The organism is Kitasatospora sp. NPDC034533 (assembly GCF_055575155.1).
On sequence record NZ_JBVITE010000072.1, the window covers coordinates 1 to 43235 of the forward strand.

32 protein-coding genes are annotated in these 43235 nt (G+C 73.7%); 15 read left to right on the forward strand and 17 right to left on the reverse strand.

Features of this window, described 5'->3' with window-relative positions:
- Positions 1-175: 175 nt before the first annotated feature.
- A complete protein-coding gene (locus tag ACZ55U_RS33440) occupies positions 176-1255 on the reverse strand; it encodes an MFS transporter (protein ID WP_465532304.1) in 1080 nt (359 codons plus the stop codon).
- Between the two features lie 164 nt (positions 1256-1419).
- On the reverse strand, positions 1420-3195 hold the full coding sequence (locus tag ACZ55U_RS33445) for a DUF885 domain-containing protein (protein WP_465532306.1): 1776 nt from the start codon (positions 3193-3195) through the stop codon (positions 1420-1422).
- A gap of 114 nt (positions 3196-3309) precedes the next feature.
- Between ACZ55U_RS33445 and ACZ55U_RS33450 the strand changes: the two genes are divergently transcribed.
- Positions 3310-4065, forward strand: a complete 756-nt coding sequence (locus ACZ55U_RS33450) for a TetR/AcrR family transcriptional regulator (protein ID WP_465532308.1) — start codon at positions 3310-3312, stop codon at positions 4063-4065.
- Between the two features lie 43 nt (positions 4066-4108).
- On the opposite strand, the gene ACZ55U_RS33455 is transcribed toward ACZ55U_RS33450, so the two are convergent.
- Positions 4109-4960, reverse strand: a complete 852-nt coding sequence (locus tag ACZ55U_RS33455) for a fumarylacetoacetate hydrolase family protein (RefSeq protein WP_465532310.1) — start codon at positions 4958-4960, stop codon at positions 4109-4111.
- Positions 4961-5173: 213 nt separating this feature from the next.
- Between ACZ55U_RS33455 and ACZ55U_RS33460 the strand changes: the two genes are divergently transcribed.
- On the forward strand, positions 5174-5872 hold the full coding sequence (locus ACZ55U_RS33460) for an MBL fold metallo-hydrolase (protein ID WP_465532312.1): 699 nt from the start codon (positions 5174-5176) through the stop codon (positions 5870-5872).
- Here ACZ55U_RS33460 and ACZ55U_RS33465 read toward each other — a convergent pair.
- The 6 genes from ACZ55U_RS33465 to ACZ55U_RS33490 all read right to left on the reverse strand — a co-directional run bounded on the left by ACZ55U_RS33465 (position 5828) and on the right by ACZ55U_RS33490 (position 11621).
- Positions 5828-7042 (reverse strand): serine/threonine-protein kinase, encoded by a 1215-nt coding sequence (locus ACZ55U_RS33465; RefSeq protein ID WP_465532314.1) that lies wholly within the window; start codon positions 7040-7042, stop codon positions 5828-5830. The two genes, ACZ55U_RS33460 and ACZ55U_RS33465, sit on opposite strands and share 45 nt — an antisense overlap.
- A 165-nt stretch (positions 7043-7207) precedes the next feature.
- On the reverse strand, positions 7208-8200 hold the full coding sequence (locus ACZ55U_RS33470; protein ID WP_465532316.1) for an ABC transporter substrate-binding protein: 993 nt from the start codon (positions 8198-8200) through the stop codon (positions 7208-7210).
- Between the two features lie 43 nt (positions 8201-8243).
- A complete protein-coding gene (locus tag ACZ55U_RS33475) occupies positions 8244-8996 on the reverse strand; it encodes an amino acid ABC transporter ATP-binding protein (protein WP_465532358.1) in 753 nt (250 codons plus the stop codon).
- A 53-nt stretch (positions 8997-9049) separates the two neighbouring features.
- Positions 9050-10039, reverse strand: a complete 990-nt coding sequence (locus tag ACZ55U_RS33480) for an amino acid ABC transporter permease (protein ID WP_465532318.1) — start codon at positions 10037-10039, stop codon at positions 9050-9052.
- A gap of 60 nt (positions 10040-10099) precedes the next feature.
- Positions 10100-11044 carry an ABC transporter substrate-binding protein gene (locus ACZ55U_RS33485; RefSeq protein WP_465532320.1) on the reverse strand — a complete coding sequence of 315 codons (945 nt, stop codon included), beginning with the start codon at positions 11042-11044 and terminating at the stop codon, positions 10100-10102.
- Between the two features lie 10 nt (positions 11045-11054).
- Positions 11055-11621, reverse strand: a complete 567-nt coding sequence (locus ACZ55U_RS33490; RefSeq protein WP_465532322.1) for a GNAT family N-acetyltransferase — start codon at positions 11619-11621, stop codon at positions 11055-11057.
- Positions 11622-12200: 579 nt separating this feature from the next.
- On the opposite strand from ACZ55U_RS33490, the gene ACZ55U_RS33495 reads away from it, so the two are divergent.
- Entirely contained in the window at positions 12201-13190 is a 990-nt protein-coding gene (locus ACZ55U_RS33495) for an amino acid ABC transporter permease (RefSeq protein ID WP_465532324.1), read from the forward strand.
- Entirely contained in the window at positions 13183-15141 is a 1959-nt protein-coding gene (locus ACZ55U_RS33500) for an FAD/NAD(P)-binding protein (RefSeq protein WP_465532326.1), read from the forward strand. The genes ACZ55U_RS33495 and ACZ55U_RS33500 overlap by 8 nt, the downstream gene beginning before the upstream one ends.
- 10 nt (positions 15142-15151) lie before the next feature.
- Here ACZ55U_RS33500 and ACZ55U_RS33505 read toward each other — a convergent pair whose 3' ends face one another.
- Positions 15152-17038 (reverse strand): serine/threonine-protein kinase, encoded by a 1887-nt coding sequence (locus ACZ55U_RS33505; RefSeq protein WP_465532328.1) that lies wholly within the window; start codon positions 17036-17038, stop codon positions 15152-15154.
- Positions 17039-17177: 139 nt separating this feature from the next.
- On the opposite strand from ACZ55U_RS33505, the gene ACZ55U_RS33510 reads away from it, so the two are divergent.
- Positions 17178-19457 carry an FdhF/YdeP family oxidoreductase gene (locus ACZ55U_RS33510; protein ID WP_465532330.1) on the forward strand — a complete coding sequence of 760 codons (2280 nt, stop codon included), beginning with the start codon at positions 17178-17180 and terminating at the stop codon, positions 19455-19457.
- Between the two features lie 70 nt (positions 19458-19527).
- On the opposite strand, the gene ACZ55U_RS33515 is transcribed toward ACZ55U_RS33510, so the two are convergent.
- On the reverse strand, positions 19528-21063 hold the full coding sequence (locus ACZ55U_RS33515; protein WP_465532332.1) for a C40 family peptidase: 1536 nt from the start codon (positions 21061-21063) through the stop codon (positions 19528-19530).
- Positions 21064-21401: 338 nt separating this feature from the next.
- Here ACZ55U_RS33515 and ACZ55U_RS33520 point away from each other — a divergent pair, with 338 nt between their 5' ends.
- Together ACZ55U_RS33520 and ACZ55U_RS33525 are read left to right on the forward strand one after the other, a co-directional pair.
- Entirely contained in the window at positions 21402-22589 is a 1188-nt protein-coding gene (locus ACZ55U_RS33520; RefSeq protein ID WP_465532334.1) for an inorganic phosphate transporter, read from the forward strand.
- Positions 22590-22615: 26 nt separating this feature from the next.
- On the forward strand, positions 22616-22867 hold the full coding sequence (locus tag ACZ55U_RS33525; RefSeq protein WP_465532336.1) for a hypothetical protein: 252 nt from the start codon (positions 22616-22618) through the stop codon (positions 22865-22867).
- A 92-nt stretch (positions 22868-22959) separates the two neighbouring features.
- Here ACZ55U_RS33525 and ACZ55U_RS33530 read toward each other — a convergent pair whose 3' ends face one another.
- Both ACZ55U_RS33530 and ACZ55U_RS33535 read right to left on the reverse strand, forming a co-directional pair.
- Positions 22960-24456, reverse strand: coding sequence for an MDR family MFS transporter (locus tag ACZ55U_RS33530; protein WP_465532360.1), 1497 nt, complete (start codon positions 24454-24456; stop codon positions 22960-22962).
- A 239-nt stretch (positions 24457-24695) separates the two neighbouring features.
- Positions 24696-25145 (reverse strand): MarR family winged helix-turn-helix transcriptional regulator, encoded by a 450-nt coding sequence (locus ACZ55U_RS33535; RefSeq protein ID WP_465532338.1) that lies wholly within the window; start codon positions 25143-25145, stop codon positions 24696-24698.
- Between the two features lie 127 nt (positions 25146-25272).
- On the opposite strand from ACZ55U_RS33535, the gene ACZ55U_RS33540 reads away from it, so the two are divergent.
- Positions 25273-26313: a DUF3533 domain-containing protein gene (locus ACZ55U_RS33540; RefSeq protein WP_465532340.1), complete on the forward strand. Its 1041-nt coding sequence runs from the start codon at positions 25273-25275 to the stop codon at positions 26311-26313.
- Between the two features lie 250 nt (positions 26314-26563).
- Here ACZ55U_RS33540 and ACZ55U_RS33545 read toward each other — a convergent pair whose 3' ends face one another.
- From ACZ55U_RS33545 to ACZ55U_RS33560, 4 genes are all read right to left on the reverse strand, one after another.
- A complete protein-coding gene (locus ACZ55U_RS33545; protein ID WP_465532362.1) occupies positions 26564-27724 on the reverse strand; it encodes an ROK family transcriptional regulator in 1161 nt (386 codons plus the stop codon).
- A 66-nt stretch (positions 27725-27790) separates the two neighbouring features.
- Positions 27791-28369, reverse strand: coding sequence for a GtrA family protein (locus ACZ55U_RS33550; RefSeq protein WP_465532342.1), 579 nt, complete (start codon positions 28367-28369; stop codon positions 27791-27793).
- Between the two features lie 149 nt (positions 28370-28518).
- A complete protein-coding gene (gene lon / locus ACZ55U_RS33555) occupies positions 28519-30912 on the reverse strand; it encodes an endopeptidase La (protein WP_465532344.1) in 2394 nt (797 codons plus the stop codon).
- 218 nt (positions 30913-31130) lie between these two features.
- Positions 31131-31841 (reverse strand): rhomboid-like protein, encoded by a 711-nt coding sequence (locus ACZ55U_RS33560; protein WP_465532346.1) that lies wholly within the window; start codon positions 31839-31841, stop codon positions 31131-31133.
- Positions 31842-32456: 615 nt separating this feature from the next.
- Between ACZ55U_RS33560 and ACZ55U_RS33565 the strand changes: the two genes are divergently transcribed.
- The 7 genes from ACZ55U_RS33565 to ACZ55U_RS33595 all read left to right on the forward strand — a co-directional run bounded on the left by ACZ55U_RS33565 (position 32457) and on the right by ACZ55U_RS33595 (position 43056).
- Positions 32457-33194, forward strand: coding sequence for a response regulator transcription factor (locus ACZ55U_RS33565; RefSeq protein ID WP_030057574.1), 738 nt, complete (start codon positions 32457-32459; stop codon positions 33192-33194).
- Positions 33195-33273: 79 nt separating this feature from the next.
- Positions 33274-34461 carry a HAMP domain-containing sensor histidine kinase gene (locus ACZ55U_RS33570; protein WP_465532348.1) on the forward strand — a complete coding sequence of 396 codons (1188 nt, stop codon included), beginning with the start codon at positions 33274-33276 and terminating at the stop codon, positions 34459-34461.
- Positions 34462-34694: 233 nt separating this feature from the next.
- Positions 34695-38465: a multifunctional oxoglutarate decarboxylase/oxoglutarate dehydrogenase thiamine pyrophosphate-binding subunit/dihydrolipoyllysine-residue succinyltransferase subunit gene (locus ACZ55U_RS33575; protein ID WP_465532350.1), complete on the forward strand. Its 3771-nt coding sequence runs from the start codon at positions 34695-34697 to the stop codon at positions 38463-38465.
- A 235-nt stretch (positions 38466-38700) separates the two neighbouring features.
- The gene (locus ACZ55U_RS33580; protein ID WP_465532352.1) at positions 38701-40668 is read left to right on the forward strand and encodes a serine/threonine-protein kinase; all 1968 of its coding nucleotides are present in this window, start codon (positions 38701-38703) and stop codon (positions 40666-40668) included.
- Between the two features lie 46 nt (positions 40669-40714).
- Entirely contained in the window at positions 40715-40894 is a 180-nt protein-coding gene (locus ACZ55U_RS33585) for a DUF6104 family protein (protein WP_049649445.1), read from the forward strand.
- Between the two features lie 214 nt (positions 40895-41108).
- Positions 41109-42017 (forward strand): DUF4097 family beta strand repeat-containing protein, encoded by a 909-nt coding sequence (locus ACZ55U_RS33590; RefSeq protein ID WP_465532354.1) that lies wholly within the window; start codon positions 41109-41111, stop codon positions 42015-42017.
- A 1-nt stretch (position 42018) separates the two neighbouring features.
- Positions 42019-43056 carry a PadR family transcriptional regulator gene (locus tag ACZ55U_RS33595; RefSeq protein WP_465532356.1) on the forward strand — a complete coding sequence of 346 codons (1038 nt, stop codon included), beginning with the start codon at positions 42019-42021 and terminating at the stop codon, positions 43054-43056.
- Positions 43057-43235: the final 179 nt, after the last annotated feature.

Sequence of the window (43235 nt, forward strand, 5' to 3'; positions counted from 1 at the left end):
GCGCTTGCCCGCCGACGGGTAAGCGTCCTGTGGGCGCTCCTGCGCGACAACCGGGTCTTCACCCCCGATCACGTCGCGCAGACGGCTTGACTCGGTCATTGAGACTCCTTGGTCCTGGACGGTGCCAGGAGTCAAGCAGGCGCGGGAGGTTGACTGCAAGATCTTGCTGAAAATTTCAGTCGGCGGGTGGTCGCTCCGGCCCCGCCTCGACGCGGGCCCCGGCCCTGGCCCCTTCGGCCTTCCCGGCCCCCTCGGTCGCCCCGGCCTCCCCGCCCGGCGCGACCGGGGCGGCCCCGCGGGGCTCCGGGCGGTGGTCGATCATCAGCGTCGCGACCACCGCGGCCAGCAGCAGGACGCCCATCGCCACCCAGATCGCGACGACGTAACCGTGCACCGCGCCCTGCGCCCGCAGCACCGGACCGGCGGCGCCCCGGGTGGCCAGGAAGCTCGCGGTGGCACTCGCGGCGACCGTGTTCAGCAGCGCGGTGCCGACCGAACCCCCCACCTGCTGGGCCGAGTTGATGGTGGCCGAGGCCGCGCCGGCCTCGTGCGGGGCGACCCCGAGGGTGGCCAGGTTCATCGCCGGCATGAACACCAGGCCCATGCCACAGCCGAGCAGCGCCCCGGGCAGGTCCAGCCGCGTCCGGCGGCCCCTGGCCCGGTGATCGCGCTTCAGCACGGTGAAGGCCGCGAGGGCGGTGACGGCGGCGATCGGCACGTTGACGAACAGGCACCAGCGCCAGTCCAGGTACTCGGTCAGCACGCCGCCGGCCAGCAGGCCGATCGCGGAGCCGCCGCCGGCGACGGCGCCGAAGACGCCGAAGGCCGTACTGCGCTCCCGGGGGTCGGCGAAGGTGGTGGAGAGCAGCCCCAGCGCGGAGGGGGCGAGCAGGGCTCCGAAGGCGCCCTGGAGGGCGCGGGCGCCGAACAGCACGGCCGGGCCGAGCGCGGCGCCGCCCAGGGCGGAGGCGAGGGCGAAGCCCACCAGGCCGACGGTGAAGACGCGCTTGCGGCCGAGGAGGTCGCCCAGCCGTCCGCCGAGCAGCAGCAGACCTCCGAAGGCCAGCGAGTAGGCGGTGATCACCCACTGGCGGTCGGCGTCCGAGATGCCCAGCTCCCGCTGGGCGGACGGCAGGGCGATGTTCACGATGGTGATGTCGAGCACGATCATGAGCTGGGCGGTGGCGATGACGGCCAGCGCCCACCAGCGGCGTCGGTCCGCGTCCTCATGACCGGTGGCGGGGTGCGCGGGCACTGGTCCGGCCTTCCGGAGTGGGGCGGAGAGGTCACGCAGTCGCCTTCCAGCCAAACCCCGGCCCGGACGGATCGCAAGGAAAAACCTCGCAAATCGACTCGTTCGGGACCGGAAGACGAGGGGCCCGGGACCCGCGAGCGGATCCCGGGCCCCTCGGGGACGGCTCAGAGCGCCGAGAGCTCCTCGACCAGGTCGTCCAGCCCCAGCGAGCCCAGCGAGAGCGCCGCCATGTGCCAGGCCTTGAGGTCGAACTCCTCGCCGCGCGCCTCGTGCGCCGCCTTCGCCGCCGCCCGGCCGCGCAGCCAGGCGCGCTCGCCCAGCTTGTAGCCGATCGCCTGGCCGGGCAGGCCCAGGTAGCGGACCAGCTCGCTGTCCAGGAAGTCGTCGCCCAGGCCGCAGTACAGGCCGAAGAACTCCCGGGCGTTCTCGGGGTCGACCGGCTCGCCCGGCTTGTACGGGGAGTCCGCCGGGAAGTCCAGGCCCACGTGCATGCCGATGTCGACGATGACCCGCAGCGCGCGCATCATCTGCGCGTTGAGGTAGCCCAGGCGGTGGCCCGGGTCGGTGAGGTAGCCGAGCTCGTCCATCAGGCGCTCGGCGTACAGCGCCCAGCCCTCCAGGTTGGCGCTGACCCCGCCGAGGCTGACCTGGTAGGTGGAGAGCCGGTCGGCGACGTAGTTCCACTGCGCGAGCTGGAGGTGGTGGCCCGGGACGCCCTCGTGGTACCAGGTGGAGACCAGGTCCCACACCGGGAAGCTGTCCCGGCCCACCAGCGGCAGCCAGGTCCGCCCGGGACGGCTGAAGTCCAGCGAGGGGGCGGTGTAGTACGGCGCGGCGGCGCTGCCCGCCGGGGCGATCCTCGACTCGACCCGGGTGACCGGCTCGGCCAGGTCGAAGTGGGTGCCCTGGAGGTCCCGGATCGCCTGGTCCATCAGGCCCTGGAGGTACTCCCGGGCGGCCTCGGCGCCCTCGATGGCCGGACCGTCGGTCTCCAGCCACTTCATCGCCGCCAGCCGGCCCTCGCCCGGCCGCACCTTCTCGGCCTCGGTCTCCATCTGCGCCAGCAGGTCGTGGAACTCGCCCCAGGCCCAGGAGTAGGCCTCGTCCAGGTCCAGATCGGCACCGGTCCAGTAGCGCACCCAGCGGACGTAGCGCTCCCGGCCCGCGGTGTCCGGGGCGCCGGCGGCGGCCGGGCCGTAGACGTCGCGCAGCCAGTCGCGCAGCTCGGCGAGCGCCGCGTCGGCGGCCACCGCGTGCTTCGACAGCTCCGGGCGCAGGCCCTGCGGCGCGTCCTGGACGAACTGCTCGAACCATCCCGCCCGCCGCCCGTCACCACCCCGGTCGGAGCCGCCGCGCGGCGCGTCCCCCTGCGCGTCCCGCTCACCGGCGGGCGCGCCCTCGCCCAGCCACTCGCCGAACTGCCCGATCACGGTGGCCACCTGGCGCGGCCCGACCAGCAGGCCGCGCTCGATGCCCTCGGCCAGCGTCCGGCGGTACTGCTCGAACGCCACCGGGACCTTCGCCAGCCGGCGGCCGACCACCTGCCACTCGGCCTCGGTGTCCGTGCCCATCAGGGTGAACGACTCCCGCAGCTCGTGCACCGGGGAGCCGAGGTTGCGCAGCGAGCGGAAGCCCTCCCCCGCCTCGTGGACGAGGAGTTCGGCGGTCAGCCGCTCGCGCAGCAGCCGGGCGCAGCGGCGCTCCGCCTCGTCCTCGGCGGCGCCGGACCGCTCGGCCTCGTCGAGCTTCGCCAGGGTGCGGCGGGCGAGGTCGGCGACGGCCTCGCGACCGGCCGGGGAGAGGTCGGGCAGACGGTCGTCCTCGGGGTTGAGGCCGAGGTAGACCGCGATCAGCGGGTCCAGTTCGGCCAGTTCGCGGACGTGGTCGTCGGCGATGCGGCGCGGGGTGGTGCCGCCGGCGGTGATCAGTTCTTCACGCATCCGGACATCATTTCGCGGCCGGGCCGCTTCGCAACCCTTTTGCCTGGTCCCGGCCGGGAAATCCGTTCGGCACGACCGGTTCCGATCCGTAGCACGCCCGTTACGCTGGCCGCCATGGAAGCCAGCCCCGCCCCGGCCGTCGCCCAGTCACCCACCCCGGCCGAGTCCGAGCCCCGTCCGCGCCGCACCGGCTACCGGCGGCTGCCGGTCGAGCAGCGGCGCGAGCAGCTGATCGCGGTCGCCCTGGAGCTGTTCGCCTCCCGGCCGCCCGAGGAGGTGGGCCTGGACGACGTCGCCGAGGCCGCCGGGGCCTCCCGCCCGCTGGTGTACCGCTACTTCGCGGGCGGCAAGCAGCAGTTGTACGAGGCCGCGCTGCGCTCCGCGGCGCAGGAGCTGACCAGCCGGTTCGCGGTGCCGGTGAGCGGGACGCCGTCCGAGCAGCTGTCGGCGGTGCTGGACGGCTACTTCGCCTTCGTGGTCGAGCACGAGGCGGGCTATTCGGCGCTGCTGCGCGGCGGTTCGGTGGTGGAGACGGCCCGCACCTCGGCGATCGTGGACGACGTCCGGCGGGTGGCGCTGCGGCGCACCCTGCGCCACCTGGGCGTGCGGGAGGCCGGGCCCCGGCTGACGCTGCTGGTGCGCTCGTGGATCGCGGTGGTCGAGGGCGCGTCGCTGAGCTGGCTGGACGAGGGGCGGGCGCTGCCGGTGGCGGAGCTGCGCGACTGGCTGGTGGACCAGTTCACCGCGATGGCGGCGGCGACGGCGCTGCACGATCCGCAGACGGCGGAGGTGCTGGCGGGCCTGCTGGCGCTGGAGGGGCCGCGGGCCGAGCGGGCGGAGCGGCTGCGGGCGGTGCTGGAGCGCCCGTGAGGCTCCCGACCCCCGTGCCAGGGGTCGGGGCCGGCCGGCGCGCCTACGCCTTGCCGAGCACCTGCCGCTGGCGGCCGAGTCCGTCGATCTCGATCTCGACCACGTCGCCGGGGGCGAGGTAGGGCGTGCCGGGGCGGCCCAGGGTGACCCCGGCCGGGGTGCCGGTGATGACCACGTCACCGGGCTCCAGCACCGTGAACTGACTCGCGTAGCGGACCAGTTCGTACACCGGGAAGATCATCTCGGCGGTGCTGCCGTGCTGCCGCCGCTCGCCGTTGACCCACAGCCGCAGGGTCAGCGCCTGCGGGTCGGCCACCTCGTCGGCGGTGACCAGCCAGGGGCCGAGCGGGGTGAAGGTCTCCGCCGACTTGCCCTTGTCCCACTGGCCGCCGCGCTCGAACTGGAAGGCCCGCTCGGTGACGTCGTTGGCGATCATGTAGCCCGCGATCACCCCGGCCGCCTCCGCGTGCGAGTCCAGGTAGCGGGCGGTGCGGCCGATCACGACCGCGAGCTCGGCCTCGTAGTCGGTCTTCTCGCCGCCCCGCGGCACCAGCACCTCGTCGTACGGGCCGACCACGGTGGAGCTCGGCTTGAGGAAGATCACCGGTTCCGCCGGGATCGCCGCCCCGGCCTCGGCCGCGTGGTCGCGGTAGTTGAGCCCGATGCCGACCACCTTGCCCGGCCGGGCCACGGGTGCGCCCACCCGCAGGCCGTCGAGGTCGACCACCGGCAGGACACCGGAGGCCGCGTCCCGGGCCAGCGCGGCCGGGTCCAGCCCGGCCAGGAAGGCCCCGTCGAGGTCGCGGACGCGCCCTGAGAGGTCGTACGCGGTGCCGTTCTCGCCCAGGACGACCGGGCGTTCGGCGCCCGGGGGTCCGACGCGCAGGAGCTTCATCGATCCGTCACCAGCCTTTCGTCACGGCTCGCCGGAGCGGCACGGGCGCCGCTCCCGAGTCCGGGAACGAGGTATACCAACGCCCCGGGCGGCGGACCAGACCGTCCCGATGGGCGGGATCCGTACGGATCCGACTGCGCCCAACGGCTGACGCCCGCACGCCCAGGGCGAACGCGGGCGTGCCGGGGCGCCGCGGGGCGCAGGATGCCTGGCATGGAGATCATCCGGGTACGCGACGAGTTGCACATGATCACACTGGAGTTCGGCGCCGCCTACCTCTGGCGGGACGAACACGGCCTCACCCTGGTCGACACCGGCATCGCCGGCTCGGCCGACGCCATCGAACAGGGCATCCGCGCCACCGGACAGGAGCCGGCCGCACTGCGCCGGATCGTGCTCACCCACCACCACGAGGACCACAGCGGATCGGCCGCCGTGCTCGCCCGGCGGTACTGCGCCCAGGTGGTGGCGCACCGGCTGGACGCCCCGGTGATCCGGCGCGAGCAGCCGGCGCCGCCGCCGGTGCTGAGCCCCTTCGAGCAGCAGCTGTGGGACGGCCTGCCGCCGATCCCGCCCGCCGAGCCCTGCCGGGTGCACCGGGAGGTCGAGGACGGCGACGTGCTGGACATCGGCGGCGGCGCGGTGGTGCTGCACGTGCCGGGGCACACCGACGGCAGCATCGCGCTGCACCTGCCCGGCCCCGGTGTGCTGTTCACCGGGGACACGGTGGCCAACGTCCAGGGCCGGACCATGCCGGGGGTGTTCAACACGGACCCGGCGCGGGCGCTCGCCTCCTTCCACCGGCTGGCCGAGCTGCCGGTGGAGACGGTGGTGTTCGGGCACGGCGACCCGATCGCCCGGGACGCCTCAGCCGCCCTGCGCGCCGCCGCCGCGCAGCACGCCCGGGTGTAGGTCCTCCCGCGCGCGGCCCGGGCCGTGCCGGGTGACCTCCCGCTGCCAGTGGGCGAGGTCACGCCGAGCGTCCGCCCGGGCCTGCGGGGTGGCGCCCGGCGCCTGGGCCAGCTCGTCCAGCAGGGCGACGGCGGCGCCCGGGCTGCCGTCCCGGGCCAGCCAGAGCGCCAGGTCGTGGCAGGTGCGCAGGGTGCGCGGGTCGTCCGGGCCGCAGATCCGGGCGAAGTCGGGGACGAGCGCGGCGAGGATCTCCACCGCCTGTGCCACCTCGCCCGCGCTGCCGTGCTGCCAGGCCCGGTCGGCCCGCCGGCGCAGCTGCTCCGGGCTGGGGTCGTCCGGGCGCAGCATCCCGGGCCGGATGCCGCGCAGCCGCTCCAGCACCTCGGCGGCGCTGCCCGGCCGCTGTTCGGGCCGCTTGGCGAGCAACCCGGCGATCAGGTCGGCCAGCTCCGGGTCCTTGCTGCGGACCCGCGGCGGGACCTCCTCCAGGTGCTTGTACATGAACTCGGCGGCCGAGGCCGCGCGGAAGGGGCGGGCGCCGGTGCAGACCTGGTACAGCATGACGCCGAGCGCGTAGAGGTCGGCCCGGCCGTCCACCGGGCCGCCGGACCAGCACTCCGGCGCCAGGTACGGCAGGGTGCCGACCACGTTGCCGGTGGAGGTCAGCCGCACGGTCTGGGTGCTCAGCAGGGCGATGCCGAAGTCCAGGACCTTGGCCCGCTGCCCGTCGTCCGCGATCATCACGTTCTCGGGCTTGATGTCCCGGTGGACGACCCGCGAGCGGTGCGCGGCGTCCAGCGCCTTGCACACGTGCCGCATCCAGCGCAGCGCCTGCTTGGGGTCCGGCGGGCCCTCCTTGAGCACCTCGGACAGCGCCCGGCCGCGGACGAGCTCCATCACCAGGTACGGGATCTTGCCGGCGCCGGTCTCGGTCCATCCGTAGTCGTAGACGGTCACGATGTGCGGGTTGCTGAGGCCGCCCGCCGTCCGGGCCTCGCGGACGAACCGGCCGACCGCCTCCCGGTCGGTGGCGTGCTCGGCGAGCAGCACCTTGACCGCGACCTCCCGGTCGATCGTCGTGTCGGTCGCCCGCCAGACCACGCCGAACCCGCCCTTGCCCAGCCGCTGCTCCAGCCGGAAGCGACCGCCGAGCACCTCGCCCTTCTCCATGCCCTCCCCCAACTCGACCGCGCCCGCCCGGCGTTCGCCGCCGGGCGGGTCGGAGGGGTCACCATAGCGGCGGCCGGGGACGAACGGGTGAACGAACCCGGGCGGCCACGGCCCCGGCTCCGGCGCGGGCCACGACGTGGGCCACGGCCTCGGACCCGGCGTGGGCTACGGCTTGGGCTTGGGCAGTCCGGGCGGGTTGATCTCGGAGTTCGGCACGGCCTCGCCGTCCAGGCCCCAGCGCTTGAGCACCTGCCCGTACGTGCCGTTCCTGATCAGTTCGTCGATCGCCCCGTTCAGCGCCTTGACCAGCCCGTTGTCCTTCCTGGTGGTCGCCGCGATCTTGCCGAGGACGTCCGCGCCGCCGCCGGAGTAGGTGCCGACGATCTCGGTCTCGCCGGTCTGCACGGCGTGGAAGGCCAGGCTGGGGTTGGGTCCGGTGTAGACGTCGATCCGGCCGGAGGAGAGCGCCAGGTAGTACTCCGGCCCCTGGAAGTACTTGATGTCGATCGGCTTGAGGCCGTTCCTGACGTTCTCCTCGCTCCAGGAGACCAGCAGCTTCTCCTGGTTGGTGCCGCTGTTGACGCCGACCGACCGGCCCGCGAGGTCCTTCGCGCCGGTGACCTTGATCCCGCTGCCCTTCTTGGCCTCGAAGCCCAGGACGTCCAGCCGGTAGGTGGCGAAGTCGTACTTCTCCTTGCGCGCCTCGGTGACGGTGATGTTGGACAGGCCCACGTCGTACTTGCCGCTGTCCAGGCCGACGAAGATGTTCTCCCAGGAGACCGGGTTGAACTCGACCTTGAGGCCCAGCACGTTGCCGATCAGCTCCGCGAGGTCCGGCTCGACGCCGATGATCGTCTTGTCGTCGTCGGCGTAGAAGTCCAGCGGCGGGGTGGTGCCGAGGGAGTCGACCACGCTCAGCGTCCCCTTGCGTCTGATCTCCTCCGGGACGAGCGCGGCGATCGCCTCGACCTTGGGCGTGGTGATCCGGTTCTGGTTCGGCGACAGGTTCACCACCGTGCCGTCGGGCGCGGTGCTGCCGCCCTTGGCCGGGGCGAGCTCCGCCGCCGCGCCCGTGGCACCGCTGCCGCAGCCGGCCAGGGCGAGGGCGGCGGCGAGCGCGCCGGCGGCGGTCACGAGGGCGCGACGGGGTACGGGCATGGCGTGGCTCCTGCTCGGTGGAAGGGGGTCGGGGGGAAGCGGTTCAGAGGACCTTGGCCAGGAAGGCCCGGGTGCGTTCGTGCCGCGGCCGGTCCAGGACCTCGGCGGGCGGGCCCTGCTCGACCACCACGCCGCCGTCCATGAAGACCACGGTGTCGGCCACCTCGCGGGCGAAGCCGATCTCATGGGTGACCACGATCATCGTGGTGCCGCTGCGGGCCAGGTCCTTGATGACGTCCAGCACCTCGCCGACCAGCTCCGGGTCGAGCGCCGAGGTGGGCTCGTCGAACAGCAGCACCTTCGGCTCCAGCGCCAGCGCCCGGGCGATCGCCACCCGCTGCTGCTGCCCGCCGGACAGCTGCCGGGGGTAGGCGGCGGCCTTGTCGGCCAGCCCGACCCGCTCCAGCAGCGCCAGCGCCGTCGCCCTGGCCTCGGCCCTGGGGCGGCGCAGCGCGGCGACCGGCGCCTCGACCAGGTTCTCCAGCACGGTGAGGTGCGGGAACAGGTTGAAGTTCTGGAACACGAAGCCGATGCCGGTGCGCTGGCGCAGCACCTCGCGCTCCTTGAGCTCGTACAGCCGGTCCCCGGAGCGCCGGTAGCCGATCAGCTCGCCGTCGATGGCGACGTGGCCGCGGTCCAGCTTCTCCAGGTGGTTGATCGCCCGCAGCAGGGTGGACTTGCCGGAGCCGGACGGGCCGAGCACCACCGTCACCGAGCCGGCCGGGACGTCCAGGTCGACCCCGCGGAGCACCTCCAGCCGGCCGAAGCTCTTGTGCAGGCCGCGGACCTGCACCATCGGGGCCTGCGAGGCCGGGCCGACGGGGGCGGGTTCGGGCTTCGTCAGGGTGGTCACGACTGTCCTCCGGAGGTGCGGGCGGCGGGCCGGGTGCGGTCCGGCAGGCTCCGGGCGAAGGCCCGGACGCGCTGCCACGGGGTGGGCGGCGGGGTGCGCTCGGCGCCGCGGGCGAAGTGGCGTTCGACGTAGTACTGGCCGATCGAGAGCACGGTGGTCAGCAGCACGTACCAGACGGTGGCGACCATCAGCAGCGGCACCACCCGGCCGGTGCGGCCGTAGATGACCTGGGCCTGGTAGAAGAGCTCGCCGATGGCCATCACGTAGACCACCGAGGTGCCCTTGAGCAGCGAGACCACCTCGTTGGCGGCGGCCGGCAGGATGCCCCGCATGGCCTGCGGCAGCACGATCCGCCAGCCCTGGCGCCAGCGCGGGATGCCGAGCGCGGCGGCGGCCTCCCGCTGGCCGGCGTCGACCGCGACGATGCCGCCGCGGATGATCTCGGCGGCGAACGCGGCCTGGTGCAGCCCGAGGCCGAGCACCGCCGCGCCGAGCGCGCCGAGCACCCCGACCGTCTCCACGTCGCCGAAGGTCGGGCCGAACGGGATGCCGATCCCGAACCGCTTGTACAGGTAGGAGAGGTTGAACCAGAACACCAGCTGGACGATCAGCGGGATCGAGCGGAACACCCACACGTACGCCCAGGCGACGGACCGCAGGATCGCGCTGCGGGACAGCCGCATCGCGGCCACCACGGCGCCCAGCAGGAAGCCCAGCACCGTGCCGTAGGCGGTGAGTTCGAGCGTCCGCCCGATCGCCCGGAGGATGGTGTCGGCGGTGAAGTAGAGCCGGAAGGTGGCCCAGTCCCAGCCGGGGTTGGTCGCCAGGCCGTGGGCGAACTGGGCGAGGACGACCACGGCGGCGAGGCCGACGGCCCAGCGCCAGGGGTGCCGGGCGGGGACGGTCCGCAGACCGTCCAGGTCGTCGAGGTCGAGGGCGGCCGCCGGTCTCGACGGGGCCGGCGGCGCTGCGGTGCTGACGGTCATCGGGGCTCCTTCGGCCGGACCCTGTGGTCGGGCGTGCTCGGGGGTCAGGCGTGCGCTGGGTCAGGCGTGCTCGGGCGGGCTGATCTGCGACTCCTTGATCGCCGAATCGGCGACCCCCCACTTGCGCAGGATTCGCTCGTACGTGCCGTCCTTGATCAGCTGGTTGACGGCCGCCTGGAGGGCCGGGGCGAGCGGCGAGCCCTTCTTCAGGGCGAAGCCGACGTCGAGGCGGTGGAACTCGCCGAGGAAGCGGGTCCCGGAGGCCTCCTGCGCGGCCTGGTGGCGCAGGCCGTTGATGGTGGACATCTCGATGTCCACCCGGCCCTGCTGGAGACCGGCCAGCAGGGCGCCGCTCTCGCTGAACGCCCTGACCTCGTACGGCTTCTTCCCGGCGTCGGTGCAGACGTTCTTCCGGCTGTTCAGGGTCGTCTCGAAGGTCGTGCCGGCGCCGGTGCCGACGACCAGGCCGCACAGCTGGACCAGGTCGGTGATGGGCTGGATCGCGGTGTTGTCCCGCTTCACCGCGAAGCCCTGGCCGTCGTCGATGTAGGTGACGAAGTCGATGGTCTTCAGCCGGGCCGTGGTGACCCCGAAGTTGCCGGTGCCGACGTCGAACTTGCCGCTGTCCAGCGCGGGCAGGATGGTCTCGAAGGCGGCCTCCTCGCGCTGCACGGTCAGGCCGAGCAGCTTGGCCACCGCGTCGGTGAAGTCCACGTCGATCCCGGCGGGCTTCCTGCCGTCCTGGTCGACGTGGAACGCGGAGGGCGGTGCGCCGAAGGAGGAGCCGAACTTCAGGGTGCCGGCCTTGCGGACGTCCTCGGGCAGCAGCGCGGCGGCGGCCTCCGACTTCGCCAGGCCGGCGACGACGTCCTCGGTGGCGGTGGCGGCCGGACCGCCCGTCCCGGCGGCACTCGCGATCTTCGGGTCCGAGCCGCAGGCGGCCAGGGCCAGGACCGGCAGCAGGGCGGTGGTCGCGAGCAGGCGGCGGACGGTGGTGGTTCTCACGGGGGGCCTTTCAGGAGGTCGGGGCCGGCACGGGCGACTGCGGCTGTCCGAGGGGCGGCCGCCGCTCGGACGGCCGCTGCTCGGGTGGTCGCCGCCCGGGCGGTCGCCACCGGGGCAGTCGCTTCTCGAAGGGCAGCAGGTCGAGGGTCAGCGGATCGGCGGAGACGTCGAACAGCGGGGTGTAGCCGGCCGTCAGGTAGAGGCCCCTGGCCTCGGGCTGGCGCGGGCCGGTGGTGAGGTAGAGCCGGGTGTACCCGGCCGCGGCGGCCGTCCGCTCCAGCTCGGCCAGCACCCGGCGGGCCAGCCCCCGGCGGCGGTGCGCGGAGTGCGTCCAGACCCGCTTCGCCTCGGCGGTGTGCTCGTCGTACCGCTTGTACGCGCCGCCGGCCACCGGTTCGCCGTCCTCCAGCAGGAGCAGCAGCACGCCGTGCGGCTCGGCGAAGGCCTCGCCCGGGTAGCGGGTCATCTCCTCGCGCCCCTCGGGGCCGTACCGGGTGACGTACTCGTGGGTGAGTTCACGCAGCAGCGGCTCGGCCAGCGGATCGTCGATGGCGACCCGGAGGAACTCGGCGGACATGGCAGGACCTTTCGGGGTGGGCAGCGCCGGCGGCGGCCGTGGCGGGGCCACGGCCGCCGGGCGGGGGTACGCGGCGGCGGGAGCGGTGGAGTGCGGCCGGAGCGCAGTGCGGAACCGTCGGAGACGGTGCGGAATCGACGGAGCGTCAGTCACGTCCTGCGGGCGAGCCGAGGGAGGGCTGCCCGAGGGGACCGGGGCCGAGCGGGATCGGGGCCGGACGGGCGGCCCGCCGTCCGGTCAGCCGCGACACGCCGCGGACCACACCCGACCGAAGTCGATGTGGTCGCGGGTGACCAGGGGCTGCTCGGCGTACATGGCCTCAAGTTGAGCAGTCGGCCGATCGGTACGTCAACCACCCGTCATTGCCGCACTGTTGCGATCTCCCGTCGCGTTTCCGAGGTGTTTCGGGCGGATGGCCAGGCGCTCCGATCACCCTTGACAGCCGTCGATCGCGCATGCGTACGATCGGCGCGGAGTGCAGTGCCATGCGCCGGCCGTGTTGAGGGACACGGGCCGCGCCCGCGTACGTGACCACCGCCGTACCTCCTCCCACCCGCACTCCGCCCAGGAGCCGCCGCCATGGCCACCCCGCAGGACGTCCTGCCCGCCCTTCCCGCCCCCGACCGGCCCTCCGCGCCCGGCCACTCCGGCGGGCCTCCCTCCGCACCGCCCGCCACCGAGGCCCGGATCGTCGCCCGCCGCAAGCCCGGCCAGTGGGCCGCCGCCGCCGTCGCGCTGCTGCTGGCCGCGATGGCGGTCAACTCGGTGATCCGCAACAAGGCCTTCCAGTGGGGCGTGGTCGCCGACTGGTTCACCGCCCGCTCGGTGCTCGACGGCCTCACGCTGACCCTGTGGCTGACCGCCGTCACCCTCGCCCTCGGCTTCGTGCTCGGCACCGTCCTCGCCACCATGCGGCTGTCCACCAACCCGGTGCTGCGCACGCTCAGCTGGGGCTACATCTGGGTGTTCCGCTCCACCCCGCCGCTGGTGCAGCTGCTGTTCTTCTTCAACATCGGCGCGCTCTACCCGACCCTCGGCCTCGGCATCCCGTTCGGCCCCGAGTTCCTCACGGTGAAGACCGTCAACCTGATGGGCCCCACGCTGACGGCCGTCATCGGCCTCACCCTGCTGGAGACGGCGTACGCCGCCGAGGTGATCCGCGGCGGCATCCTCTCCGTGGACCGCGGGCAGCTGGAGGCGGCGGCCGCGCTCGGCCTCGGCCGGTGGCGGGTGCTGCGCCGGATCGTGGTGCCGCAGGCGATGCGGGCGATCGTGCCGACCGCCGGGAACATGCTGATCGGCGCGCTCAAGGGCACCAGCATCGTCAGCGTGCTGGCCGTCTCCGACCTGCTGTACTCGGTGCAGCTGGTCTACCTCCAGTCGTACCAGGTCATCCCGATGCTGATGGTCGCCACCCTCTGGTACCTGGTCGTCACCACCCTGCTGTCCATCGGCCAGTACTACGTGGAACGGCACTTCGCCCGGGGCGCCACCCGCGACGGGCTGCCGCCCACCCCGCTCCAGCGGGCCCGGGCGGCCTTCGCCAAGGTGGTGCGGGCCCATGAGTGAGCGCGGCGAGCGGATCACCGGCGGCAGCACCCTGGTGATCGTCGGAGCGGGCCCGCGCGGCACCGGGCTGCTGGAGCGGATCGCCGCCAACGCCCGTGAACTCCTGCCCGAGGACCGGCCGTTGGAGATCCACCTGGTCGACCCGCACCCGCCCGGCGGGGGCCGGATCTGGCGCCACGAGCAGTCCCCGCTGCTGCGGATGAACTCCATGGCCGAGGACGTCACCATGTTCACCGACGAGCGCTCCACCCTCGAAGGACCGGTCCGCCCCGGCCCCTCGCTCGCCGAATGGGCCCGCCGCCAGGAGGAGTTCGCGCCCTACCGGGAGGTCGCCGACCCGGCCGTCCGCGCCGAACTGCGCACCCTCGCCCCCACCGACTTCCCCACCCGCCGGGCCCAGAGCGCCTATCTGGACTGGGTGTTCCGCCGTGCCGTCGCCGACCTGCCGCCGCACGTCGCGGTCACCGTCCACCGCGACACCGTCCGGCGGATCGACGGCCCGGCCGACGGCCCGCAGACCGTCCACCTCACCGACCGGACGCTCACCGCCGACCACGTCGCACTCACCCTCGGCCACCTCGACTCCGCCCCGCACCCGCGCCACGCCGCCGACGCCGAGTTCGCCGCCCGGCACGGCCGCTTCCACCTGCCGCCCGCCTACTCCGCCGACGTGGCGGCCGAGTTGGAGCGCATCGCCCCCGGCGAACAGGTGGTGCTGCGCGGCCTCGGCCTCGCCTCGGTGGACCTGGTCGCCCTGCTCACCGAGGGCCGCGGCGGCCGCTTCGAGCCCACCGGGGACGGGCCCGCGCTGCGCTACCTCCCGTCCGGCCGCGAACCGGTGCTCCACCTCGGCTCCCGGCGCGGTGTCCCGTACCACTCCAAGACCGGCTACCGCCTCCAGGGGCCGCCCGCCCCGCTCCCCCGGTACTTCGACGCCGCCGCCGTGGACGCCGTGCTCGCCCGCGGCGGACAGCTCGAACTCCGGCGCGACTTCTGGCCGTTGATGGCCAAGGAGATCGGCTTCGGGCATTACCACGAGCTGTTCCACGCCCACCCCGAGCGCACCGCGCTGCCCTGGACGGAGTTCCTCACCCGGTACGACCGGCACGGCTGGTACACCCCCGAACTCACCGCCCTGGTCGCCGAAGCCGTGCCCGACCCGGCCGACCGGATCGACTTCGAGCGGCTCGACCACCCGCTGGCCGGGCTCGAACTCGGCAGCGCCGAGGAGCTCCAGGACCATCTGCGCGAGTACGTCACCGCCGACGCCGACCGCCGCGCCGACCCGGCGCACAGCGCCGACCTCGGCGCCTTCCTCGCCCTGCTCTCGCTGTTCGGCCAGCTCCCCCGGATCACCGCGAGTGGCCGGCTCACCGCCCGCTCGATCGCCGAGGAGGTGGACGAGTGGTTCTTCGGCTACTTCAGCTTCCTCGCCTCCGGCCCGCCCGGCTTCCGGCTGCGCCAACTGCTCGCCCTCTCCGAAGCCGGGGTGGTGCGCTTCCTCGGCGCGAACGTCCGGATCGAGCGGGACGAGGCGAGCGGCACCTGGCAGGCCTCCGGCTCCACCGTGCCCGGCCACCTGGTCCGCGCGACGGCGCTGGTCGAGGCGTACCTGCCCAAGCACGCGCTGGGCCGCACCCTGGATCCGCTGCTGGCCGAGCTGCACCGCGCCGGGCGGGTCGTCGAGGAGGTGATCACCGACCCGGACCACACCCACCGCTCCGGCCTGGTCACCATCGCCCCCGCCGACGGCCGGCTGCTCGACCCGGCCCTCGGCGGCGCCCCGCACCCGCGCCGCACCGCCCTCGGCCCGCACACCAGCCAGCGCTCGGCCGCCGCCTTCGCCCGGCCGCGCACCGACGCCCCGAGCTTCCGGCAGAACGACGCGGCCGCCCGCGCCCTGCTCCGGGCGCTGGCCGCGCTCCCGGCGGCACCGGCGCTGGCGGCGTGAACGGCCGCGCTCAGGGCCCGAGGAGCTCCTCCACCAGGTCCTCGTCCGAGACGAAGGCCGGCGCCGAGACCACCCGCTCCTCAAGGCCCTTGGCGCCCGTACCGCGTTCGAGCTCGCGGGCCAGCTCCGGGACCGGCTCCCCGGCGGAGCGCATCCACCGGACCAGCCGGAGCGCCTCGGCGCGGTCGATCCGCACCCGCCAGGCGCGGACGGCCCGGTGCGACGCACGGAGGAAGCCGGTCCGCTTCCGGTACTCCGCCAGGTCGGCCCGTGCCTTCACGCAGCGGCGGTCGGCCGGGCCGAAGACCTCGACGAGCCGGGGCAGCAGCTCCTCCAGCCGGAGCACGGCGGCGTGGAAGTCGCCCCGCCGGGCGTGGCACCCCGCGAGGTCGGTCCAGGCCTGGAGGAGGAGCGGGCTCCGGGGGCCCAGGGCGTTCCTCAGCTCGGGCAGGAGTCCGGTCAGCAGCCGGGTCGCGGTGACCGCCTCCCCGCTGTCGCGGACCAGAGCGGTCAGCTCGTACCGGACGTCCAGGACCCGGGGATCGATCGCCCCGAAGACGGACGTCAGGTCCTCCACCAGGCCCTCCAGCAGCTCGACGGCCCGTGCCGCCCGGCCGGACCGGCCCAGGTACCCGGCGAGGTCCCGCCGGGCGGTGACGACCTCGGGGTCGGTGGCGCCGAGCGACCGCACGGCGGCGTCGACCACCGGCCCGAGCCGGTGCGCCGCCACCGCCGGCCGCGCGTCCCGCACGGCCTCGGCGGTCTCCAGCAGCCGGCCCCGGACGGCCACCGCGTCCTCGACCGGCGCCGGCGGTGCGGCGGGGCGCCCGGGCCGGCGGGGCTCGGAGTACACCAGCGGGGCCCGCCCGACCGGCCTCAGCATCGGCTGACCCGGAGCCCTGAACCCGCCACGCCGCCGCACCGGCCGGACCGGCTTCAGCGGCGGGCTGCCCGCGGGCGCGGCCGTGGCGGGCGGAGCGGGCGCGGGTGCGATCTCAGGCGCGATCTCGGGCGCGGGCTCGGGCTCCGGCGCGGGCGCGGGCGTCGGCTCGGGCGGCACCTTCCCGTCGGCCAGGTCCGCGAGCCGCCGGGCGACCGTCCGGGCGTCGGCCGGCCGGTCCGCCGGGTCCTTGGCCAGCAGCTCGGCGACCAGGGCCGGCAGCTGCGGCGGCAGCCCGTACCGGCCCGCGTCCAGCGCCGGGGGCACCTCGTTGAGGTGCTGGTACATCAGTACGGGCGTCGAGTTCCCGGTGAACGGGCTCCTCCCGGTGCAGAGTTCGACCAGCAGGCAGCCCACCGCGTACAGGTCGGCCCGGCCGTCCACCCGGTCGCCGCTCCACCGCTCGGGCGCCATGTACGCGGGGCTGCCGATGACCGTCCCCACGGTGGTCAACCCCCCTGTGCCGGTGTCCAGTTGGGCGATCCCGAAGTCCAGCACCTTGAGCTGCCCGGTGTCCGTGATCATCACGTTGTCCGGCTTGACGTCCCGGTGCACCATGCCCGCGTCGTGCGCCGCCGCCAGCGCCTCGCAGATCTGCTGCCCCCAGCGCAGGCTCCGCTCCGGCTCCGGCAGGCCCTCCCGCAGCACCTGCGTCAGGGTGCGCCCGACGAGCAGCTCCATCACCAGGAAGGTGACCTCCTGCTCGTCACCGCTCCCGCACTGGCCGAGGTCGTGCACGGTGACGATGTGCGGATGGGAGAGCTGGCCCGCCGCGTGCGCCTCCCGGACGAACCGCAGCGCCGCCTTCGCCCGATCGCCGTCGTGGTGCCCGATGACCTTGACCGCCACCTCGCGCTCCATCCGGGCGTCCTCGGCCCGCCACACCACCCCGAAGCCGCCCTGCCCGAGCTTCTCCAGCAGCTGGTACCGGCCGTCCAGGACGTCACCGACTCGCACGCACGCTCCCCCGCCCTCCCCACCATGACGCCCAGACTCTACCGACGGCCCTCCCCTCGCGACGGAGCCGGTGGAAGGATGGAGCGTGGGCCCCGCGACGGCGCGGCGGCCCGGACCAGCGGAACCGAGGAGCGCAGTCATGGCCAAGCAGGCCCCGCAGAGCGACCCGGCACAGGACGCCCCCGAGGTGTCCGCGCCCCAGCACGCGGCCGCCGGGCTGCCCGCCGTCGGCCACAGCCTGCGGATGGCCACCGAGCAGATGGGCGCCCGCCGCACCCTGGCCACCCTGCTCAAGGTCAACCAGCCGGACGGCTTCGACTGCCCCGGCTGCGCCTGGCCCGAGCCGGACAAGCCCCACACCGCCGAGTTCTGCGAGAACGGCGCCAAGGCCGTGGCCGAGGAGGCCACCGAGCGCCGCGTGCGCGCCGGGTTCTTCGCCGCCCACCCCGTCGCCGACCTGGCCGAACGCTCCGGCTACTGGCTCGGCCAGCAGGGCCGGCTCACCCAGCCGATGCTGCTCGACGAGGGCGCCACCCACTACGCGCCGATCTCCTGGGACGACGCCTTCGCGCTGGTCGCCGAGGAGCTGAAGGCCCTGGACACCCCGGACGGCGCGGCCTTCTACACCTCCGGCCGGACCAGCAACGAGGCCGCCTTCGCGTACCAGCTGTTCGCCCGCCGCTTCGGCACCAACAACCTGCCGGACTGCTCCAACATGTGCCACGAGTCCTCCGGCTCGGCGCTCACCGAGACCATCGGCGTCGGCAAGGGCAGCGTCAGCCTCAAGGACCTCTACCAGGCCGACCTGATCATCGTGGCCGGCCAGAACCCGGGCACCAACCACCCCCGGATGCTCTCCGCCCTGGAGCGCGCCAAGCGGGCCGGCGCCACCATCGTCAGCGTCAACCCGCTGCCGGAGGCCGGGCTGGAGCGGTTCAAGAACCCGCAGCACGCGCGCGGCCTGGCCGGCCACGGCACCAAGCTGACCGACCTCTTCCTCCAGATCCGCCTCGGCGGCGACCTCGCGCTGTTCCGGGCGCTCAACCGGATCGTCCTGGAACACGACGGGGTCGACCGCGAGTTCGTCGCCGAACACTGCCACGGCTTCGAGGAGTTCGCGGCCCAGGCGCTGGAGACCGGGCGGGACGAGGTGCTCGCGGCGACCGGCCTGCCCTGGGAGCAGATCGAGGAACTCGGCCGGCTGGTGCTGAAGTCCGAGCGGATCATCGTCTGCTGGGCGATGGGCCTCACCCAGCACAAGCACGCCGTGCCGACCATCCGCGAGGTGGTCAACTTCCTGCTGCTGCGCGGCAACGTCGGCCGCCCCGGCGCCGGGGTCTGCCCAGTGCGCGGGCACAGCAACGTGCAGGGCGACCGGACGATGGGCATCTTCGAACGCCCGAGCACCGCGTTCCTGGACGCGCTGGGCGAGGAGTTCGGCTTCGAGCCGCCGCGCGAGCACGGCTTCGACTCGGTGGACACCATCCGCGCGATGCGCGACGGCCGGGTCAAGGTCTTCTTCGCGATGGGCGGCAACTTCGTCGCGGCCACCCCGGACACCGAGGTCACCGAGGCCGCGATGCGCCGCTGCCGGCTGACCGTCCACGTCTCCACCAAGCTCAACCGCTCGCACGTGGTCACCGGCGCCCGCGCCCTGATCCTGCCCACCCTGGGCCGCACCGACCGGGACGTCACCGCGCGCGGCCCCCAGTTCGTCAGCGTCGAGGACTCGATGGGCCAGGTGCACTCCTCGCGCGGCGGTCTGCGCCCGCCCGCGCCCGGCCTGCTCTCCGAGACCGCGATCGTCTGCCGCCTCGCCCGCACCGTGCTCGGGCCGCGGGACACCGTGCCCTGGGAGGACTTCGCCGAGGACTACGACGCCCTGCGCGACCGGATCGCCCGCGTCGTGCCGGGCTTCGAGGACTACAACGACAAGGTCCGCCGCCCCGGCGGCTTCACCCTGCCGCACGGCCCCCGGGACACCCGCACCTTCCCGACCGCCACCGGCCGGGCCAACTTCTCGGTCAACCCGCTGACCGCCCCCGAGGTCCCGCCGGGCCGGCTGCTGCTCCAGACCCTGCGCTCGCACGACCAGTACAACACCACCGTCTACGGCCTCGACGACCGCTACCGGGGCATCAAGGGCGGCCGCCGGGTCGTCCTGGTCAACCCCGCGGACGCCGCCGAACTCGGGCTCACCGACGGCGCGTACGTCGACCTCGTCAGCGAGTGGACCGACGGCGTGGAACGGCGCGCCCCGCACTTCCGGGTGGTCCACTACCCCGTCGCCCGCGGCGGCGCGGCGGCCTACTACCCGGAGACCAACGTCCTGGTGCCGCTCGACTCCACCGCCGACATCAGCAACACCCCCACCTCCAAGGCCGTCGTCATCCGCTTCGCCCCCGACACCGGCGCGTAGCCGCCCCGGACGGCACGGAGGCCGCCGCGCGTCACCGGACGCGGGGCGGCCTCCTCGTCGAGCGGCCGGGTCAGTTCGTCGGCGTGCCCAGCGGCAGCGTGGCGGTGGGGCTGCCCGGCGCCGGTGCGCTCGCCGAGCCCGTCGCACTCGGGCTGCCCGTCGGGCTGCCCGTGCCGGTCGGGGTGGGCGTCCCCGGGGTGCCGGTCGGGGACGGGGTGGCCGGCGTCGTCCCCGTCGGAGTCGGGGCCGGCGTGCCCGGCACGGTCGGCGTCCCCGGGTCGGTCGGCGTCCCCGGGTCGGTCGGCGTGCCGGTGCCACCCGGCGTGGTCGGCGTGGTCGGCGGCGTCCCCGCGCCGCCCGGGGCCGGTGGGGCCGGTGGGGCCGGCACCTGCTTGACCGGGCTCGGCGCGATCGGCGTGGCGGCGTCCCAGCCCGACGGCAGGTCCGGCACCTTCCAGGCGCCGCCCGCCTCGTCCGCCGCGCCGGACGGGTCCGGCCGGACGGCTCCGAGGATCGGCATCGAGCCGATCGGCGAGACCTTGATGAACGCCCCGGGCCGCGGCGCCTGCACGATCAGCCCGCCGCCGATGTACATCCCGACGTGCGAGGCGTCCTGGAAGTACACCACCAGGTCGCCGGGCCGCAGCTGGTTGAGCGCCACGTGCGGCAGCTGCGCCCACTGCTCCTGGCTGGTGCGCGGGATCGGCCGGCCGGCGTGCAGCCAGGCCTGCGAGGTGAGGCCGGAGCAGTCGTAGGAGTCCGGTCCGGTGCCGCCCCACAGGTACGGCTTGCCCAGCTGCGCCAGCGCGAAGACCACGGCCGCACGCCCCTGGAGGGAGGGCGTGCGCTCCCCCTTGCCGAGCGCCCCGGAGGCGAGGAACGCCAGCTGCGCCTCGTCCGCCTTGGCCTTCTCCAGCTGCTCCAGCTCGGCCCGCTGGGCGCCGGTCAGCGAGGAGACCAGCTGCTCGACCGCGGCGAGGTCGGCGGCGGCCTTGGCCTTGGCCGCGTCCTGCTGGGCGACGAGCGCCTGGGAGGTCTTCAGCACCTCCTCGCTCTCCTTCTTCAGGCCGTCCAGCGTGTCCCGGTCGCTCTTCAGCTTGTCCAGGAACTCCGACTGCGAGCGGCTGGCCGCGGCGAGCAGCTCGGCGATGGTGACCGCCTCGTACGGGTCCTTGGAGAGCAGCAGCTCGGCGTAGGCGGAGGCGGCCCCGTTGCGGTACTGCGCCGCGGCGAGCTGCGAGGCGATGTCGGTGCCGGCGTCCACCTGCTTCTGCTGGCGGTCCAGCCGGCCCTGGACGTCGGTGAGCGCGGTCTGCTGCTCCGCCACCTTGGCGACGGCGCCGTTGTACTGCTCGGTGGCGGCCTCGGCGCTCTGGTAGAGCGCGTGCAGCTGGTCGAGCATCGGGCCGAGGGTGGCCTTGGCGGCGGCGAGCGGGTCCGCGCCGGGGGCGACCTGGCCGATCCCGGGGTCGGGCGCGGCCCAGGCGGCCTGGGCGGCCACCGGCAGCGCGAGGGCGGCTGCCGCGAGGACGGCTCCGCAGCGCAGCGCCGCCCGCACCCAGGGCCGTACGGCCGTCGTCTCGGTTCTCTGTCGCGCCCCGCCCATGGCTCTGGTCCTCCCCGCCGCGCACTGCCCCTGTCCCGGCTTGCCGGATCCCGCAGATCCTCCCACGGGTTACCCGCCGGAAACAGGGTGCGCGAGGACCGGGAGGTTAATTCTCGATTGACCTGTGAGACAGGTCTCAGCAAATCGGGTCGAACCGCCAGGTTCTTCGCTAATGTCCAGTTCAGCGCGCCCGAGATCACGAGGAAGAAAGCCCCTGGTCACCGAGAGTAAACCTTGGGAACCACGATTCCCGGCCCCGTTCACCTTCCGTTTACCAAGCAGACCTACGGTCGCGACGTCATCAACGTCCGTGTGACAACTACGACGATTGTTTGGGTATGGAACACATCTCGTTCCTGGTGGCCGTTGTGATCATCACGGCGCTCGCCTTCGACTTCACCAACGGGTTCCACGACACCGCCAACGCGGCCGCCACCGCGATCGCGACCGGCGCCCTCCGCCCGAAGGTCGCGGTCACCATCGCGGCCCTGCTCAACTTCGCGGGTGCGTTCCTGTCCGTGAAGGTCGCCACCACCATCTCCGGCGGAATCGTCAACGAGAAGGCCGGCGTCCATCCCGAGATCATCTTCGCCGCACTGGCCGGCGCGATCCTCTGGAACCTGCTGACCTGGCTGCGCGGCCTGCCGTCCAGCTCCTCGCACGCCCTGTACGGCGGCCTGATCGGCGCCACGATCGTCGGCGTCGGCATGAACGGCGTCAACTTCGACACCGTGGTCACCAAGATCCTCATCCCGGCGGTCGCCTCCCCCTTCGTGGCCGGCATCGCCTCCTGGGGCGCCACCAAGCTGGCCTACGCGATCACCCGCAAGGGCAACGCCGCGACCACCGAGAAGGGCTTCAAGACCGGCCAGGTCTTCTCCTCCTCGCTGATCTCGCTGGCGCACGGCACCAACGACGCCCAGAAGACGATGGGCATCATCACCCTGACCCTGGTCTCGGTCGGCGCCCTGCCGCACGGCGCGCTGCCCCCCACCTGGGTGATCGTCTCGGCCGGCGCCGCGATCGCGCTCGGCACCTACATGGGCGGCTGGCGGATCATCCGCTCGATGGGCAAGGGCCTGGCGGACATCCGTCCGCCGCAGGGCTTCGCCTCCGAGTCGGCCGCCGCGACCGTCATCCTGACCTCGTCGCACATGGGCTTCGGCCTCTCCACCACCCAGGTCTGCTCCGGCGGCATCATGGGCGCCGGCCTCGGCGGCCCCAAGGGCGAGCTGCGCTGGAGCCTGGTGCGCCGCATGGTCTACACCTGGGGCCTGACCCTGCCGGCCGCCGCGGTGGTCTCCGGCCTCGCGGCCCTGGTGGCCGAGCAGGGCAACTGGGGCATCGCCCTGGTCGGCGCCGCGCTGGTGGCCGGCGCGGGCGCGATGTGGCTGATCTCCCGCCGCCAGCCGGTCGGCGCGGACAACGTCAACGACGTCACCCCCGTCGAGGTCGCCCCGGTCGACGTCGCGGCGAACGGCGCGGTGAACACCCCCACCCCCGCCTCGACCACGGTCGCGGCCTGAGCACGGCCGGCTGAGGAGCACTCACCATGCACATCAAGTGGAACGCCCTGGCCCAGACCGCCGGCGTCAGCTTCGGCGTCACCGTCGCCGTGGTCTCCGTCTTCGCGCTCGGCATCCTGGCGCTGTCCCGCCGCGAGGCCGCGGCGAGCGCCGCCCGTGACGGCGGGGCCGCCGGGGCCGCCGGCGGCGGCAGGCTCGCCCTGGCCGGCGCGTACGTCTGCTTCGCGCTGTGCGGCGCGGCCGTCCTCTACGGGCTGTCGCTGATCGCCGGAAGGTAGCCGCCGGATCCGAGCGTGCGAACGGGCCGGGGAGCGTCTCGACACTCCCCGGCCCGTTTCGCGTGTCCCGACCGGTCGGCCCGCCCGCCGGGTCAGTTCTCCTGGGTGGTCCGCAGCGCCGTCTCGCGGATGAACAGCACGGTGACGAAGGCGAGCACCGCGAACGGGGCGGCCCACAGGAAGACGTTGCCGACGCCGTGGCCGAAGGCGTCCGTCACCAGCGGCACGATCGGGGCCGGGAGCTTGGCCAGGTCGGGGATGCCGCCGCCGGAGGCCGCGGGCGAGGCCGGGATGTGCGCGGCGGCCAGGTTCTCGGCCAGGTAGTGGCCGACCTTGTTGGTCATCAGCGCGCCGAGCGCGGAGACGCCCATCGCACCGCCCATGGTGCGGAAGAAGGTGACCACCGAGCTGGCCGCGCCGAGCTCGTTGCGGGGCACCGTGTTCTGCACCGCGAGCACCAGGTTCTGGCTGGTCAGGCCGAGGCCGACGCCGGTGATCGCCATGTAGACGGAGAGCAGCACGTAGCTGGTGTCGGCCCGGGCGGTGCCCAGCAGGCCGAAGCCGGTCGCGAGCAGCGCGGTGCCGGAGACCAGGTAGGCCTTCCACTTGCCGTACTTGGTGATCAGCCGGCCGACCACCGCGGAGGAGAGCGCCAGGCCGAGGATCATCGGCAGGGTCATCAGGCCGGCCACGGTCGGGGACTTGGCGCGGGCCAGCTGGAAGTACTGGCTGAGGAAGGTGGTCGCGCCGTACATCCCGACGCCGACCAGCACGCTGGCCAGCGCGGCCAGGGTGACGGTGCGGTACTTGAAGAGGTCCGGCGGGATGATCGGCTCGGCCGCGCGGCGTTCGATCGCGACGGCCAGGGCGCCCAGCAGCAGTCCGCCGCCGACCATGGCCGCGGTCTGCCAGGACAGCCAGGCGTAGTTCTTGCCGGCCAGGGTGATCCAGATCATCAGCAGGCTGACCGAGGCGGTGATGACCACCGCGCCCAGGTAGTCGATCTTCGCCTTGCGCTTGACCACCGGCAGCTTGAGGGTGCGCTGCACCACCAGGATCGCGGCCAGCGCGAACGGGATGCCGACGTAGAAGCACCAGCGCCAGCCCAGCCAGGAGGTGTCCACGATGACGCCGCCGATCAGCGGGCCGCCGATGGTGGCGAGCGCGAAGACCGCGCCGAAGTAGCCGCTGTACCGGCCGCGCTCGCGCGGCGGGACCATCGCGGCCAGGCAGATCTGGCCGAGCGCCACGACGCCGCCGGCGCCGATGCCCTGGAGCGCGCGGCAGGCGATCAGCTCGCCGGTGTTCTGCGAGAGGCCGGCCAGCGCCGAGGTGCCGACGTAGATCAGCAGGGCGATCTGGAGCAGCAGCTTCTTGCTGGCGAGGTCGGACAGCTTGCCCCAGATCGGGGTGGAGGCGGTGAGGGTGAGCAGGGCCGCGGTGATGACCCAGGTGTACGCGGACTGGCCGCCGTGCAGGTCGGCCAGGATGTGCGGCAGGGCGTTGGAGACGATGGTCGAGGAGAGCACGGCCACGAACAGGCCGAGCAGGAGGCCGGAGAGGGCCTCCATCACCTGCCGGTGCGTCATCTGTGGACTGTCGGTCGCGGCGGCGGTTGCGCTCGCGGCCTCGGTGGTCACGGTCATCTGGGTCCTTCGGCGAGGCGGCCTTCGGCGAGGCGGGCGGGATACGCGGATCATGAAATTTCGTTGCCGTAAGCAACCATAAGACTGGATGGTTGAGTTAGGCAACTTTCTTCAAGGGAAAGTAAAGCCCCGCCCCCGGACGCCGGCCCCGGACCCCGGCCGCGCCGCCGCGGACCGCCCGGTCACTCGGCCGGCGGCTCCCCCAGCACGTCGTTGAAGCGGTGCAGCAGCACCGCGAAGCGGGCCACGTCCTCCGGCGACCAGTCGCCCATCACCTCGCGCACCCGCCGCATCCGCACGTCCCGCGCCGCCAGGAAGCGCCGCCGCCCGTCCTCGGTGAGCGAGACCAGCGCGGACCGGCGGTCCAGCGGATCCGCCTCCCGGGCCACCAGGCCCAGTTCTTCCAGCGTCCGGACCTGCCGGCTCACCGTCGCCTTGCCAATGGCGAAGTGCACGCCGACGTCCGTCACCCGCACCGGCTGCGCCTGCTCGATGTAGGCGAGGAGGCTGTACGCCATGCCCTCCAGGCCGGGGTGCACCCGCCGTGAGAGTTCCGCCACTCTGGCCCGGCCGCGCCGGAACATCAGCGCGACCTCCCGCTCCACCGCCACCAGGGCTTCCTCGTCGCTCACCGCGCCAGTATCGCCCAGCGGCACGCGCCACAGCCCGGCGCGTTGTGGTACGACGAGCCAACTAGTTCATGGTATGAAGTATCGGTTCTGGAAGTACCGTTTTTCCCCGATACGCAAGGAGATGTGGATGGCAGCCCCGGGGCAGGGTTTCGTCGCCGAGTTGAAGAGCGCGGTCACCCCGCGCGCGGCACTGCTCGTATTCGGAGTGCTGCTGCTCCAGCTCGGCTTCATCACCTCCTACATCGGGGCGCTGCACAAGCCCGCCCCGCAGAACCTCTCGATCGCGGTGGTCGCCCCGCCGCAGGTCGCCCCCAAGCTGGTCGGCGCGCTGGAGTCGGTGCCGAACGACGCCGTCCGGGCCTCCACCGCGCCGGACGCCGAGACGGCGACCCGGCTGATCAAGGAGCAGAAGCTCTACGCCGCGCTGGTCGTGGACCCGACCTCCACCCAGGACACCCTGCTGGTCGGCAACGCCCGCGGCACCGCCGCCGCCAAGGCCGCCGAGTCCATCACCACCGCGATCGACCAGAGCCAGGGCCGGACCGTCAAGGTCGAGGACGTGGTGCCGCTCGCCAAGGGCGACAACAACGGCCTCTCCGCCTTCTACCTGGTGATCGGCTGGTGCGTCGGCGGCTACCTGGTCGCCTCGATCCTCGGCATCAGCGCCGGTTCCAAGCCCGCCAACACCAACCGCCTGCTGATCCGCCTCGGCGTCCTCGCGGTGTACTCGATCGGGGCCGGCGTCCTCGGCACGGTGATCGCCGGACCGGTGCTGGACGCCCTGCCGGGCTCGGTGCTCGCCCTGAGCGCCATCGGCGCCCTGGTGGTGTTCACGGTCGGCGCGTTCACCATGGCGCTCCAGTGCCTGTTCGACATCCTCGGCATCGGCGTCGCGGTGCTGATCTTCGTGGTGCTCGGCAACCCGAGCGCGGGCGGGGTCTACCCGGCCCCGATGACGCCGCCGTTCTGGCGGGCCATCGGCTCCTGGATCCCCAACGGCGCCGGCACCAGCGCCACCAAGTCGATCGCCTACTTCGGCTCCACCAACCTGGGGATGCCGATCCTGGTCATGGTGGTCTGGGCGCTGATCGGCATCGGTGTCGCCCTGCTGGCCGTCCTGCGCGGCCCGCGCTCCGGCGGCCGCGAGCTGGCGGCCGCCGAGGCCTGAGCCTCCCACCGCTGAACGTTGCCCGATCCCCCGGCCTCCCCAGGCCGGGGGATCGGGCGCGTTCGCGGGCCGCACCCCGGTCAGCCGAGCGGCCCCGGGTCGGCGATCACCGCCCGCACTGCCGCGCCCAGCGGCGGGCCCGCCCAGCCGGGAGCCGGACAGCCGCCCCACCACCGGGACTGCCACCCGGACGACCAGCCCGGCACACACCGCCCCCGGCGGACCCGAACCCGCCGTGAGCCGCGCCGAGTCAGCCGAGCGGCCCCGGGTCGGCGATCACCGCCCGCACCACCCGCACCGCCGCGCCCAGCAGCGGGCCGCGGCGGCCGAGCCGCGAGACGGTGAGCCGGTCGGCGGACCACGGCCGGACCGTCACCCGGGCGGCCAGCTCGGCCCGCATCGAGGGCAGCAGCCAGGGCGCCAGCCGGGCGTAGCCGCCGCCGAGCACCACCTCGGCCGGGTCCAGCAGGTTGACGGCCCCGGCGGCGGCGGTGCCGAGTGCCGCACCCGCCCCGGCCAGCGCGGTGCGGGCCGCCCCGTCCCCCGCCCCGGCGCGGTCGGCGAGCAGTGCCACCCAGTCGCCGCCGGCGCCGGTCAGGCCGGCCGCCCGCAGCACCGCCGCCTCGCCCGCGTACTGCTCCAGGCAGCCGTGCGCCCCGCAGGCGCAGCGCGGCCCGTCGGGGTGCACCGGCACGTGGCCGAACTCGCCGGCGAAGCCGCGCGACCCGCGCAGCAGCCGGCCCCCGACCACGATCGCCGCGCCGACCCCGGCCTCGGCGGAGACGTACAGGAAGTCCTCCGGGCCCTCCCCCAGCCAGCGCTCGGCCAGCCCGCCGAGGTTGGCCTCGTTGTCCGCCTCTATCGGCAGCTCGGCCAGGCCGCCGCCGACCGCCCGCAGCGCCGGTCGCAGTCCGGCGGCCAGCGGGACGTCCCGCCAGCCCAGGTTGGCGGCCCGCCGGAGCACTCCGCCGGACGCGCCGACCAGCCCGGGCACGGCCAGGGTGAGCCCGGCCGGGCGCAGCCCCGCCTCGGTGACGGCCTCGCTCAGCAGCCCGGCGAGGTCGGCCATGACGGCGGCGGGCTCGCGGCCGTGGTTGGAGACCTCCCGGCGGCGTACGGCGCGGACCTCGCCGCGCAGGTCGACCACGCAGGCGCCCAGGTGCCGGACCCCGATCTCGGCGCCGAGGCCGCCGGGTCCGGCCGGGTTGAGGCCGAGGGCGGTGCCGGGGCGGCCGACCCGGCCGCTGGACGTGGCGGGGCCCTCCTCGACCACCAGGCCTGCGGCGATCAGCTGTTCGGCGAGCGAGGAGACGGCGGCCCTGGTCAGCCCCGTCCCGGCGGCCACCTCCGCCCGCGAGCGCGGTCCGCTCGCGATCACCCCGAGCACCAGGGCCAGGTTGGCCCGGCGCATCCCCTGCTGGCTGGCGGGTCCGGTCCGGAGGGCGTCCGGTTCGCGCACAACGCTCACCTCGCCCCTTTACGGCACATCCCGTGGCATCTCGGGTGCAGCGTAGCCGGGTTCCGGGGCCACCGCCGGGATCGGGGTGGGCCGGGCGGGCCCGGCGAGCGGGGTGGCCCCGGCGAGCGGGGCGAAGACCCACCGCCGCATCGCCCAGTAGCGGAACAGCATCGCCACGAAGGTGCCGACGACCATTCCGCTGAGGAAGTCCGCGACCTCCTGCTGGAAGGGGCCGATGTACGGCTCGCGCAGGTCCAGCAGGTACCGGGAGACCACCAGCGGTACGTCGTTGACGGCGATCGCCACCGCGCTGACCAGGGCGAACATCAGCGCCTCGCGCTGCCGCCCGTCCGCCCGGAAGGCCCAGCGGCGGTTCAGCACGTACGAGACCGCGGTGCCGATCACCGTCGCGACCGTCAGCGCGACCACCGGTTTGTGCTCCAGCACGGTGAACTTGAGCTCGACGTCGATCACCGTGGTGAGCACGAAGCAGCCGCTCCCGACCAGCAGGAACTTCACCAGCCGGCGGTGGCGCACCAGGAAGGGGCGCAGCCGGTCGGGCACCCGGGCCAGGGCGCGCTGCGTGGGGGACGGCATCTCCGCAGTGTCGCACGCGGGGATGCCGTCGGCCCGTCAGATCGCCGTGGCCCCGGGGACATCGGTGTTCGGGCCGCCGCGTGGGCGGCCCGGACACCGATCAGGCGGTCGGACGGTGAGGTGGTCAGGTGGTCAGACGGTCCAACCGCTCACGCCGCCACCAGCACCGCGGCCGGCTCCAGCGCCAGCTTCAGCACCTCCCGCACGTCCGCCACCGGGTGGACGGTGAGCCGCTCCAGCACCTCGGCCGGGACGTCGTCCAGGTCGGCCTCGTTGCGCTTGGGGATGATCACCGTGGTGATCCCGGCCCGGTCGGCGGCGAGCAGCTTCTGCTTCACCCCGCCGATCGGCAGCACCCGCCCGGTGAGCGACACCTCGCCCGTCATCGCCACGTCGGTGCGCACCTTACGGCCGGAGAGCAGCGAGGCCAGCGCCGTGGTCATGGTGATGCCGGCGCTCGGCCCGTCCTTGGGGACGGCACCGGCCGGGACGTGCAGGTGCACGCCGCGGTCGCGCAGCGAGGTGACCGGCAGTTCCAGCTCGGCCCCGCGCGAGCGCAGGAAGGAGAGCGCGATGTGCGCGGACTCCTTCATCACGTCGCCCAGCTGGCCGGTCAGCGTGAGCCCGGTGCCGCCCGTCTCGGCGTCGGCCAGCGAGGCCTCGATGTAGAGGACGTCGCCGCCGGCGCCCGTCACCGCGAGGCCGGTGGCCACGCCGGGGACGGCGGTGCGGCGCTCGGCCGGCTCGTGGGCGGACTCCGGCACGTGGTGCGGCCGGCCGATCAGGGCGCGCAGGTCCTGCGCGCCGACCGTGGCGGGCAGCTCGCGCTCGCCCAGCTCGGCCTGCGCGGCGATCTTGCGCAGCACCCGGGCGATCGAGCGCTCCAGGTTCCGGACGCCGGCCTCCCGGGTGTACTCCCCGGCGAGCTTGCGCAGCGCCTCCTCGTCCACGGTGGCCTGCTCGCCGCCGAGTCCGGCCTTCTCCAGCTGGCGCGGGAGCAGGTGGTCGCGGGCGATGACGACCTTCTCGTCCTCGGTGTAGCCGTCCAGCCGGACGAGCTCCATCCGGTCGAGCAGCGGCTCGGGGATGGCCTCCAGCACGTTGGCGGTGGCGAGGAAGACGACGTCGGAGAGGTCGAGCTCGACCTCCAGGTAGTGGTCGCGGAAGGTGTGGTTCTGCGCCGGGTCCAGCACCTCCAGCAGGGCGGCGGCCGGGTCGCCCCGGTAGTCGGAGCCCACCTTGTCGATCTCGTCCAGCAGGACGACCGGGTTCATCGAGCCGGCCTCCTTGATCGCCCGCACCAGCCGGCCGGGCAGCGCGCCGACGTAGGTGCGCCGGTGGCCGCGGATCTCCGCCTCGTCCCGGACGCCGCCGAGCGCGACCCGGACGAACCGGCGGCCCATCGCCCGGGCCACGGACTCGCCGAGCGAGGTCTTTCCGACGCCGGGCGGGCCGACCAGGGCCAGCACCGCGCCCCCTCGGCGGCCGCCGACCTGGCCGAGCCCCTGGTCGGCCCGGCGCTTGCGGACGGCCAGGTACTCGACGATCCGCTCCTTGACGTCGGCGAGGCCGGCGTGGTCGGCGTCCAGCACCGCGCGGGCGCCGGCGATGTCGTACGCGTCCTCGGTGCGCTCGTTCCAGGGCAGCTCCAGGACGGTGTCCAGCCAGGTGCGGATCCAGGAGCCCTCGGGCGACTGGTCGGAGGCCCGCTCCAGCTTGTCGACCTCCTTGAGCGCGGCCTCGCGGACCTTCTCGGGCAGGTCGGCGGCCTCGACCCGGGCGCGGTAGTCGCCCTCCTCGTCGGCGGCCTCGCCGTTCAGCTCGGCCAGCTCCTTGCGGACGGCCTCCAGCTGGCGGCGGAGCAGGAACTCCTTCTGCTGCTTGGCCACGCCCTCCTCGACGTCCTTGCGGATGGTGTCGTTGACCTCCTCCTCCGCGAGGTGGTCGCGCAGCAGGGTGAGCGCGTACTCCAGGCGGGCGACCTGGTCGGCCTCCAGCAGCACCTTGAGCTTCTGCTCGGCGGTGGCGAAGGGCGCGTAGCCGATGTTGTCGGCGAGCTCGCCGACGCCCTCGATCTGCGCCACCCGGTCGACGATCTGCCAGGCGCCGCGCTTGCGCAGCCACTGGGTGGACAGCGCCTTGTACTCCTTGACCAGCTCGGCGGCCCGGCCGGCCACCGGCAGGCCGACGGAGGACTCCTTGAAGGGCGTGGTCTCCACCCAGAGGGCGGCGCCGGGGCCGGTGGTGCCGACCCCGATCCGCACCCGGCGCACGGCGCGCACCAGCGCGGCCGGGTCGCCGTCGGCGAGCCGGCCGACCTGCTCCACGGTGGCCAGGGTGCCGGCCGCGGCGTACGAGCCGTCCACCCGCGGCACCAGCAGGACCTGCGGCTTGGCGGGGCCGGCGGCCGCGGCCCGGGCGGCCTCGACCGCCGCGCGCACCTCGGTGTCCTTCAGGTCCAGCGGGACGACCATGCCCGGCAGGACGACCTCGTCGTCGAGAGGCAGCACGGGCAGGGTGAGCGGTGTGGACGTGGATGCCATGATCTCTCCCCAGTCATCGAACTTGAGTCGACCTGACTAAGGATCGGCGGGCGGCGAATGTTCCCGGCGCCCGGTTCGCCGTGAGCGAACAGGAATCGGCGCGGAATGCGCCGCACCCGGCTCCGTCAAAAGAGCCCCAAAAGCACATGAAGGGAACCTCAAGAGAACCTGATGGCGAGCTCGGCCCTGCCCCGCCGGAACCCGTCCGGGTGACGGCGTCAGCGCGCCGTGCGCACCCGCGCGGGGGCGGACGCGGCGGCCGTCACGGTGGCCGGACGCGGCCGGGGCGGGCGCCGCTCGACCCGGCGCAGCCAGCGCCACAGCGCGACCCCGGTGAGCACCGCGGCCGGGTGCCCCACCCCGGTGACCACGTCCCGGTCGGTGGCGATCTGCTCGGCGATCATCAGTCCGGCGCCGCCCAGCGCCAGCAGCCGCCCGTGCCGCGAGAGCAGCCCGGCCACCGCCCCCAGGCAGGCCAGCACGCCGTAGCTGACCCCGATGTCCAGGTGGTCCATCGCCTCGGGGGCCATCCGCCCGGTCTCCACGGCGACGATCACCACGCCCTGGGAGAGCAGCGTCGCCACGACGTGCCCGGCCGCGAAGACCGCCGCCGCCCGGGCGGGGCCGACCTTGCGCTCCAGCGGCGCCAGCGTGAACGCAAATCCCCACAGGTACGGCATCCACACCTCGCCGGCCACCCAGAATCCGCTCAGCACAAGGGCGCGCAAAGGGTGCTGGAGCAGGTTGTGCCCGTCCGAACTGGAGGCTTCCTGCAAGCGCTGGACGAGTTCCGGATCGGCGACATTGGCGAACGTCGTGGTGACTCCCACGACGGCGAGATATCCGAGCGTGAAGGGCGTCCGCCGGGGCGTCGGCACCCGTTCCAGCAGCCACTCCAGGACGCCGGTGCGCAGCCCGAGACGGAGCATTCCGTACGGCGCACCCGTGGCCCCGCACCCGCCGACGCCCCGCCTCAGCCCTGCCATGCCGCCTCCGCTCCGCCTCGCGCCCACCGGCCCCCGCAGGTGCCCAACGTACCGGCGCGCGGCGCGGAATCCGCCCCTTCGGGTGTCGTCGCGGTCACCGTACGTCGAGGTTATGAGAGGCACCTGGGAAAAGACGGTGAAGGCCGTCGCCGCGACGGACCGCCGGATTCCCGACATTGGTCCAGACCTTCTCCCGATTAACGCGGCAGCAGGGCCTCTGACCGGCGACTTGGCGTCAACTCGACTGCATACGTACCGTTACGCAGTGAAAATTCGCCGGGTAAGGTATCGGCCCGTGCCCACTCGCGCAGTGGGCCCGAGGGCGGCCCGACAGCCGGCCCACGGGCCGGAAACGTCCGGTCCACCTGCCGGGAAGCATCCGCTGTCCGTACGCTGCGAAGTGCGCGGGAGAAGTGGGCGGCCGACCATCCGTCCTCGGCTCCCGATCGCGCGACGGGACGGCGGACCCGGCACAGTCCACGACGGAACAAGACTACGAGCGGAGCCCGCCATCCCCACGGGTGGCCGGCCCGCAGCCCTGGGGGCGGTGGCGTGACCGTGACAGAGATTCAGCAGGACAACCACAACACCGGTGGCACTGTGAGCAGCCAGCGCAGAGTCCTGGTGGTGGAGGACGAGCCCACGATCGCCGAGTCGATCGCCGCCCGACTGGGCGCCGAGGGCTTCAAGGTCGCCGTGGCCCACGACGGCCCCGGCGCGGTCGACGGCTTCCACACCTGGCAGCCCGACCTGGTGGTCCTCGACATCATGCTGCCCGGCTTCGACGGCCTGGAGGTGTGCCGCCGGATCCAGGCCCAGCGCCCGGTGCCGGTGCTGATGCTGACCGCCCGCGACGACGAGACGGACCTGCTGGTCGGCCTCGGCGTCGGCGCGGACGACTACATGACCAAGCCGTTCTCGATGCGCGAGCTGGCCGCCCGCGTCAACGTCCTGCTGCGCCGCGTCGAGCGCGCCCAGCAGGCCGCCCGCACGCCCGCACTGGGCAGCCTGCGCTTCGGCGAGCTGGAGATCGACCACGTGCAGCGCCGGGTCCGGCTGGCCTCGGGCGACGTCCACCTGACGCCCACCGAGTTCGACCTGCTCGCCTGCCTGGCCGCCCAGCCCCGCGCGGTGCTCACCCGCGAGCAGCTGCTGGCCGAGGTGTGGGACTGGACCGACGCCTCCGGCACCCGCACCGTGGACAGCCACGTCAAGGCGCTGCGCCGGAAGATCGGCGCCAGCTGGATCCGCACCGTCCACGGCGTCGGCTACGCACTGGAGGCACCGCTCTCCTGACGGCGCCCCTCGGACGACGGGCCACCGGGGGCCCGCGCCGGGACCGACGCCGTGCCACCAGCGGGGACCACAGGGGACGATGACCTTTCCACAGCAACGCAACGGGGAATCCGACGGCACGCGGCCGCAGAACCTGGCCGCCCGCGCCGCCCACCGGGTCTGGGCCGACATCCGGCCGCTCGACCCGGTCCGCTCGATCAAGGGCAAGCTCGCGCTGCTCGTGGTCGTCTCCGTGTTCCTGGCCACCGGGATGGTGGTGGTGGCGATCCGGTCCGAGACCCAGATCCGGATCATCATGGTCTTCTCCATGATCGCCTCGCTGCTCTTCATGCAGTTCCTCGCGCACGGGCTGACCGCCCCCCTGCGCGAGATGACGGCCGCCGCCCGCGCGATGGCCTCCGGCGACTACAGCCGCCGGGTCGAGGTGAGCTCGCGCGACGAGATCGGCGAGCTGGCGTCCGCCTTCAACGCGATGGCCGCCGACCTCCAGGCCGCCGACCGGCACCGCCGGGAGCTGGTCGCCAACGTCTCCCACGAGCTGCGCACGCCCATCGCCGCGCTGCGCGCCGTCCTGGAGAACGTGGTGGACGGCGTCGTCCAGCCCAATCCGGCCACCCTGGAGGCGGCGCTGGAGCAGACCGAGCGGCTCGGGCGCCTGGTCACCCACCTGCTCGACCTCTCCAAGATCGACGACGGCGTGGTCGACCTGGACGCCCGCCGCTTCGAGGTGCGCGAGTTCCTGGACGGCGTGCTGCGCGGGGTCACCGTGGACGGCGCGACGGCCGGCGGCGCCTTCTCCCGGCGCGGGGACGTCCGGCTGGCCCTGGAGGTGAACCCGGCCGGCCTGACCGGCGTCGCGGACCCGGAGCGCCTCCACCAGGTGGTCGCCAACCTGGTCGACAACGCCTGCAAGCACTCCCCGCCCGGCGGCACCGTGACGGTGCGGGCCAGGCCGGAGGGCGAGGCCGGCGGCCTGCTGCTGGAGGTCGAGGACGAGGGCCCCGGCATCCCGCCGGCCGACCGCACCCGGGTCTTCGAGCGGTTCGGCCGCAGCGGCACCCCGACCGCCGCCGGACCGGGCGCGGACGGCGGCACCGGACTGGGCCTGGCCATCGCCCGCTGGGCCGTCGACCTGCACGGCGGGCGGATCGCGGTGGCCGAGTCCCCGCGCGGCTGCCGGATCGAGGTCAGGCTGCCCGGGCAGCGTCAAGGTGACGGTCAGGACATTTGTCACAAGTCCGACACAGAGCGCGGCGAAGATCACTAGCGGATTTGGCCGAGTTCCTGTCCGGTTTTGTCCTGGTTTGGGCCCTGTTCGGCGTCGATCGCTTCCCCTCAGATGCGGCTTTCTAACGCACTTTTTCAGCCAAAGTGCAGGTCAGGACTGTGATCTGGGCGACGCCTGGGCCTCGGGGACTGCGCGATCACCGGTCAGGGGCGTAGCCTTAATCCCCGCTGTCCAAACATCCCAAAAGGAAGCGGAAGAGGGCGGTTGCCGCCGTGTCGCCACAGTCCCCTGAAACACCCAACAGCTCGGCAAGCTCCACTGGCTTCGGCCCGAATGAGTGGCTCGTCGACGAGATCTACCAGCAGTACCTCCAGGACCCGAACTCGGTCGACCGAGCCTGGTGGGACTTTTTCGCCGACTACAAGCCCGGTACCGAGGTGACCCCAGTGACCCAGGCCGCGACCCAGGCCGGCTCCGCGCCGACCCCTGCCGCTGCCCCCGCGCCCGCTGCTGCTGCGGCCGCGCCCGCCGCCCCCGCCGCTCCGGCCCCGGCTCCGGCCGCCGCTCCGGCCCCGCTCGCCGCCGCGCCCGCCGCTCCGGCCCCGCTCGCCGCCGCGCCCGCCGCGCCGCCGGCCCCCAAGGCCGCCCCGGCCCCGGCCGCGCCCGCCCCGGTCGCCACCGGCCCCGAGCTGGTCCAGCTGCGCGGCCCGGCGAAGGCCGTCGCCACCAACATGGACGCCTCGCTGGAGGTGCCGACCGCGACCTCGGTCCGCGCCGTCCCGGCGAAGCTGTTGATCGACAACCGCATCGTCATCAACAACCACCTCCAGCGCGCCCGCGGCGGCAAGGTCTCCTTCACCCACCTGATCGGCTACGCCCTGGTCCAGGCCGTCAAGGCCGCGCCGGGCATGAACTACAGCTACAAGGTGGAGGACGGCAAGTCCTTCCTGGTCAAGCCCGAGCACGTCAACCTGGGCCTGGCCATCGACCTGGTCAAGCCGAACGGTGACCGCCAGCTGGTCGTCGCGGCCATCAAGAAGGCCGAGACCCTCGACTTCTTCGGCTTCTGGCAGGCCTACGAGGACATCGTCCGCCGGGCCCGCGCCAACAAGCTGACCATGGACGACTTCACCGGCGTCACGGTCTCGCTGACCAACCCCGGCGGCATCGGCACCGTGCACTCCGTGCCGCGCCTGATGCAGAACCAGGGCACCATCGTCGGCGTCGGCGCCATGGAGTACCCGGCCGAGTTCCAGGGCTCCGCCCCGGAGACCCTGTCCCGCCTGGGCGTCTCCAAGATCATGACGCTGACCTCGACCTACGACCACCGCGTCATCCAGGGCGCGGCGTCCGGCGAGTTCCTGCGCGAGATCCACCGCCTGCTGCTCGGCGAGAACGGCTTCTACGACGAGATCTTCGAGTCGCTGCGGATCCCGTACGAGCCGGTCCGCTGGGCCACCGACGTCGCCACCACCCACGACGACGAGGTCAACAAGACCGCCCGCGTCATGGAGCTGATCCACTCCTACCGGGTCCGCGGCCACCTGATGGCCGACACCGACCCGCTGGAGTACAAGCAGCGCAAGCACCCCGACCTGGACGTCACCACCCACGGCCTCACCCTGTGGGACCTGGAGCGCGAGTTCGCCGTCGGCGGCTTCGGCGGCCAGAAGATGATGAAGCTCCGCGACATCCTCGGCCTGCTACGCAACACCTACTGCCGCACCGTCGGCATCGAGTACATGCACATCCAGGACCCGAAGCAGCGCAAGTGGCTGCAGGAGCGCCTGGAGAAGCCGTACGCGAAGCCGGAGCGCGAGGAGCAGCTGCGGATCCTGCGCCGGCTGAACTCGGCCGAGGCCTTCGAGACCTTCCTCCAGACCAAGTACGTCGGCCAGAAGCGCTTCTCGCTGGAGGGCGGCGAGTCGCTGATCGCCCTGCTCGACGCGACCATCGACGCCGCCGCCGAGCACCGCCTGGACGAGGCCGTCATCGGCATGGCCCACCGCGGCCGCCTGAACGTGCTGGCCAACATCGTCGGCAAGCCGTACGGCAAGATCTTCGGCGAGTTCGAGGGCAACCTCGACCCGAAGTCGATGCACGGCTCCGGCGACGTCAAGTACCACCTGGGCTCCGAGGGCACCTTCACCGGCCTGGACGGCGAGACCATCAAGGTCTCGCTGGCCGCCAACCCCTCCCACCTGGAGACCGTCGACCCGGTCGTCGAGGGCATCGCCCGCGCCAAGCAGGACATCCTGGACCAGGGCGGCACCACCTTCCCGGTGCTGCCGATCCAGGTCCACGGCGACGCGGCCTTCGCCGGCCAGGGCGTCGTCGCGGAGACGCTGAACATGTCGCAGCTGCGCGGCTACCGCACCGGCGGCACCGTGCACGTCGTGGTGAACAACCAGGTCGGCTTCACCGCCGCCCCGGCCAGCAGCCGCTCCTCGATGTACTGCACCGACGTGGCCCGCATGATCGAGGCCCCGATCTTCCACGTGAACGGCGACGACCCGGAGGCCGTGGTCCGCGTCGCGCGGCTCGCCTTCGAGTTCCGCCAGGCGTTCCACAAGGACGTCGTGATCGACCTCATCTGCTACCGCCGCCGCGGTCACAACGAGGCCGACAACCCGTCGTTCACCCAGCCGCTGATGTACGACCTGATCGACAAGAAGCGCTCGGTGCGGAAGCTGTACACCGAGGGCCTCATCGGTCGCGGCGACATCACCATGGAAGAGGCGGAGCAGGCGCTCCAGGACTTCCAGGGCCAGCTGGAGAAGGTCTTCGCCGAGGTCCGCGACGCGGCCCAGGCGCCGGCCGACACCACCGCCGGCAAGCCGGTCGCCGACTTCCCGGTCTCCATCCAGACCGGCATCTCCCAGGAGATGGTCAAGCGGATCGCGGCCTCGCAGGTCAACTTCCCGGACTGGCTGACCGTCCACCCGCGCCTGCTGCCGCAGCTCCAGCGCCGCGCCGCCTCGGTCGAGGACAACACCATCGACTGGGCGATGGGCGAGACCCTCGCCATCGGCTCGCTGCTCATGGAGGGCCACCCGGTCCGCCTGGCCGGCCAGGACAGCCGCCGCGGCACCTTCGGCCAGCGGCACGCCGTCCTGATCGACCGCAAGACCGGCGAGGACTACACCCCGCTGCAGTACCTCACCGAGGACCAGGCCCGCTACACCGTCTACGACAGCCTGCTGTCGGAGTACGCGGCCATGGGCTTCGAGTACGGCTACTCGCTGACCCGCCCGAACGCGCTGGTCATGTGGGAGGCGCAGTTCGGCGACTTCGTCAACGGCGCGCAGACCATGGTGGACGAGTACATCGCCTCCGCCGAGCAGAAGTGGGGCCAGCACTCCGGCGTCGTCCTGCTGCTGCCGCACGGCTACGAGGGCCAGGGCCCGGACCACTCGTCCGCCCGCCCGGAGCGCTTCCTCCAGCTGTGCGCGCAGAACAACATGACGGTCGCCATGCCGACCCTGCCGTCGAACTACTTCCACCTGCTGCGCTGGCAGGCGCACAACCCGCACCACAAGCCGCTGGTCGTCTTCACCCCGAAGTCGATGCTGCGCCTGAAGGCCGCGGCGAGTGCGACCGAGGAGTTCCTGTCCGGCTCGTTCCGCCCGGTCATCGGCGACACCACCGTCGACCCGGCGCAGGTCCGCAAGGTGATCATCACCGCCGGCAAGTTCTACTACGACCTGGCGGCCGCCCGCACCGAGCGCGGCGTCACCGACACCGCGATCGTCCGGGTCGAGCGGCTCTACCCGCTGCCGGTGGCCGAGCTCCAGGAGGAGCTGGCCCGCTACGGCGACGACGTCCAGTTCGTCTGGGCCCAGGAGGAGCCGGCCAACCAGGGTGCCTGGCCGTTCATCGCGATGAACCTGGTCGACCACCTCCAGGTCGTCATCGGCCGCAGCGGCGGCGACGCCCGTCTGCGCCGCGTCGCCCGCCCGGCGGCCTCGTCGCCCGCCGTCGGCTCGGCCAAGCGGCACGCCGCCGAGCAGCAGGCGCTGGTCGAGGAGGTCTTCGCGCTCTGACGCGCGAGGCCCCGCCGTTCGAACGCCCGCGGCCCCGCTCTCCCCACCGGGAGGGCGGGGCCGCGGGCGTCGAGGTGTCCCTTGGGTCCCAGCTCTGCAACCAATCCGGAACCCCGCTGCGCGCGCTCCTGACGGATCGGTAGGTTAAGCCTCGCCGCTCGGCGGCCCGGCGCCCGTCACCGCGCCCGGCCGCCCCGGCCGTACCGCCTCACCGCACTCCCAGGGGGATCACCACATGACCGCCGACACGCCTCGGGACGCCGGCCAGCTCCCGCCGGTCTTCCAGCCGCTCCTCCCGGAGGACCCCCGGGACGTCGGCGGCTACCGGTTGTTCGCCCGGCTGGGCGCCGGCGGCATGGGCCGGGTCTACCTCTCGTACACCCCGGGCGGTCGCCCGGTCGCCCTCAAGGTGGTGCGCCCGGAGTTCGCCGAGGACGGCGAGTTCCGCCGCCGCTTCGCCCAGGAGGTCAGCAACGCCCAGCGCATCCACGGGCTCTACACCGCCCAGGTGATCGACTCCGGCGGCCTGGACTCCGACGCACCCTGGCTGGTCACCGCGTACGTCCCGGGCCCGTCCCTCCAGCAGGTGGTGCGCGAGCACGGCGCGCTGCCGGCCCGCACCGTGCTGCTGCTGATCGGCGGCATCGCCGAGGCCCTCCAGGCCATCCACAGCGTCGAGGTGGTCCACCGCGACCTCAAGCCCGCCAACGTGCTGGTCGCCGGGGACGGCCCGCGGGTGATCGACTTCGGCATCGCCCGGGCGGCCGACGCCACCGCGCTGACCGGCACCGGCTACCGGATCGGCTCCCCCGCCTTCATGTCCCCCGAGCAGGCCCAGGGCCGCCCCGTCACCCCGGCCACCGACGTCTTCGCGCTCGGCGCCCTGGCCGCGTACGTGGCCGGCGGCACCGCGCCGTTCGGCGACGGCCCGGACACCGCGGTGCTCTACCGGGTGGTGCACGAGGAGCCGGACCTGACGGCCGTCCCCGCGGACCTGCGCGAGCTGGTCCAGCGCTGCCTGGCGAAGAGCCCGGAGGACCGCCCGAAGCCCGCCGAGATCATCCAGGCCGCCCGCAACCACCCGGAGGTCGGCGGCCAGCTGCGGTTCGGCGAGGACTGGCTGCCGCGCCAGGTCAACACCGAGATCACCCGCCGCTCGGACCTGCCCCGGACGCCACCGGCCCCGCTGCCGGCCGCGCCCGCCACCCCGCCGGCCCCCCAGCCCGCGGTGCCCTCGACGCCGGCCGCTCCCCCGCCGCCGGCCGGCGCCCCGGCCCACCCGGCCACTGCCGCGCAGCCGCCGCGGCAGCCCGTGACGCCCCCGCCCGGCTTCGCGCCGCCGCCGGTCGGCTCGTACGGCGCCCCGCAGCCGCCCACCGAGGCGCCGACCGCCCCGGTGCTGCCCACCCCGCCGACCGCGCGGTTCCGGCCGGAGCCGCCGTCCCACGACACCCCGCCGCCCGCCCCGGCGTTCACCGCCGAGCCGGCTCCCGCGCCGGAGCCCGCCGCCAAGCCCGAGCGCAGGGGCGGGGTGTCCTGGAAGGTGCTGCTCACCGTCGCCCTGGTGATGGCGATCGGCGGCACCGCGGGCGGCGTGGCGCTGATGAAGAAGCTGGACGACGGCAAGGCGTCCGACGCCAAGCCGGCCCCGGTGGTCACCGTGACCCAGGGCCCGGCGCCGACCAGGCCGGCCTCCTCCCCGAGCGCCGCCGCCTCCGCCGACCAGGTGACGGCCGCGCCCTCCGCGTCCGGCCAGAGCACCGTCTCGGCCCCGGCCCGGCCGACCGGCTACTCGGCGATGCTGGACAAGAAGTCCCTGTCGATCCCCGCCGCCGAGTACGCCAGCGACACCTACCGGATCGACCTGAACGCGGGCACCGTGGTGCCCCGCTCCACCGACCTCAAGTGGGGCCTGGGCGTCACCAACGTCGGCGGCAGCAGCAAGGCCAACGCCTTCGACTCCTACGGGGACGACAAGTCGGACTTCGCGGTGATCACCGAGCCGTCCGTCACCGCCGAGCAGTGCGCCGCCGCGATCGACTCCCGGCCGGACACCGACCTCTCGTACAACCGGGTCGCGCCCGGCCGCCTGCTGTGCGTCCGCGACCGGGTCACCCGCAACATCGCCATCGCGGCGATCGAGCAGGCGGACCCGACCAGCGGGGCCGCCAAGGTCACCGTCAGCACCTGGCGGGCGAGCTGACCGGTCTATCCTGACCAGGTCAATCCCCATCCGACCGGAGCGAACCGTGTACTTCACCGACCGAGGCATCGAGGAGCTGGAGAACCGGCGCGGCGAGGAGGAGGTCACCCTGGGGTGGCTGGCCGAGCAGCTGCGCACCTTCGTGGACCTCAACCCGGACTTCGAGGTCCCGGTCGAGCGACTGGCCACCTGGCTGGCGCGGCTCGACGACGAGGACGACGAGTGACCCGGTGAACGCCGCGGAGAGGCCCGGGAGGCAACCGCCACCCGGGCCTCCCGCGTGTCCGGGCCCGCCCACCCGTAGGGGCGGGGCCCGGAGCGGATCGGGGGCGGATCGGGGTCGGGATCGGGGTCCGGTCCGCTTGACTCTGCCAGCACGCGATATATCGTCTTTAAAAGAGAACGCGATACATCGCGATCGACAACGGGAGGCGGCAGAGATGAGCCAGTGGACGGTGGAGGGCACCGAGAGGATCACCTTCGACGAGCCGGTGCGCGCGCTCCACGTGCGGACCATCGAGGGCACGGTGAACGTGGTGGCGGCCGAGGGCCCGACCCGCCTGGAGGTCACCGAGCTGGTCGGCGACCCCCTGCACGTGACCCTGGTGGACGGCGTCCTGACGGTCACCTACAAGGACATCAACAGCTGGGGCGAGTTCGGCGACTGGCTCAAGTCGGTCGGCTCGGTGAAGAGCTTCTTCGGCAGCTTCAAGCGCAAGCGGATCGCCGGCGTGACGCTCACCGTCCCCGCCGACGTCGACGTCAAGGTCGGCACCGTGTCGGCCGACGCCACCGTCACCGGGGTCCGCGGGCACGTCTCGGTGCAGAGCGCCAACGGCGGCACCACCCTCGCCGGGGTGACCGGCCGGATCGACGCCTCCACCGTCACCGGGGACGTGGACGCCCAGGCGGTGGGCGGCCGGCTCAAGGTCAACACCGTCTCCGGGCAGCTCACCGTCATCGCCGGCACCGCCGACCGGGTCCAGGCCAACACCGTCACCGGCGCCGTCACCCTGGACCTCGACGTGGCCGGCGAGACCGACGTCAAGGTCAACACCGTCAGCGGCCCGGTCGTGATCCGCATCCCCTCGCTCGCCGACGCCACCGTCGAGGCCGGCTCCACCAGCGGCGACGTCTCCAGCACCTTCGAGCAGCTCCAGATGAGCAGCACCTGGGGCGCCAAGAAGATCTCCGGCCGGCTCGGCGAGGGCCGCGGCAGCCTCAACGTCACCACCGTCTCCGGCGCGGTCACCGTGCTGCGCCGCCCCGACGCGGAGGACGACGGCCCGGTGGTGGTCAAGGAGCTCCCGGCCGGCCCCGGCACGCCCAACTTCACCAAGGAGGCCTGAGATGACCCCGGTGTTCGGCCACGGCCGGCTGCGGCTGTACCTGCTGAAGCTGCTGGACGAGGCCCCGCGGCACGGCTACGAGGTGATCCGGCTGCTGGAGGAGCGCTTCCAGGGCCTGTACGCCCCCTCGGCCGGGACGGTCTACCCGCGGCTGGCCAAGCTGGAGCAGGAGGGCCTGGTCACCCACACCACCGAGGGCGGCCGCAAGGTGTACCGGCTGACCGAGCCGGGCCGTGCCGAACTCGAAGCCCGGCAGGGCGAGTTGGACGAGCTGGAGCTGGAGATCCACGACTCCGTGGCGCAGCTCGCCGGGGCGATCCGGGAGGACGTCCGGGACAGCGCCAAGGACCTGCGCGAGGAGCTGTGGCACGCCGCCAAGCAGGCGCCGAGGCCGGAGCGCGCCGAGCGGGCCGGGGATCCGTGGGCCGGGCCCTGGGGCGACAACGAGTCCTGGCAGCGCGCCAAGGAGGAGTTCGCCCAGTTCAAGCAGCAGGCCAAGGAGCAGGCCAAGCGCGCCCGGGAGCAGGAGAAGGCCGCCAAGGCCAAGGCGAAGGCCGCCGAGGAGGAGGCCCGCCGGCTGCGCGAGCAGGCCAAGGCCTCGCGCACCGCGGCCCAGCAGGAGGCGCTGCGGATCAAGCGCCGGGTCGAGCAGCAGGTGCGCGAGCACGCCGCCAGGGGCGACTGGCCGACCGGGCTGGCCGAGGGCCTGTCCGAGCTGACCAAGGGCCTGGCCGGGCTGGCCGACGCGGCCCGCTGGGGCCACGGCGCGGACGAGCCCGCGGGGTCGGCCGAGCGGGTCACCGCGACCCGGATCGACCTGGACGGGGACGGGCCGGGCGCCGCCCCGGCCGACCTGCCGCCGTGGGCCCGCACCGACCCGGCCGGGGACCCGGCCCGCGAGCTGGAGCGGCTGCTCGACCGCTTCCGCGACCAGGTCCGCGACGCGGCCCGGGACGGCGGGGTGAGCGCGGCCGGGCTGGCCGAGGCCGGTGCGGTGCTGGGCGCCGCGGGCGAGCGGCTGAAGCGGCTGCTCGGCTGAGCCGGCGGTCCGGCCCGGTGCCCCCTTCGCGGTGGGCGCCGGGCCGCCGCCGTTCCCGGGCGCGAGTTCGACGGCCGGCCCCGGCTAGATGACTGATGCCAAGGGCTCGCCTGCGCGCATGACATGAAGCGAGGGAGTCCAAAGATCGGTTGTGACGCCTGATCTGGACTCCCTCGCCA

What these genes read in the sequence shown, in the direction of transcription:
- lon (WP_465532344.1), bottom strand. Translation starts at nt 30,912, where the DNA reads ATGGCATCCACGTCCACACCGCTCACCCTGCCCGTGCTGCCTCTCGAC.
- ACZ55U_RS33445 (WP_465532306.1), bottom strand. Translation starts at nt 3,195, where the DNA reads ATGCGTGAAGAACTGATCACCGCCGGCGGCACCACCCCGCGCCGCATC.
- ACZ55U_RS33530 (WP_465532360.1), bottom strand. Translation starts at nt 24,456, where the DNA reads ATGACGCACCGGCAGGTGATGGAGGCCCTCTCCGGCCTCCTGCTCGGC.
- ACZ55U_RS33525 (WP_465532336.1), top strand. Translation starts at nt 22,616, where the DNA reads ATGCACATCAAGTGGAACGCCCTGGCCCAGACCGCCGGCGTCAGCTTC.
- ACZ55U_RS33510 (WP_465532330.1), top strand. Translation starts at nt 17,178, where the DNA reads ATGGCCAAGCAGGCCCCGCAGAGCGACCCGGCACAGGACGCCCCCGAG.
- ACZ55U_RS33590 (WP_465532354.1), top strand. Translation starts at nt 41,109, where the DNA reads ATGAGCCAGTGGACGGTGGAGGGCACCGAGAGGATCACCTTCGACGAG.
- ACZ55U_RS33500 (WP_465532326.1), top strand. Translation starts at nt 13,183, where the DNA reads ATGAGTGAGCGCGGCGAGCGGATCACCGGCGGCAGCACCCTGGTGATC.
- ACZ55U_RS33465 (WP_465532314.1), bottom strand. Translation starts at nt 7,042, where the DNA reads ATGGAGAAGGGCGAGGTGCTCGGCGGTCGCTTCCGGCTGGAGCAGCGG.
- ACZ55U_RS33550 (WP_465532342.1), bottom strand. Translation starts at nt 28,369, where the DNA reads ATGCCGTCCCCCACGCAGCGCGCCCTGGCCCGGGTGCCCGACCGGCTG.
- ACZ55U_RS33540 (WP_465532340.1), top strand. Translation starts at nt 25,273, where the DNA reads ATGGCAGCCCCGGGGCAGGGTTTCGTCGCCGAGTTGAAGAGCGCGGTC.
- ACZ55U_RS33560 (WP_465532346.1), bottom strand. Translation starts at nt 31,841, where the DNA reads ATGCTCCGTCTCGGGCTGCGCACCGGCGTCCTGGAGTGGCTGCTGGAA.
- ACZ55U_RS33470 (WP_465532316.1), bottom strand. Translation starts at nt 8,200, where the DNA reads ATGCCCGTACCCCGTCGCGCCCTCGTGACCGCCGCCGGCGCGCTCGCC.
- ACZ55U_RS33515 (WP_465532332.1), bottom strand. Translation starts at nt 21,063, where the DNA reads ATGGGCGGGGCGCGACAGAGAACCGAGACGACGGCCGTACGGCCCTGG.
- ACZ55U_RS33455 (WP_465532310.1), bottom strand. Translation starts at nt 4,960, where the DNA reads ATGAAGCTCCTGCGCGTCGGACCCCCGGGCGCCGAACGCCCGGTCGTC.
- ACZ55U_RS33460 (WP_465532312.1), top strand. Translation starts at nt 5,174, where the DNA reads ATGGAGATCATCCGGGTACGCGACGAGTTGCACATGATCACACTGGAG.
- ACZ55U_RS33480 (WP_465532318.1), bottom strand. Translation starts at nt 10,039, where the DNA reads ATGACCGTCAGCACCGCAGCGCCGCCGGCCCCGTCGAGACCGGCGGCC.
- ACZ55U_RS33545 (WP_465532362.1), bottom strand. Translation starts at nt 27,724, where the DNA reads ATGCGCCGGGCCAACCTGGCCCTGGTGCTCGGGGTGATCGCGAGCGGA.
- ACZ55U_RS33475 (WP_465532358.1), bottom strand. Translation starts at nt 8,996, where the DNA reads ATGGTGCAGGTCCGCGGCCTGCACAAGAGCTTCGGCCGGCTGGAGGTG.
- ACZ55U_RS33495 (WP_465532324.1), top strand. Translation starts at nt 12,201, where the DNA reads ATGGCCACCCCGCAGGACGTCCTGCCCGCCCTTCCCGCCCCCGACCGG.
- ACZ55U_RS33520 (WP_465532334.1), top strand. Translation starts at nt 21,402, where the DNA reads ATGGAACACATCTCGTTCCTGGTGGCCGTTGTGATCATCACGGCGCTC.
- ACZ55U_RS33595 (WP_465532356.1), top strand. Translation starts at nt 42,019, where the DNA reads ATGACCCCGGTGTTCGGCCACGGCCGGCTGCGGCTGTACCTGCTGAAG.
- ACZ55U_RS33450 (WP_465532308.1), top strand. Translation starts at nt 3,310, where the DNA reads ATGGAAGCCAGCCCCGCCCCGGCCGTCGCCCAGTCACCCACCCCGGCC.
- ACZ55U_RS33570 (WP_465532348.1), top strand. Translation starts at nt 33,274, where the DNA reads ATGACCTTTCCACAGCAACGCAACGGGGAATCCGACGGCACGCGGCCG.
- ACZ55U_RS33580 (WP_465532352.1), top strand. Translation starts at nt 38,701, where the DNA reads ATGACCGCCGACACGCCTCGGGACGCCGGCCAGCTCCCGCCGGTCTTC.
- ACZ55U_RS33490 (WP_465532322.1), bottom strand. Translation starts at nt 11,621, where the DNA reads ATGTCCGCCGAGTTCCTCCGGGTCGCCATCGACGATCCGCTGGCCGAG.